Source organism: Aquitalea aquatilis (genome assembly GCF_005155025.1).
In the GTDB taxonomy this organism is placed as follows: Bacteria; Pseudomonadota; Gammaproteobacteria; order Burkholderiales; family Chromobacteriaceae; genus Aquitalea; species Aquitalea aquatilis.
In genome coordinates, this window is sequence record NZ_CP039731.1 from 2,518,979 (window position 1) to 2,576,649 (window position 57,671).

The window sequence follows — 57,671 nt, forward strand, 5'->3', positions numbered from 1 at the left end:
GGATGAGATGCAGCAGCGTTTCGGCAAAACCTTTTTTATCCGTGATTTCGATATTGTGGGGCGTCGTAGCTGGGTGCCGGCGCCGGTGCGCGACCAGCATCTGGTCGTAACCATGATAGAGCCGGACATCCCGGCAGCCAGTTCGGTATATGGCTATGATGTGCTGCACGAGCCGCGCTTTGCGGCGGACATGCTCAAGGCGATGCAGAGTGGTCACAAGCTGGCATCGGCACCGTTTGATCTCTATGAGGGTGGGCGGGTTTACCTGCTGATGCAGCCGGTATTCCTGGGGGCGAATGGGACTGTTGGCGTCGCTGGTCGTGGTCAACTGGTCGGTGTGGTTGCGCTGGTGGTGTATTGTGAAAAATTGCTGAACATCTCGCCGGCTGAAGGTGTGCCGGCTGAGCTGGATTTGTCGATTCTGACTACGGACAGCAGCCGTGCCATTTTCAATGCCCATGGCAAGCATGCCGATGCCGGTCGTTGGTTGCCTACCTTGTCACGCCTGGAGCTGAGCCTACCGCTGGTGAGCGAGTCACAGCCTTTTGTGCTGCGGGTTGGCAAGGATGTATTGCTGAGTGATTTCAAGCTTGGTGGCTTACTGCTGCGTGAAGGGCTGATTTTGTCGCTGGTGATTTCGCTGTGGCTGATCTACAGCCAGCGGCAGGCGATGAAGAGGGCGCAAAGCCAGGCGGATGAGGCCATTTTCCTGCAGAGTGAGCGCGCAGCGGTAACCCTGAACGCAGTACACGATGGCGTGATCACCCTGGATCCGCAGCAAAACATCGAGATGGCCAATCCGATGGCACTGACCCTGTTGGGCATGAGCCGGGAGGAGGTGATAGGCCAGCCTTTCCTGAACGTATTCCGCTTGATTGGCGAGCTGTCTGCCGAGTTGGCAGAAGATCCGGTGAGCGAGTGCTATCGTGCCGCCCATACCGTGGAGTTGCCGGAGCGCATGCAGCTGGCAACCGCCAAAGGACATGTGCGGCTGGTGGAGGGGGCGATTGCGCCGCTGTTTTCGCGTAATGGCAATCTGACCGGCGTGGTGTGCGCGCTGCGTGATATGGGGCCGGTACGGCAACGTGCCGCTGAGGCGCTGGAGGCCAGCGAGCTGCGGGTGAAGGAACACCTGGAAAAGCTGTCGCATGTGGCGCGCCTGCATACTATGGGTGAAATGGCTTCCGGCATTGCACATGAAGTGAATCAGCCACTGACCGCCATTTCCAATTACTGCCAGGCCTCCTTGCAGCTGCTGGAGTTTGGTGAAGACAGCCGTCCGCAAGTGGAGTCTGCGCTCAGGCTGGCGGTGGCGCAGGCAGATCGTGCCGGGGAGATCATCAAACGTTTGCGGGCGCTGGTCAGCAAGCGGGCGATGGAAATACGGCTGATCGACCTCAACCAGGTGGTGGGAAACTGCATGTTCCTCGCCGAGTACGACCTGAAGGAGCGTGGCATCGAGATGGTGCAGTTGTTGTCGGTCTATCCGATGGCGGTGATGGCCGATAGCATCCAGATGGAGCAGGTGGTGCTGAACCTGCTGTCCAATGCCATGGATGCGCTACGCGACGAACCGGTGATGAAGCGCCACATCATCATTCATACCCGGCGCGAGGGTAAAAAGGCCATTCTGGAGGTGCGTGATACCGGGCGTGGCATCTCGCCGGAGTCGCTGGAGGTGCTGTTCCATCCCTTCTTCTCGACCAAGCAGAACGGCATGGGGCTGGGCTTGTCGATTTGCCAGACCATTGTCGAGCAATATGGCGGGCTGATCTGCGCTGAAAACATTCCGGCCAGCGGTGCCTGCTTCCGTATCGAATTGCCGCTGTCTCAGACGGTGACCGCGCCGGTGCAGGAGCCGTCCACCAGTTAGCCGGGCAATCAGACAGATAGACAAAGAGCCGCATGATGCGGCTCTTGTCGTTTGTAATCAGGCTGGATTTCAGCGTGGCTCGACTACCACCTGGGTGCGCTGGGCGCGTTCTTCACGCGGCGTGATGCCGAAATGGTTGCGGTAGGTGCTGGAGAAATGCGGGCCGCTGGAAAAACCGCAAGCCAGGCCGATCTGCACGATGGATTTGCTGGTCTGCTGCAGCAGCTGGCGCGCTCGGCTCAGGCGTAGTTCCAGATAATATTTGGATGGCACCGTGCTGAGGTACTGCTTGAACAGCCGTTCCAGCTGACGTCGCGACACGCCGACGTAGTAGGCGATGTCATCGGTGGTCAGCGGTTCTTCGATATTGGCTTCCATCAGGCTGACGGCTTCGGTCAGCTTGGGCTGGCTGCCGCCTATGCGGGTGGCCAACGGAATGCGCTGGCGTTCGTTACCAGGACGCACCCGTTCGATGCTGAACATTTCCGACAGGCGGGCGGTGAATTCATGACCATGCAGGCTGCCGACCAGCGACAGCATGAAGTCCAGCGTGGCTGCACCGCCAGCACAACTCATGCGGCTGCGGTCAATCTCGTACAGATTGGACGAGACGATGACCTCGTGGAATTCCTCGGTGAAGCGGCTGATTTCCTGCCAGTGTATGGTGGCGCGAAAGCCGTTCAGCAAGCCGGCGCGCGCCATCCAGTAGCTGCCGCAGCCAATACCGGCGATGGGTAGCTTGTCGGTGTGCAGGCCGCTGATGCTTTTGAGGAATTCGTCCAGATTGACTTCAATGGTGATGTCGTCGGCCAGCACGAACAGGCCGTCCAGCTTGGGTGCATAGGCCAGCGGCAGGTCCACCGGCAGTTTCAGGCCGTTGGACATGGCAACCGGCAAGCCATTGAGCGAGAGCGGCAGGAATTCATACAGCTTTTTTTCGGCCAGCTGATTGGCCCGGGTCAGCACTTCGCTGGCAATGGCGAAATCGGCCATGGAAGCGTGTGGAAGCAGGAGAAAACCGTAGCGTAACGGTTTGGCAGCGTGCATTGGATGACCCATGTTTTCCAAAAAAAGTGAGCACTATACCAAAAAAGCAGGTCATGCCGTGGTTGGCATGACGCTGCTATCTGACAGGCATTGTACGATTTATTTAAGACTGCCGGAGAGGAATTGTGCAAGCCGCTCACTTTGCGGATTGACCAGCACTTCCTTGGGGTTGCCTTGCTCTTCGATTTTCCCTTTGTGCAGGAAAATCACGTGGTTGGACACCTCGCGGGCAAAGCCCATTTCGTGGGTGACCACCACCATGGTGCGGCCTTCACGCGCCAGGTCCTGCATGACGCGCAGTACTTCGCCGACGAGTTCCGGGTCCAGTGCGGATGTCGGTTCGTCAAACAGCATCACCTCCGGTTCCATGGCCAGGGCGCGGGCAATGGCGACACGCTGTTGCTGGCCACCGGACATGTGAGAGGGGTATTTGCCCTCGACATCCTTCAGCCCCACCTTGTCCAGGTATTTGCGTGCGCGGGCAATGGCTTCGTCGCGGGAGAGGCCCAGTACGTGGATGGGCGCTTCGATGATGTTTTCCAGCACGGTCATGTGTGCCCACAGATTGAAGTGCTGGAACACCATGGCCAGTTTGGTGCGGATGCGTTCCAGCTGCTTGTGGCTGGCGGCACGCAGCGCGCCGGTTTTCTTGTCGGCGACCAGTTGCAGCTCTTCGCCGCCCAGCTGGATCTGCCCGCTATTGGGATGCTCCAGCATGTTGATGCAGCGCAGGAAGGTACTCTTGCCCGAGCCGGAGGAGCCGATGATGCTGATCACATCGCCGGCATGCGCGGTAAGCGATACACCCTTGAGGACTTCGTGGCTGCCATAGCTTTTGTGCAGGTCGGCAACGCGCAGTTTGATGTTGGTGGCTGGTGCCGCGTCGGTATGTTTCATGCTTGCAACCCTTGTTCTAAGGTTTCATCTGCCGCTGTGGGATGGCGGCCATTGCTGAAAGAGGGCGGCGCTATTGCCGCCCACGCTGTCAATGCTTGCGCGGGGCCAGATAGGCCAGCCAGCGTTGCTCTGCCTGCTTGAATAGCCAGACAAACAGAAAGGTCAGTGCCAGATAGATGGCACCTGCCACCAGAAACGGCTCGAACGCCATATAGGTGTCGCTGTAGATGCGGCGTGCCACGCCGGTGATGTCGGCCAGGGTGACCAGGCCGGCTACCGCCGTGCTTTGCATCATCATGATCACTTCGTTGCTATAGGCCGGCAGGGCACGACGCAGGGCAGACGGAATCACGATACGGCGCATCATCAACCATTTGCTCATGCCCATGGCACGTGCTGCCTCGATTTCGCCCCAGTGGGTGGTGCGAATCTGGCCGGCGATGATTTCGGTGGTATAGGCGGCGGTATTCAGGGTGAAGGCCAGAATGGCGCAGAACCAGGCATCCTGCAGGTATTGCCACATCCAGCTATCCCGTACCGCGTCAAACTGCGACAGGCCGTAATAGATGATGAACAGCTGTACCAACAGCGGTGTGCCGCGGAACACATAGGTATACAGCCAGACGCTGCCGGAGAGCAGGCGGTTTTTCGATACCCGGCCCAGTGCCAGCGGAATGGCCAGCAGCATGCCCAGCAGCAGCGATGCGCCCAGCAGTTGCAGCGTCATGACGATGCCGTCGCTGGTACTCAGCAGCGGCTGGCCATCGGCTCCGCCCAGAAAGGCCGGCAGCTTGTCCAGAATCAGGTGAAAGTCGATCACAGGCCGTTCTCCTTCAGACCGGTGGAATAACGGCGCTCCAGCATGCCCAGCAGGATGTTGGAAACGCTGGTGATCACCAGGAAGATCACCGCCACCAGCATGTAGACGGTAAACGGCTCCTGGGTATTGGACTTGGCTGCATCGGCGCGATACATCACGTCATTCAGGCCGATCACCGATACCAGCGCGGTGGATTTCACCAGTACCAGCCAGTTGTTGGTGAAGCTGGGCAGGGCGAAGCGCACCATTTGCGGAAAAGTGATGCGCAGGAAGATGCGCAGCGGCCCCATGCCATAGGCGGCACCGGCTTCCATCTGCCCCTTGGGCACCGCCATGATGGCGCCGCGAAAGGTTTCGGTCATATAGGCACCGAAAATGAAGCCCAGTGTCAGCACCCCGGCGATAAAGGGGTCGATGTCCGGTGCTGCCAGGCCCATGGCCGTGGCGGCATCGTTCAGCAGCATCTGCACGCCGAAGAACAGCAAAAACATCCACACCAGGTCCGGCACGCCGCGCACCACGGTGGAATACAGCTCGGCCAGCGTACGCAAGGCTTTGGACGGGGCCATCTTGAACATGGCACCGATCAGGCCCAGTACCACTGAAACGGCCAGCGATGCCGCTGCCAGCTTCAGCGTCAGCACCGCGCCGTCGAGGATGCTGGGAAGATATCCGTGTAAAAACATGTACTACCCCTGTGTTTCCCGGGAAGGGACGGTGACGGCAGCGGGCTGCCGTCACCACCGCAACGGTTTATTTGCCGTAGATGTCGAAGCTGAAGTACTTCTTCTGGATCTTGTCGTAGCTGCCGTCGGCACGAATCTGCTGCAATGCCTTGTTGATGCGGGCCAGCAGGGCCTGGTCGGTCTTGCGTACGGCGACGGCCGCGCCTTCACCGAAGTATTTCACCTCGTTGTATTCCGGGCCGGCAAATGCATAGCCCTTGCCGGACGGTGTCTTGATGAAGTCGGACTCACCCACGGCGGCATCGACAAAGCTGGCATCCACGCGGCCGGCCTTCAGGTCGAGGAAGGATTCCGGGGCCTTGGCGTAGGACACCAGTTTGGCACCCAGCTTCACCCAGTTGTCGCGGGCGTATTTTTCCTGGATGGACGAGCGCAGCACGCCGATTTTCTTGCCCTTGAACCAAGCATCGTTGATCTGGCTACCCTGTTTGGCAACCAGCCGGCTGGGCATGTTGTAGTACTTGTTCGAGAAGCTGACGACCTTCTTGCGCTCTTCGGTGATGTTCATCGAGGCGATGATGGCATCGAACTTGCGGGTCTGCAGGGCAGGGATGATGCCGTCGAAGTCTTGCGGCACCACTTCGCAAGTCACTTTCATGGCCGTGCACAGAGCCTGGGCGATATCGGGGTCGAAGCCCTTCATCTTGCCATCAGGGCCTTGCTGGGAGAACGGGGGGTAACTGGCGTCGGTGGCAAAGCGCAGGGTTTCGCTATGGGCGGCCGTGGTCATGCCGAGCGCGCACGCGCCCAGCACCATGAGGGACTTGAACATGGTTTCTCCGGTGAGTCTTGTCGTTGTTATGTGTGGCGATGCCTGCCGGCGAGCGTGTCGCCGGCAGGATAGGGCTAGACGGCAGGGCTTGCCGTGTTAGCCGCCGTAGACGTCAAAGCGGAAGTACTTGTCCTGTACTTTCTTATAGCTGCCATCCTTGCGGATCTGCTCGATGGCCTTGTTCAGGCGGCTGCTCAGTGCCTGATTGCCCTTTTTCACGGCGATGCCCGCACCCAGGCCGAAGTATTTCACGTCGGCGTAGTTGGGGCCGACAAAGGCGTAACCCTTGCCGCCGTCAGTCTTGAGGAATTCCTGTTCGCCTACCGCGCCATCAACGAAGACGGCATCAACGCGGCCGGCTTTCAGGTCGAGGAAGGATTCAGGTGACTTGGTGTAGGCCACGATGGTGGCACCGCTCTTGCCCCAGAAATCGCGGGCGAACTTTTCCTGGGTAGAGGCGCGCAGCACGCCGATCTTCTTGCCCTTGAACGCGGTCTGGGTGACCTGGGTATTGCTCTTGGCAATGATGCGGCTGGCGATGTTGTAGTACTTGTTGCTGAAGTCGACCGCCTTCTTGCGCTCTTCGGTGATCTGCATCGAAGACAGGATGGCGTCGAACTTATTGGCATTCAATGCGGGAATCAGGCCGTCCCAGTCCTGCGGCACGATCTGGCAGCTTACTTTCATGGCGGTGCACAGTGCCTTGGCCATGTCGATGTCAAAACCTTCCGGCTTGCCATCGGCCCCCTGTTTGGAGAACGGGGGGTAGTTCAGGTCTACACCAAAGCGGATGGTTTCGGCATGGGCGGCAAAACCGGACAGGCTGACTGCAACTGCAGCAGCAAAAATGACCTTCTTCATATGTGTCTCTGCTTCTCGCATGGCAAAGAAAGATCGTGCGATCTTTCTCATGGTCTTACTTTGTAAACCCGGCGTGGATGGGATGGCTGCCGTAACGGGTACGATAGCGCGGCCGGAACCTGTTGTTGTTATGCCTGCATACGCCTCCTGTGAAGACGCCAGGCAATGGTGGCAGGAAATGTCCAGCCCAACAATCAGTCGCATTTGCGGCGGATAGCCCAAAATTGCGAAGGGGCGCATTTTACCCCTATTTGTATTCAAAGTGAAACGTCATCAAAATCATGCACTTAACTATTGATTGTCGGATTGTATACAATGTAGGCTGTGCAAGCCATTTTGTAATTGGCTGTCGCATTGCTATAAGGCAAATAGTGGGAGAAAAACCAGCCCTGCCCATGCGGCGGGTTTTTCATGCTGCACTGCATCCCATCTTTCTGTAAGTCGGTGTCGCATTAAGGAAATCCCGATGGTAGCGGGGTTACTACAATGCCCCGACACAAACCGTGCATACAACAAGAGAAGCCCCATGTCGCTTACCAACAAGACCGAACTGGCGAGCCTGATTGCTGATATCCAGGCCGTTGCACAGAGCAAGCTTTCATCCAAGGAGACACAACAACTCGCCGGCTTCTTCCCGATCTACTTCGAAGAAACCGAGCATGCCGACCTGCGCCAGTTCTCGTCGCTGGACCTGTTTGGCGCCGCGCTGGCCCATTTCGAGTTCGCCCGCAAGCGCAGCCCCGGTCAGCACAAGGTACGCATCTATACTCCCGATTTCGAGCGCGATGGCTGGCAGAGTACCCATTCGGTGATTGAAGTCGTCAACGATGACATGCCTTTCCTCATCGACTCCATTTCCATGCTGCTGTCCCGCTACAACATCAATCTGCACCTGCTGGTGCATCCGGTGCTGTCGGTTGGCCGTGACAAGAATGGCAATCTGCAGGAAATCAAGCGTACGCAGGACCGCAGCCTGCCGCTGGAATCCTTCATCCACGTGCAGATCGACCGCGTCAGCGATGCCGCCACCCTGCACAAGCTGGAAAGCGAACTGAACCGCATCATCGCCGATATCCGTCTGCTGGTCAGCGACGAGCCGAAAATGCGCGAAGTGGTGGGCGAAATCGGCAAGGACCTGGCCAAGGTCAAGGGCGAACGCGCTGCCGAAGCCAAGGAAGCCGTGGATTTCCTCGGCTGGATGGCTGGCAATCATTTCCTGTTCATGGGCTATTGCGACTACGACCTGGTCAAGCGCGATGGCAAGGACAGCCTGAAGATCGTCAAGGATTCTGGCCTGGGCATCCTGCGCGACCAGGGCGACAAGGAATACTCCGCCAGCTTTGAAACCCTGCCGCAAGAACTACGCGAGCTGGCGCACCTGCCGCAGCTGATCATCCTGAACAAGTCGCAAACCCGCTCCATCATCCACCGTCCGGCCTATGTCGACTTTGTCGGCATCAAGCGCTTCAACGACAAGGGTGAAGTGATCGGCGAGCGCCGCTTCCTCGGCCTGTACACCGCCAGCGCCTATCAGGCTTCGCCCAAGGACATTCCGCTGGTGCGCCAGAAAGTGGCCAATGTGGTGGCCAACTGCGACTACGTGGACGACAGCTACAAGGCCAAGACGCTGGGCTTCGTGCTGGAAAGCTATCCGCGCGACGAGCTGTTTGAAATCCCGGCCGATGTGCTGGGCCCGATTGCCGAAGGCATTGTCAGCCTGCAGGAGCGCCCGCGCGTGCGCCTGTTTGTGCGCAAGGACCGCTACCACCGTTATGTGAGCAGCCTGGTCTACGTGCCGCGTGACAGCTTCAATACCGAAGTGCGCCTGAAAATCGAAAAAGTGCTGATGACTGCCTTTAATGGCAATTCGGCCGAGTTCAGCGTGCAGATCAGCGACAGCTCGCTGGCGCGCGTGCATTACATCATCCGTACCAATGCCTCCAAGCTGCCGGCCTTCCGTGAATCGGACATCGAGGCGGAAATCGCCCGTCTGGTGCGCGGCTGGGTAGAAGAAATGCACCAGCAGCTGGTGGAAATACATGGCGAAGAAGCCGGCAACCTGCTGTTCAAGCGTTATCGCACTGCCTTTCCGGTGGCCTACCGTGAAGAATTTGCCGTACGCAACGCTGTGCTGGACGTACAACTGCTGGAATCTGTTTCTGCCGGTCACCCGCTGGCGATGAAGCTGTACCGTCCTTTCCATCGTGGCAATCAGGCGTTCAACCTGAAGCTGTTCCGCGAAGGCGAGCCGATGAGCCTGTCCGCCAGCCTGCCCATCCTGGAAAACATGGGTGTCAAGGTGAGCGACGAGCATCCGTACCGCGTGGAGCGTGAAGACGGCTCCTCGGTGTGGATCAGCGATTTCGGCCTGGACGTAGGTGCCTTCTTCGAGCAGATGTCGGTAGACGCAGTACAGAAAGACTTCCAGGAACTGCTGGCCCAGGTGTTTGCCAAGCGCTGCGAAAACGACGGTTTCAACCGTCTGGCGCTGATCGCCGGCCTCGACTGGCGTGAAATCTCGCTGGTGCGCGCACTGGCCAAGTATCTGCGTCAGGGCGGCCTCACCTTCAGCCAGAGCTATCTGGAACAGTGCGTGGCCAACTATCCGGAAATCACCCGTCGTCTGGTGGCGCTGTTTGTGGCGCGTCTGGACCCGGCCAATGCCGATGATGCCCGCGCCGATGCCCTGCTGACCGAAGTGAAAGAGCAGCTGGACAATGTGGCCAATCTGGACGAAGACCGTATCCTGAACGGCTTCCTGGCGGTGATTCTGGCGACCCGTCGTACCAACTTCTGGCAGAAGGATGCAGCGGGCGAGTTCAAGTCCTACATCTCCTTCAAGCTGGAATCCAACCAGATTCCTTTCCTGCCGCAGCCGCGGCCGATGTTTGAAATCTGGGTGTACAGCCCGCGTGTGGAAGGCGTGCATCTGCGCGGTTCCAAGGTAGCGCGTGGTGGCCTGCGCTGGTCCGACCGCATGGAAGACTTCCGTACCGAAGTGCTGGGTCTGGTGAAGGCGCAGATGGTGAAGAACTCCGTCATCGTGCCGATGGGTTCCAAGGGCGGCTTTGTCGGCAAGCAACTGCCGGCACCGAGCGACCGCGAAGCCTTCCTGGCGGAAGGCATTGCCTGCTACAAGATTTTCATCTCCGCGCTGCTGGACCTTACCGACAACCTGGTGACCGGTCAGATCATTCCGCCCAAGGACGTACGCCGTCTGGACCCGGATGATCCGTACCTGGTGGTGGCTGCCGACAAGGGCACGGCAACCTTCTCCGACATCGCCAACGGCATTTCCGAATCCTACGGCTTCTGGCTGGGCGATGCCTTTGCTTCCGGTGGTTCGGCCGGTTACGACCACAAGGGTATGGGCATTACCGCCCGCGGTGCCTGGGAATCGGTCAAGCGCCACTTCCGTCATCTGGGCATCAATACCCAGGAGCAGGATTTCAGCGTGATCGGCATTGGCGACATGGCTGGCGACGTATTCGGCAACGGCATGCTGCTGTCCGAACACATCTGCCTGAAGGCTGCGTTCAACCATCTGCACATCTTCCTGGACCCGACTCCGGACGCCAAGACCAGCTTTGCCGAACGTGCGCGCCTGTTCAATCTGCCGCGTTCCAGCTGGTCTGATTACAACCGCGAGCTGATTTCCAAGGGCGGCGGCATTTTCGAACGCTCGGCCAAGTCCATTCCGCTGTCGGCTGAAGTCAAAGCCTGGCTGGAAACCGACAAGGACAGCATGGCGCCGAACGAGCTGATCCATGAAATCCTCAAGGCCAAGATCGACCTGCTGTACAACGGCGGTATCGGTACTTACATCAAGGCTTCCACCCAGAGTCATGCCGACGCCCGCGACCGCGCCTGCGATCCGGTACGTGTCAATGGCAACGAACTGCAAGCCCGTGTGGTGGCCGAAGGCGGTAACCTGACTTGCACCCAGTTGGGTCGTGTCGAATTCGCGCTGTGCGGTGGACGTATCGCCACCGACGCCATCGACAACTCCGCTGGTGTGGATTGCTCCGACCACGAAGTCAACATCAAGATCCTGCTGGGTGCGGTGATGCAGGCTGGCGATATGACGCTGAAACAGCGTAATGAGCTGCTGGCCGAGATGACCGACGAAGTGGGCCATCTGGTGCTGCGCAACAACGTGCTGCAAACCCAGATCCTGGCGATCAAGCGTCTGGAAGCGGCGTCCATGCTGTCTACCCATGCGCGCATGATTTCGCACATGGAAAAGACTGGCGAGCTGAACCGCGAAATCGAATACCTGCCGTCGGAAACCCAGATCAACGAACGCCGTCTGGCGCGTCAGGGCCTGACCGTACCGGAAATCGCCGTTCTGCTGGCTTACAGCAAGATTTCGCTGGATCAGGCCATCCTGGCGACCGATGTGCCGGATGATGCCGACTTCCTGCCGGTACTGGTCAACTACTTCCCGCAGCCGCTGCAACAGCGCTTTGGTGCGCAGATGCAGCAGCATCAGCTGCGTCGCGAAATCATTGCCAACCAGCTGGCCAACCAGATCATCAACCGCATGGGCACCACCTTCGTGTTCCGTCTGCAGGAAGAGTCGCCGTTCTCTGCTGCCGACATCGCCCGTGCCTGGTGGATTGCCAGCCGTGTGTTCGATGCCGATACCCTGTGGGGTCGCATCGAGGCACTGGACAACCAGGTGCCGGCCGACCAGCAAATGGAAATGATGGTGCTGGTGCGTACCCTGATCGAGCGCGTCACCCGCTGGGTGCTGCGTAACAAGCGTCCGTTCACCTCGGTGAATGCCGTGATCGAACAGTACGCCGGCAAGGTGCAGGCACTGCTGGCACGTCTGCCGGCACTGGTGGATGCCAAACAGTACCCGGCCGTGGCCGAGCTGGAAGCCCGCCTGAGCCTGCCGAACATGCCGCAGGAGCTGGCCAGCGTGCTGGCGCGTCTGGAGTTTGCCGTACCGCTGATGGACATCATCGAAATCAGCGAAGGCGGCGAACTGTCGCTGGACGAAGTAGCACAAAACTACTTCCAGCTGGGACGCAATCTGCAACTGGACTGGCTGCGCGACGCCATCACCGGCCTGCCGCGTGACAACCGCTGGCAGTCGCTGGCCCGCTCGGCGCTGCGTGACGACCTGTATCGCCTGCATCGCAAGCTGGCCAAGCTGGCGCTCAGCGAAGCCTCCGGTGACAAGGCCTTTGCCGATGCCTGGCTGACCAAGCGTCGCAGCGAGCTGGAACTGTGCTACCAGATGTTTGCCGAGCTGCAGTCCTTCAGCGTGCTGGATCTGGCCATGCTGTCTGCTGGCATGCGTGAGCTCAACAACCACCTGCTGGCCTGATTCATCGGTCTTGCAGTATCAAACCGGCCCTGCGGGGCCGGTTTTTTTACGTCCATCAGCCGAAAATGCAGGAGGATTTGCGCGAAGCGGCGGACGGCGGCAGGCAAATCCGGCTATCATCCGCACTTGACTCCGGCATCTATCGTGCCGAACAGACTGGAATGACAAGATGCAGAACACACAGGCCGATGCCTCCGCCCGCGATGCGGAACAAGCCTGGCGCAAGGCCAAGCAGCTGGAGCAGGCGCTGATTGAATTACTGCAGCAGGCCTTGCCGGCCAGCGGGCTGTGTACCGTGGGCAAGCCGCTGACCGAGCAGCAAAAACGCGGAGAATCCCGCCAGGCGCTGTGCTGCAGCCTGCCGCTGCTGCAAAAGAAAAAGCGCAAGGACACCATCGTGGCCTTTCTCGACTTCCAGATCAGCCTGGCGGGTGACGGTGTGCCAAGGCGGGGGCTGAGCGGGGAGGGCGAACCGTTTGGCCCGGTGCTGCATATTGCGCACTGGACCTGTGAATTCAGCTTCGATTACGACGCCTATGTCGGCTTCCCCGCCACTGGCTGGCAGCCGTGGGTGAATCAGGCCGGGCGTCTGCTGCGTTGGGAAGATTCCGAGTCACCGTTTGGTGATGAGTGGACCTACAGCCTGCGGCTGGATGCGCTGAGCGCCGACGAAGGCCTGCTGCGCCAGGTGGTATTGCAGCCGGTATTGGCGCTGCTGGAAGGTGCGCCAGCAGAGCAGGCGCTGCCAGATGAGCTGCCAGGCCTGATTCGTTATGTCGATGTGCCGGCGGCGGACGGCTTGCAGGATCTGCGCGTGCAGACCTGAGCTTGCTACTGGCCTGCTAAAGAAAAACCCCGCAAACGGTTTGCGGGGTTTTTTGTTTTATGGCATGGCTTGCTGTTTATCGAAGATTGACGGTCAGCCATACGCCCGCAGCGGCAAGCCCAATCCCGAGCCAGGCAAGCCCAGGCATGGACTCCCCTAGTAGCATCTGCGCCACAATGGCTGCACATGGCGGGACCAGGAAAAAGAGTACTGATACCGTGGCCGCAGGGCGATGCCGGACAAGATGGAGAAGTAGCCCAATCGCAATGAGCGAGTTGCCGATCACCAGATAAGCTAGTGAAAATAGCATGTCACTACGCCACTCGATATGTCCAGACTCCAACCACATGGCGAGTGGTGCGATCAGCAGCAGTCCTACGTTAGTCTGTATCAGTGTGGCGGAAATCGGGTGCATGGAAGCTGAAGTTTTCTTCTCATATAACACTCCCAGAGTCATGCCAGCCAGGGCAATGCAACTCAGCGCAATGCCCTGCCACGGCGTTGATTCAATGGCCGATTTTGACAGGATGACGATAGCCGCACCAGCAAAGCCCAAACTAAGTCCGTACCACTGCTTACTTGAAACGCGCTCTTTGATCCAGATTGGCGAAATCACGGCAACCAGAATGGGTTGCAAGGAGACAATAAGCGCCAGCGCTCCGGCAGATAGCCCTGCCCTGAGTGCAAGATAGATTCCGCCAAAGTAGATGACTTGGATGCAAATGCCGATCACGCAAATGTTCAGCCAGTCACGGCCGTGATGCGGAGCTGGTAAGCGGAATCCAAGCTGGATGGGCAAAAGAATGGCGACGACACAGCCATAACGTAATGCTAGGAAAGTAAGCGGTTCGATATGCTGCAAACCAATTTTTACCACAGCAAATCCAGTTGCCCACAGTAAAAGAAACACAATGGGGGCTGCCACATCCAGCATGACTCGATGCTGCATCAATAGCGTAAAGCGTCGAAATGCTGATGTGGGCAGTGACATGGCACTTTCCTTGGATGTGCATGGATCGGTCCGTTGCTGCCCTTATTTGAAAAATAGGTGTTGCCCTACATGACAGATACTCAGCTCGGGCAATAAATCTAAGTGGCTTTGCCTACCGTGTAAGCTGGCAGATGTCATGGCTTGAGTGTGAAATCCTTGGGCTAGGCCGACGTAGCCTGGCCTCAGGCGGGGATTGCGCATGAGGGGTCATGAGGGGTTCGGCCAAGTGCCCGATCTCCTCCATGCTCATTGCTGCAAGTCTTGCCCGGCAGTCGCAGGCGCTATGGCTGAGCTGGAGCCGGTTCGCTGCTGTAGAGCAGGGTGGGTACGCTACTTCCGGGGAAGTCAAAAGGCCCGCAGCAATGCAGGCCAGCCTTTTGCAGCACGCGTGCCGATGCCAGATTGTCGGCATTGATATAGGCCACCACCCGCTCCAGCCGCAATTGTGTCAGGCCATACTGCACACAGGCAGCCGCAGCCTCGCTGGCATAGCCCAGCCCGCGCCATGTCGGCAGCATGGTATAGCCCACATCAACATCCGCCAGCCCTTCGCGCCGGATCAGCCCGCACATGCCGACGGGCAGATCATCATCCAGCCGTTCCATACACCACAGCCCGATGCCGTGCTGTGCGTAGCTCACCAGAGGGCCACGGCTGATGTAGTGGCCGGCATCTTCCAGCGTATGCACGCCACGATCCGTCACATTGCGGATGAAATCCGGGTCCGTCAGCAGGGCCAGCACCAGCGGTGCATCCTGCATGGTGAATTCGCGCAGCCGCAATCTGGGGGTAAAAATGGGTAACATGATTTGCTTTGCATCTGGACAAGGTGCCGGCCAGTTTACTGCATGGCGATCATGCTGCGATCAATTCCGCCCATATGACGTCAAGCGTGGCAGCGACTGCAGCAACTCCCGGCTCGGCAAGCAGTTTTTTTGTTGGCATCTTGCCAAACGCAGACAGTGCCTGTATTATCGCCCTCTCTGTTGCAGCACTGCAGCAGCCATCTGGAGAGGTGGATGAGTGGTTTAAGTCGCACGCCTGGAAAGCGTGTTTAGGGTAATACCCTAACGGGGGTTCGAATCCCCCCCTCTCCGCCAGATATCTACACTAAAGCCCTGATTATTCAGGGCTTTTTTGTTGCATGTAATTTGCAGTATGCCATCCAGTATGCCATTGGCTGCTTGCTGTCTTGCTACAACTTTGGACAATCTTGGACTCTGTGTAAGCGGTTCCTTCCGTTGCATTGGTGCAACGGGTGGTTAGCATTGGTCCAGATTCGGTAACACTGACCAACACTTCTGGTGTATACGGCAAGCGAGGCAAAGTCATAAAGCAAGAGCCACTGCCCTTTCAGGGGCAGTGGCTCTTGCTTTATGTAGGTTGGAGTAAGGGCTGAGCTTCGGCCTGAGCGACCATTCGGTTCGTCAGCAAAGAAGGATCGCTTGTAGCGAGCGCGCAGTCACGAGATGATTGTCGATGAAGAGTCCACGGCGTTGATTTGCCGTAACTCCATCATCTAGCATAACGAAAAATAATCGTATAAAATTCCGAATAGAGAAAACCCAACATCTCTAACCTTTTCATGCGAGCAAGGACAATTTTTCTTTATGCAAGATCTACATACAGCGCTGTTGCGACGAATTGCTTTCGAGGTCGGTAGCACATTTCCCATCAAGCTTGAGGAGAGGTTGGCTGCAGCTTTCAAAGCGTGTGCTGACTATGCTAACAAGTGGTTCTCCACTGAGTTGAGAGCAAGCAACCAAGGGCACACCCAAGTTGTTCATATTTTGCAAGAAGTTGTGAATGCGGCTGTTGATGTGGGACACGTCGCGACAATGGCACCGACAACTCCTAAGGGCCATCACTACGCAAAAGTAGATCTTCCCAGCTTTGTGATGGGAGGCACGCGGATTGAGTCTGTTCATTGGCAGCAGGCTAAGTACGCAAGAAAATTTGGCAAGATGAACGAGGCCCTTGAGCCGATAACACCAGACCTATTTGATGCAATTGAGGCTGGCGCTGTTCAAGATAAGCTTTTCCTTGTTGTCGCAGTTGCAGAGAGTAAATCTCGTGCAGGTGAGCCAGAAATTTATTTTGCACTACCTTACTCAACGCTTGACGGCTATCACTTCATCGCCACATTGAACGATGTGATAGAAGCATCAAAACAGTCTACCGCAGAGCCACTCGAGCCACTTGTCACTCTCAAGAAGCGACTAGATGAAGTGGAGCGTGTAGCGAAGGAAGCATAGGGTTTTATCATGCGTATTGGTGTTAAAGGATTCCAGGGAGCACGCCTTACACAGGCGCGAGCTGCTAGAGGGATGACTCAAACAGCATTGGCAAAGGCATCAGGCATATCCAGCCCCTCAATTTCAAAGTGGGAGCGTGGTGAGCAGATGCCTGAGTTTGCTGCACTCGAGAGAGTGGCAGAAGCATTGTCTTTACCTACTACTTGGTTTCTTCAGCCGCTGCCAGATTATGGCAGCGGTACCTATTTCTTTAGGTCGAATTCTTCATTGGCTGCAGCAGGTCGAGCAGTAGCTCGTACACGTCTTGAATGGCTGCATGAACTCTCGTTGTGCATTCAAGAGTGGATAGATTGGCCACAGTTGACCTTGCCTAGGGTGTTGAGCAGAGATGAAGCGCTAGAGTTAACAGACGCTGAGATAGAATTCTTGGCAATGCAAAGCCGAGAGCTGTGGCGTTTGGGTATTGGACCTATTGAGGATGTGATTAGGGCCGTTGAAGGTGCAGGAATTATTACGACCAGAGAGTCGTTAGGCTATTTAAAAATGGATGGGGTTTCTCGCTGGTTTGAGAGTGATGGCCGGCCTTATATGTTTATCTCTGCAGATAAGACCTCTGCTGTCCGAAATCGCTTTGATGTTGCTCATGAGCTAGGCCATATCCTCATGCATAGTGGTTTGTCATCTGTAGATGAGGAATTGCACCACAATGAACTTGAACGCCAAGCCCATTTGTTTGCTAGTGCATTCCTTATGCCTGCAGAAAGCATCGCTGGAGCACTGAACTACCCTACGTTAGATACCTTACTGGCGCTCAAAAAAAAATGGAAGGTCTCGATCGGTGCTTTGATCATGAGAGCAAAGTCGCTTGATTTAATCGATAGCGATTACGCAACTCGACTCTGGAAGAACTACAGCTCTCGTGGTTGGCGAAAAGGTGAGCCCTTGGACGATGTCCTCTCTGCGGAAACACCTTTCCTAATGCCTCGGGCAGTCAAAATGCTGATTGAACAAGGTGGCTTTAGCAAGGCTGTACTTATGAGCACAACAGGGTTTATGGCAACGGATCTGGAGCGATTGTGCTCTTTACCTGAAGGGTTTATGAGCAGCGAACCTGCTAAGGTTATAGAACTTAATGCGCCGGTTTGGCGATCCTCTCCCATAGACCAATCTAGTGCATCTCCAGGCAAAGTGGTGCCACTCCGGCAGCGTGCTGTGAAGTAGTAAATCACCGCATGGTAGAAAGGTAACCGAGAACAGCTATATTTTATCAGGATGGCTGTAGCCGGTGGAGACGACGTAAAACTTGCAAGTGGTGAAGTAAGTGTTCGGGTGCAGAATGAAGTGGCTCACTGAGGTGCGTAGGCAACATATAATAAAAAAATCACTATTGAGATCTATGGACATCATGCTGTCCTGTTTAATAATTTCTAGACACCAATAGCAACTGAATCATATGACTAAACAAAATGTTGTCACCACGCCATGCTGCGCCTGTGATCGTGATACCCGTCATGATGTATTAGCTAATCACATCGAGAGTGAGTATGAGTACCGGGTGGATACGCACTATCAAATCGTCGAGTGTCGTGGTTGTGGAACGAAGAGCTTCCGCAAAGTGATCGCTTGGATTGAGGATGTTTATCAAGTTGAAGAGGATGAATGGGAAGTTCCTAAGGATGTAATAACCTACCCTTCTGTCCTTAAGGGCCACAAAGCAGTTCCTGATATCGATCGAGTGCCAAGCGTAGTTGCGGAAATTTATCGCCAGTCACTAGAGGCGATCACAGTACAGTCAAGCATTTTAGCTGGTATTGGACTGCGTGCCACTATTGAGGCGATCTGTAATGAGAGAAAAGTCACAGGAAGGTCACTAGAGCAGAGAATTGATAAACTAGCAAAAGCAGGTCTTGTGTCAACGATTGATGCGGATCGACTACACGCAATTCGCTTTCTCGGTAATGATGCAGCTCATGAAATTTATGTATCTGATCCAAACAGTCTCCTGATTGCGCTAAGAATTATTGAGAACTTAATTGTTAGTCTTTATATCTTAGATGGTGCGGCAAGTGGTGCGTTAGATACTCTGATCAAGAACTATACTGAATTTGAAACGCTACTGAGTAGCAAACTTTCAGTAGCAACTAAGGGGGATGAACTCCCACTGTCACGGATATTGGGCCGTGATGCTCGTCGTTTTCACGGTTACCTAAAATCACATGAAACCCAGCTTATCTCAAATATAACATCTGGAACCTACACTAAGCTTTCTCTCGGAAAGCTAGATTCATACGCTGGATCGAAAGAGAAATTTCAGCATTTTGTCATTTTATAAAATAGTAGGTGGGCGTGTGAGATTGGAAATTGGCAATATCTGAAAAGTCACGCCTAATTAAACTGGTCTGAAGGGTAGTATGGTCAAAGGGGAGCTGCTTAATGTGGCCCTTGCGCACCACCCAGTGCTAGAAGCGAACGATTATCTGCAGGCGTTGGTTTATAGCACATGGTTGCAGTTCGAGAGTACCCCGCCTTGATGGTACCTGACGTCCCTGGTGTAGCAGGCTGCTTCCAGTCGTAGCCATTGGTCAGAACAAAGCTGAAGAAGTCGTAGACGGCACGGCCATAGGCTTCCCAGGACTTCTTGCTACTGATGCGTCCTGCTTTTCCCAGTAGATTCCACAGCCACACCTGCGCTGGCTGGCCCTTCGTCGTTGATCAACAACAGGAAGCCATCATAGGCGCGACCGGCGACAACGAGGTTACTATCCACAAGAACAAACCTCACAGAACCTCCCTGAGCCTTACCACGGCCTTGCTCTGGCTAACTCGTGGCATACCTTCATTTTCCTGATCAACTCACTTTGGTCCGAACATAGTTAAAAACAGTTCGAGTTGCATTCAGCGCCAGCATTGCTTCAGGCTCATCCAAAAGATTCTCATTCGGATGAGCTACGCTCGCGTTATTTCTTACTGAGTTGAGCGCGTCTAAAGCGTTAGCAAATCCATTGAGTACCCTGACCATATCCTTGTCGTGTTCACCAAGGAATTGGAGTGAGGGATGATCAGTACGGAGTGCTTTGAAAAGCGCGGTGATTGAAGCGTCTTTTGATGCCTCTATGCTGGAGTCAGCGCAGAGTGAACGAAAATAGCCATGTAGAGCCGTATGGAGCCTGTCTACGGCGCTAACCGGGCCATTGGCATGAAGCAGGTGCTCGGCGTCAGCTAAGGCTCGGAGCACAACGTCAGCACTAGAAACCACGGGGAGGACATCTGTCTTTACCTGTTCAATGTCCACCCCCAGTAATGCAAGGATATCCGGTGAGTCTTTATTAAGTTGGCGGCGTACTTTAGGCTGATCGATTAACTGCTTGATCGCATCGTGGTCGTAGTCTGCCAAGTGTTCCAAAATTTGGAAGACACAGCTACCGTAGTCCTCATCACCGAAATGTAGGCTTCGGAGGAGTCTACTATGACCACGGATGTAATCATGTTGGCCAGAAGAATAGCCGAAATCAGTCCAGTCAGTTTCACTGAACTGTTTTGATATGGCGCGCTGAAGCGCAAGTATCAGTTTGCCGCGAATCTTCGTGTCATATAAGCATACATCTAATGTTGGCATAAATTTTTCCGGTTAGGCCTCGCCAGACTTCAGCCAGGGAACTGGCGTAAAGGGAATCGCCCTTTTACTCAGTTCTTCCTCAAGAATATCGCTCCATTGCTGCCAGTCGGCATAAGAATGAATGCCATACGGCGCAGCGCTTGTTGGTGGTGTCTGAGCATCAACGGCGAATGCCTTATGCACACCTTCATGAAGCTGCTGAATAGTCTCATTTGTAAAATTGCTGGCAAGCTCCTTAGCTTCAACAAGCTTCATCTTTTGGTTTCCTTGGTTACGTTTTCCGAAATCTTTCCACTCTTTAATGATGTGTTCGAGGCTTGAAAAAGTGACGCAGCACACCACCACTGCACTCTGATTACCTGCCTTACTCTTATACGTTATTTAAATAAAAAACTCAGTACGCTGATCATTGTTGAATTCCCTTCGTCAGGCTTCGATTACGATCTGTGAATGGCGCAGGCTGGTAAAACAGTGTTCGTTCAGGCACTCATCCCGGAAGCGCCCATTAAACGATTCGATATAGGCATTCTGGTTCGGCTTGCCAAGCTCAATCAGGAAGTGCTGAATGCCATGGGCATGTGGTTTGTCCCCATCAAACGGCCCGAGCAGCAAGCCCTTGTGGTACTGAACCGTGCAAGACAGGGATTCGTGAAAGCAGAAAAATCAAAGCAACCAGTTGCGTGGCTTGCTTGCTGAGTTTGGCATTATTTTTCCTAAACTATCAGCGTTACATCGAATTTTGAGTGCCTGCTTTGGGGTACCTGCTTGTCATTTATTATGGTTTAGTTGAAGGACTATTCAGATAGCTTCTGGTCATGGATAGGTAAATTAAATTTCAGAACATGGCTCGGTTGTGCATTGTAGGGTCTCTCCCTTGAGTGCAAACTTGAGTATCCGAAATTGTGTTGCACAGCACAATGGGTCATTAGGTCCGTGCATCATGAGTTGTACGGTTACGATATGATTTTGAATTGAGATACTTTTGATATCTACTCGATCTCCTAGGAAGTAAGCTTCTCCATGTTGTTCTGCCATGCCATGTTTATTAAAAATGGCGGCAAGGAAATAATTGATGGCAGAGCCTCCATCTGACTTTTGCAGAACTGTGATGGCATCATTGCTACCATGCCCATTTAAATCACCAAATGCATGATCTGTAAGAAAAACAGCAGTGGCATGTTCATTCAGGCCGTTGTCTGTTTCTGGGGTGAATTCACGTTTCCCATCTTGGAGTGTAACGATCTCACCATCAAGCTTGTAAGTGAGGTTTCTCAGCATATCCATGGACAGCGGTGGGTTAGTTGTCGTTGCTGATGCGGAAATTGCACTGCTCGACTGTTGTTGGTTGATGCTTTGGATTGTGGTGGTACCACTTGAGTTTGAGACGGTAACGTATACCCATGCAGCAATACTGGCAAGGCCCATAGTCCAAGCGGAAAAAACGACAAATAGAATGATCCGAAAAGCTTGTTGCTTCGTTAGGTTCGGGAATATGTTTTTGGCGACTACGTCCCGCAATATGTAGAGAAACGTCCCGATAGAAAGGCCTGCTGGGGCTGCAATATGGCTAATCGATTCTAACCAGTGGAAGTCAGTTATGGATGACATGATCTTAAATACCTAATAATTCAATAAATATTTTTTGATAAAAATAAATTATGCTTGATCTGATATGATTGCGCCTATAAATTTTTAATTATTATATTCAGGCATTTTAGGCCATTTTCTTCTAGATGGAATGCACTTTCTGGTTTCATAATTCAGTATTTTCTGAAATTTCACGCCGATGTCGAGTAATATCATGCTCATTAGTGACGAAGCTAACTCCACGGACGTGATGGACTTTCATGCTTGTGGTGTCGAGACGCAAAGTTAGTTCTCTGGGGCCATGATCATCGTTGATGTCAAGAAGACTCATAAATGAACATTCTTCTTTGGGGGCTGTGGGCTCTTTTTTAGGGACTTCCTCCCATACCCAATAATCTGTGTTGGGGTCCCCATCAGAGTAATGACTTGTGTGTACGGATAGTTGAGTGCCTTGTGGTAGAGCAAGCTCTTCAACTCTTGCTGCCGAATTGAAGAGAACTACATTACTGCCGCCACCGTGACTTTGTGCAGATGGGTAGATGATACCGTCAATACGAGGTGAGGTTTTGCTAGCTAAATAATCCGCAAGGGCTTGAGTCACTAAGTAGTCAAATACCTCATCGTCGGGCATGATTGGCATGGAGATGCGATGGCTCAGCTGTTCTAAGAACTGGGCCTTCTCAAGTCTAGTTTTGTATTTGGGGTCGAAAAGGCTCCCGGGTACGATAAGCGATCGTAATGCTTCAACATCGAGAAGATTCAATGGTCTTATTAAGTCAAATCGGCCCATTAAAATACGGCTTCCAACGGGAGGTCTAACTTCAGACAGAGCCATCTTAGGACGAGTAGAGCCATAGAAAACGGCAATACCGCGGGCATTCATTCGCCCTGCAGATGCAGCCTGTGACGGTGGAGGCCCAATTTCCCTATCGGGTCGCAGGATTGCTTTTTTCAGGGTGGTATCAGACTGAAAGACACGAGCTCGATACAGTGCGTTGATCTTCTCATTAGGACCAGCAGCAATGATAACTCTCTTTTTCGATCGTGTTTTGAGATCACTTAATCCTTGGAACAGAACCTCAAACATAGATTCGGCAGGTTGGTTGAAAAAACGGGTCTCTTGTTTGATACTTCGCTCAAAATACTCCCAACCAGCTCGGAGCTCAAAAGGTTCAAGCTTACGTACCTCATAGTGAGCATCCGAGCAATAGGGGCTATCCTCACCAATTTGATATGCATATGGATCACCGTACCTATCATCGAGGACTACTCGGATGTCTTCTGATGGTTCCTCATCGATTATCGCAGCTTCACCAATGACCGAAGAGAGGAGATCGCCTCCTCGCTCCCAATCCCCAAAGCCTTCCTTGATCATCGCATAATCGAAGGAGGAGGGTTCGCTTGGAGTGAGTGAGTAGTGGTCCTCAATCACGCGCGAAAAGATGTCAGCAAGAGCCCCAATCGTGGTACAAGGTCCCCTTTGGCCGCAGTAATGACATGTGGCGATAGCTCCATCTTGATTGACCTCACCTTGAAGGTAGCTTTCACCAATACAAGCTGCACAAAGATGCTTATCTTCGGTTTCCAGTTCTTGATCGGTATCCATCGATACAAATGCTCCGAATGAGAGGTTATCGTCCCGGTAGTGGCTCACGATAAACTAGACCTCCGGGAATGCTGGAGGGTGTATTTTCTTGGTAAGCAACAGTCATGCTAGCACAAATGCATAACGGGTCTCTTTGATGGAAGCACAAGCAGCAGATATGACAGGCTACAAGGCTTGTCTGCTATTCAATCAACTGTACTGCAGAAGAGGTGAATGGTGGTGACCGGCAGAGAGCAGAATTTCCATGCCGCCTTGTAATACCCGGCAGATTAAAACGAAAGGGCTGTTTTCCCATAATGCCAGTCACATTAGCTTCTGGTTTATGGCCGCACTATCTGGTACCTGCAGTTCGAATAACCGATTACAGCCTGTTTCCTTCGTTCTAACCAAAAAAAGAAATCCAGTACTAGTACAGCATAGAGGGCAAGGCCGAAGCCTTGCCCTCTATGCCCTACCAGTTGAACAGTTTGTCCAGCCAGCTTTCCACCTTGCTGGAGATTACCGACCAGCCTTCCCGCAGGATGCTGGTGGCTGTTTCTTTGATGGTTTCCCACAGCCCTTTGCTTGCAGTCTGATAAGCCTTTCCTGACACGTATTCAGGTTTGGCCTCTCGGGCGATTGCCCACTTTTTTTGATTGGGCAGCAGGGTGACGATCTGCTCGACCAGGCCGGTGAGGCCATAGCCTTCTTCGGCGGAAGTGACACAGATATGGTCGAGGGCGATGTCGAAGGTCTGGGATAGCTGGATCTGCTTGCGGCTCAGATTGCTTTGCTGGCTGCTGCTCGGTAGATGCCGTTCGTGGTCCCACTCCCAGAAAGGGGCAACTTTATCGACCTGGCTGATCACAAACAGCACCGGGATGTCCCGATCTGTCAGGTAAGGGCGGATGACGCTGTTGAACACCTGCTGATCAATAGCCAGGGCCCGGTCATCGGCTTTGACTACCCACAAGATCAGATCCAGTTCCGGCAGCAGGCGCTGGTACAGGTCGGTGTATTCCTGATCCCGACCGATGCTTTCCCCGACCCCAGGAACGTCGATCAGGGCAATCCCTTTCCCATTTTTATACGCCAGGGTGTATTCCTGTGGGTAGCGGGTGCAGGCGGCAATGTCATCTACTTCGGCAATCTCCTGGCCGAACAGGGCATTGCACAAGCTGGACTTGCCACCCCCGGTTTTACCCATGATGCCGACCACGGCCTGATAGTTGACCAGCTCTTCGATACGCGCTTGCAGTTCTTCACGCTGTGCCTGGGTAAAGGTCTGTCCATGCAGGTTGAGGGTACTGCTGAGGTAGGAGAGCATCTGCTCGCCATGAAATGTCGGTAAGAACATAAGAGGCTCCATTCTGGAAACGACAACGCCCATCCCGTGGTAACGGAGATGGGCGCTGTGGTCGGTGTGCGGTGTGTTCAGAACATCGTGACGCAGGGTTAGATCAGCAAGGTAAAGCCAAAACTGGCCAGCCAGATCCAGAAGAAGTGGGTGCCACTCTGCAAGGATTTAGCCCGCTTCCACAAGTAGACCGGCACGATCAGGGCCGTTTTGCCAAAGCCTTCGGTATCTATCCCGGCTTTCTCCAGGCGTTTGCAGTCCCACAGGCTCAAGCCGATATTCAGCAGCAAGGCGATGTACCAGTACTTGTTTGTCTGGAGTGCGGTCGTGACTTCTTGGTCCAGGGTGAACTCGCTACTGGACATGGCACCAGCCACCATGGCTTGCAGTAGGAAGCCCAGCAGCGGTGCGACACATAAGAAGCCGACAGCAACATTGCTGATCTTGTGGCTGGGCAGGGCCGGCGGTATCTGGCTTACGGGTAATTGCCCGGACAGTTCAGTTTGAGACAAGGCGGTCCATCCTGGCAGAGCTGGATTCCAGACCAGTGATTGGCCATTCAGCGTGTTGGTGTGGATCAGTGCGGTAATGACTTCGGAAGAAACGGGGCCGTGACGCTGGCCATTGTGTTCGTAGTGCCATGTAGGCATAAAAATCTCCCTGATTATTGTGGTCATGAATTGGGTGGGCAACTGATTGCCCCAGGGCATTGCGCAGATGAAGGAAAGGCAGAGGAGGGCCCACTGGGTAGTGCCACCCGATGGGTATCCGTGGGCCGCAGCGTGGTCCTAGTTACAGTTGCGCAAGTCTTGCTGGATGAAGTCTGTCATCTTGGCCCAGCCGGCAAACTGGCCCGCACCGGCATCCGGATTGGGCAGGCTATAGTTGGGCACTGTTTCCAGGCGGACCCAGCCGCCGGGTGCGACGGCTTTGACCGTGAAGGCGAACAGGCCGACCTTGTTCATGCGGGTGGTCGGTGCAGTGTTCGGTTGCTCGTATACCACGGTGTTGTCGTGCTTCGGGTAGATGCAATTGCCCACCCCAGCCTTGGCGGCAAAGGCGGTTGAAGATGCAGCGGCCAGCAGGGCCGCGATGATCAGCGTGTGTTTCATGGTTAGTCTCCAAATGAGATCAAGTTAAGCGGTTCGTCTATGCAGTCCAGGGTGTCATGTGTGCTGCTGAAGACCCTTGTCTGTAAGACAAATCTGCCTTTAAAAGCATTAATTCATCTTAATGGGTTGATAATCATCCTGTTGGGATGTTCATGTCAATGGGTTGATTTGCCACTATTCGAGTTGAATGGAGAATACGATGGCAAAAACGAAGGTGGACGCATTGGCATTGAGCATTGGCAAAGCCATTGCGGCGCGACGGCAGGAAGCTGGACTGACCCAGGAACAGGTTGCGGAACAACTGAAGATAGGGAATGAAGCGGTCTCCCGCATGGAGCGGGGACTGGTGATGCCGACGGTGGCCCGCCTGTTGGAACTGGCGAGCCTGATTAACTGCGACGCCTCAGCCTTGCTGGTGGAGTCCAGCAACCGTCCCGCTGAGCAGGCACAGCATCTGGCGCAGATGCTGGCCCGCCTGGACAGTGCAGATCGGGAGATGGTGTTGGCGATGGTGGAGCAACTGACCAACCGGCTGGCTAAGCTGTCCTGACGGCACCCAGCTTGGACGTGAGCCGGGTAGGGCGAGACACTGCCTTCGGCTTCTCCTCTGATTCAGCACCACTTTCCACGGCCGGATAAAACTCCTCCAGCAGCTGCGGTACTTCCTCCTCGGTATCCTCGAACTGACCGTTCTGCAGCAACAGCCGGGCGGCTTGCTCCAGCTCGGCAGTGTCGATACCAGCTTCCAGTTGTTCATCGGCTACCTTGCGCGCGGTACTGACGGCTTCGGCCAGGGTCTGGCCATCGCGTAGGGTCAGATCGACGTAGTACACGGGAGTACGGTGCGACTGGGTGGTGCTCTTGGCGCGCAGACGCAGTAACAGCGGCAGATGCTTGGTGTTACCGCCACTGGCTGCTTCGTAATACTTCAAGCGTGCTGCTAGGGTACGGACCGAGTTGTAGCCGGTGGTGCGGAAGATGAAGCTGCCCAGTTCATCCTGCTGACCTTCTACCTGCACGTTGAGCCGGCCATATAGCTTGCAGCCCAACTCCTTGGCCAGCGGGCAACGATCCGGTCCTACGCAGCCCATCTCTTCCATGCCCTGACTGGTCACCCGCCGTGCTGTCTCTCCGTTACCGACACAGACCGGACGACCATTGTTTCGGTCGAAGGCACTGTATTCGGCACGCAGGTTGAGCTCGCTGTCGTTGAACAGCAGCTGGATCGGAATGGCGCGAATCTTGCCATTCTGTGCCTGCTCCGACAGTGCCTGGTGCAAGGGATGTAGCAACCAGCCATCCCGGCTCTGTACCTGGGTGGTCAATGAAAAGCTGTCGTCCTTCTCCGGCAGCCACCGTTCTTGTTTCTGAACCAGTTTGCCAATGCTGATGCGTCCAATCACTGGCGGGGTAATGGCGAGACCTTTAATCACGATGCTTTCCTTTCCGTTTGAATGACAAAGCGCCGGGAACCGGCAATGGACCTGCTGTACTGGGCCAGCAGGGTGGGATGGTCTTGTGACAGGCGTTCTACATCAGGCGCAAAGCGATCCTTGGTGCGCTTCCAGGTGATATGGCCAGACTGGAATACGGCGGCGGAAGCATGGCCCAACACGTTCTGGATCTGCTGCCGGATGGCTGCCTCCCGGGCCTCGGCATCCTCTTTACGTTGTCGCTCAGCCAACAAGGCAGAGAACAGCCGATTCCCTTCAATTGATTCCGACAGGTCGATGGTTTGGCCATCGTCACGCGGGAACAGCCAGGACAATGCTGACGCAGCATCATCCGAACCATCCGGTGCGGGTTGGGTGTCCAGTAACACGTGTTGCCAGAATCCAGTCTCCCGGGCGATCAAATCAGCGATCTTGTCTTCATCGCGCAGCACTCTATAGATACGGAAATCCTGACCGCCGATCAGCACCGCTACATCGGCCCAGTCATGGCCGGTGACCGCCAGCTGATGCAGCACTTGGCATTGATAGGTCACCGGGATGCCTTCCTCCCACTGCGGGGCAGAGTGATAACTGGCTGTCTTGATCTCCAGAATGCCCCAGCCCTCATCAGGACAACGCACCTCCCGGTCCAGATTGGCCAGCATGAAACGGTGTTCAGGATGCTGCAGTACCGCATTCACCCGCCGTACTTTGCGCCCGGTACGCTCGGCGTACACCCGGGCCAGGATGGGTTCCAGAATCGTGCCCCAGATGACAGGCTCTTTCTCCAACAGATCTTCCGGCTCCTTGCGACCGGTCTTCTCCAGCCACAAGGACAGCGGGCACTTGTACGGCGACAGTCCAATCGCCGGGGCGGCATCTGACGAACCAATGCCCAGCTGCCGGATACGCAGCCATTCATCACGAGACAACTTCAGGGTAGAGGCCAGACGAATGGCCTGTGCGTAGCGTTCAGCCATGGCGAAACACTCCTTATAAAGGCATAAAGCCCGGCAGCAAGGCTGACCGGGCGATAGGTTTGATAGGGGGATGTAGTGGGAAAGCAGAAACAAGAGAAACGACAGCAGGGCAGGACAGAAGAACCAACAAGACAGAATCAGGCCAACATCAGACCAACCCGCAGATTCACGATGGGGCCACCGGCACGATCACCGGCAACTCAGGGGAGAGGGTCAACAGGATCTGCCGGATGGCGGGCCACTGCTGGGGCTGGCCACGCAGCATGAATTCGCCCGCCAGCCGTACCAGGCACGCCTTGACCCAATCGAGGGAAGGAGCCACGCCATCGTGCAGGACGATCCACTCGGCAATGGCACTGCCCAGCGCTTCTGTTACCTCGTAATGCCACACACCTGGCGCACCCTGATTCAGCTGGTCATACAAGGTGTCAGCGAGGGCTGCCACCATCGGCGCGTACTGCACCAGCTCGGCATGTAGTTCCAGACAACCCGCACCCCAGATCACCAGCAGACTGCGCTCGGCATCCGGGCCGTCGTATGCCACACCCAGGCTGTTCCAGGTGCAGAAGTCACGCATCCCTGCCGTCAGACAGGCTGCGGTCAACGCAATGGATTGCACGGAGGCCATGGCATCATTCCACCAGGGCCAGTGCATGCTCCAGTGCCTTACCCTTGAGCTGGGCCCCCTGACCGAACCAGGCCGAATCCAGTCGGTAGTCCTGACTACGGGCACGGCGGCGATGGTCGACATACTCGGTCATCGCATTCACCAGGCCCCAGGCCGTACCACGAGTACCGGCCAGCATCGAACCCATGCCCCCACCGCTATACAGTGCCGACACCTGCTGCAGCGCCTTAGAAGTCACCGCATCCTCGGCCCCTTTCACCAACGGTTCGTCCAGTACTTCACGGAAGAACTGGCTGACCTCTTCAGGGGAAACCGTCCGTTGCGACAGCTGCTTGATGTTGCCGATGAAGCGATCCCAGGCGGACAGGCCAAGTCCCAGTGCATCTTTTACCTGCTGTGGATCAAACACCGTGGAGTGGGGCACCTTCACTGCGCCGGTTCGGTCCTTCACTGCCATCTGCAAGGTGTTGTTGCACACCACCCGTACCGAGGTGAATTGCGCCGTAGTACACAGCGTGCCGTCACAACTGGTGGCCAGTAGCAGATAAGCCTTCAACCGATCGCCACCCTTGAGCAGCGCTTCCTGCCCGGTCTTGGCTAGCGCCCACAACTTGCGGCCACCCTTCAATACCCCAGCAGTTTCCAACTCAAAGCCACCAGCACTGACCAGGTCACGATAGAACTCCAGCACTTCCGACGGCTGCACCACCTTGTAACGCGGCGAGACCACCGACAGTGGTGCCAGAGAGTCGGACCGATACAGCACCTTGGAATCAGCAAAGGGACGGATGTGCATACCGTCGTCAGCGACGTTGAACAAGACATCACTCTGTTCAATACGCCAGTCCATACCGGCTTCGGTCAACCACACTTCCAGCGGCTGTTGGGGAGAAAGCGGGTTGCCCAGGCCATGCCAGGGCGTGGCTCCGACAAAGGCCATGGATTCGATGAGATGGGACATGAGATCACTCCAATGAAAATGGCCCCCATCAAGACGGAGGCCAGGGCATAAAGGACACCCAGAGTGGGGGTCACTGTGCGTGTTCAAAGGGGTGATATAGGTCTGAAAATAAATAGACTGATGCTTTTAGCAGGCAGCGCTAAGAAATGGTCCGGTCTCTATAGGAAACTGGTCCCGTCGGCGGGTATCCTTTGGCACGTCGTCAGCCTGGATTTGGTTCGCCAGATTGATTGGATGGCGCAATATCGGCTGGCGACGGTGTCTCGAATTGTGGTGCTGGCTCCGCCGTGCCCTCGGATGGTTGCTGGTTCTTAACTTTTTTGTGTTTTTTCTTCTTTTTCGGATGCCCATGCGCTTTTTTGGGCTTGGGATGGGGGACCGGATCCGGTGTTTGAGTTGCGGCTGGATTCTGTAGCGATGACACCCAACTGGACAAGAAACGATATCCAGGCACAGCCACCGCTACACAGCCTGCAAGGATCAAGCCTGCAATGACCTGCCGACGGGTGGGCTGCCAGCGCTTCGGGAGTTCATGGCGGCTGGTCGTCGGTTGGAGCACCCGCGCTGGACGCTCAGGACGTTGCGGAGAGACGATGATGGGTGCAGGTGCAGGTGCAGGTGCAGGTGCAGGTGCAGGTGCAGGTGCAGGTACAGGTACAGGTACAGGGCGATGTGCGGGATCTTGCTTTTCAGCAAGAACGATACTTGGGTCGAGGATGGTTTTGGTAGGGATGGGGTGGGGGGCTTCACGTTTTTGTTCAGCCTGAATGGCTGATTTGGCCTCTTCCAGCGTGCAAGCAAAAAACTCGCGTTTGGGGTTGACCCGAAACGCACTTAATACCTCGTGAACCCGCTGTTCTGCATCGAAAGCATGCTCGAAGCGGTCGGCAAAGGCGACGTTGAAACGCTGGGGTACTCCACGGCATTCATATTCCCAGCGATAAAGGTCCTCAGCTCGTTCACTTGGTTCTTTACTGGTATAGCCAATCTTCAGGAGAGGGGTATTGCCGTCATGGTAGACATCGTTTTTGAGGACGTAAACATAGCCAGGCGTATCAGTACGCTGACCTGCGTACCATTCCTTTCTAGCGGCCTCCTGCTCAGCAGCATCAGGCTCTAGCAAGGCCTCTGAGTCGACATCGTCGTCATCCTTGCTTGGCTCTGGTGGTCGCTCGGCTCTATAGCTGATATCCCCTTGGACAGCAGCCTTAACGGCGTCGGTAGCCTCTGTAATAGAGCAGACAAAAAAATCCCGCTCATTGTTGTCAGGATTCAGGCGCTTGGTCTGTAAGGACTTGTGGGCTTGATGCATGGTTGCCCATGCTTTCCACACCATCTCCTGATATTCCACGTGGAATTCGAATGGCACTCCTGTCGTGTTGTTGATCTGAGCCAAGCAGGCTTCCATCGACTTCGTGGTATAGCCAATTTTGAGGACTGGCAAGCCGTTCAGATGGTAGCCTGGATTGGTAAGTACGTAGACATAGCCGGGTCTTTCCGGGATGTCGGCATTGAACCTGCAATTAGATTTATGGATGTTTGAGCAGCCAAAGAATACGCGGCTATCGTACTGGTTTCTGCGAAACGTGATTCGTCCGCTCTTGCAGAGTGGGCATTTATCGTCTTCTCGGTACCAAGGTTTTCGTGTGGGGGTCTGGCTTTCACTGAGCATTGAAATACGGTGTCAAAGCTTAAAGGCCAACCATACTCCATTTCATGCCAAATAATTAATTTTTGTGATTTATGTCTTGTCGAATGCTTTGCATGGTTGTCAGCAGCATCCCGGCTGGTAAACGCTGCCAGACACCATCGGCACAATTCACCCCTTCGCGCAGAGCATGCCATTGCTCTTCCGTCACTATCATGGTGTCAGACTCTGTGTAGCACTGCCCCAGTAGGATAATCATGGTAGCTTTCGCTTTTCCCAATTTGACCGGTGGCGATTTGAACGCTCGACAGGCTCCTTGCCACGCTGTTTCCAGGTAGCAGCCTAGCTCCCCCGCTTGATTGATGGTCATCGGTTGGTGGCGAGCTGTGTCCAGCACCAGATGGGCGCGCAGTGCGCAATGGTCTACGGTACGACGCAGAGCGGGATTAGTGTTGAGAGATTTGTTCATTGGCAGATTCTGCCTGAAGTGAAGAACGATAAAAGCGCAGCATCGGAGTGGTTGGTATTAATCATAATTCGACAGGCAGGTACCATTTTAAAGCGAGTGTTGTCGAGTGTCTGCAATGGCGAAAGAGTAGGCCGACATCTGGTGAGCTAAAGGCCCCTTTGGGAGCTTGTGTACTTGTACCGTGCGGTACTGCCTGGCCGGTAAATACGATCCAACCGGGCACACAGGGGGCACCAGCTCCCACTCAAGACCCGCATAGGGGGCGCTATCCAGAAGTGCCCGCGATGACACTCCCAGATCATCTTGGTATCCACATTGGCATAGCTGATGGACCAACACTTCCCACCGCGTTCTATTGCCACACGCTGCATCGTAGCCAGGCTGTGGTATCGCTCTGCCCGATAGCACTCAGGGCAGCCTTTGCAGGCCTTGATATTCTTGCTGTTGCTCTGCCAGCGATGCCCTTTATCGCATTGCCAGGACATTGGGGTGGCCTGATCAACAAACACGTCAGAAAGGCATAGCCAGCCGCGCCTTCGTGCCCAATCCTTCAGGCGCTTCAGGGTAACAGCTTGCCGGCTACCACATTCTGGACAGAAGTTTCCAGCCAGTAATGTAGCGGGTGTTCTCCCCCACACATGCCCATGCTGGCAGGCAAATAGCAGATGTCCTTGAATGCCCAGGTATGTGTCTGACAGGCATTCCCCACCCCATGCTTGAGCGATGGCCTGAACCTGAGCTAACAATTTTAGTCGCTCAGCCGACGTGGGATGGTAGCCCGTCGGGTAGGATTGCCAGTGCTGAATCGCATGCTGGACAGCCGTTGGTAATGTGTCGAATTTCTTGGATTGCGCCCAGGCCATATTCAATTAGTCACTGCTTGCTGCAATTGGCAGCGCCATTCACGGCAGCTGGTTTTATGGCCCTCATACGCGACGGGAATGCCATCAATGGTGTTACTGGCATCATCCTCAATAATCACGCAGTGTGAATGGCCTTGCATTGTCCCTCGTGCCTCCAGAAAGCGGTAAGCAACCATAGCAGCGCGCAGTATGGCCATGTTTTAGGAATGCTCGGCACCTAGCGGTCTTCCTGTCTTCGGGTCCAGTCCCTTGGCCTTGGCCAGTTTTTCCAGCAAGGCTTCGCTGGGTTTGGGTGGCGCAATATTGGCTTCGTGATCTTTCAGCCATTGAATTTTGCCATCCCAGGGCGGTAGTTTGGCTGGTGGCAGGGGGACGATTTCATCCAGTTCGGGGACTGAGGGGTGGGCGTAGGAGTAATCACTTAACACGCCCATGATCAATAAGTATCTACGTTGACGTTCATCATCCTGCTGCAGACCTAAATCATTTCGCTGCTTATTTTCGGTAGTGATACGACCGAAACCATTACCTAAATTTAATGCTGCCGTAGGATCTCCCCATTTTGTTGCAAGCTGAAAAAAACTGACTGCTTCAGTCAGTTTTTCCTCATAAATCATGTGGTAACCATATTCTACCGCTGCTTTACCATGCCCTTGCTCTGCTGCACATTTTTTCATTTCATTGCCAATCGCAAATGGCCCCGGATGTGCAATTGTCAGATTGGTTAGTTTGTCTCCAACCAGATACTGCGCTTCCGGGTTGCCTAAGTCCGCCGCTTTACGATAGTAGCGATTGGCTAACTCCTCATCTTGCTTAACGCCGTAGCCAGCTTTGAGGTAGCGGCCCATATCGTAATAGCCACCGGGAATGCCCCTGTCGATCAAGTCCTGTGTCAGGTCCAGTGTCTCTTTGACTGGATCGGCACTCCACGCAGTACCACGACCAATCATTTCGCGTAGATCCAGATTGGCCTTGTAGTGACCGTAGGCAGTGGCAATACGGTAATAACGCTCCATTTCCGGGTAACGTAATGGGTCTTCCTTTTCCAGCTGGTTTTTATACAACCAGCGCGCATAGCGGTAGAGCTGATCTGCCTGTTCATCCAGCTTGGGCAGATGGGCTTTTTCGTATACGCAGCTAAAGGCCAGCTTTTCTTCAACGTTTTTCAGATCAGGCACGGAACGCTCCTTGGCACCACAGGCGGCCAGGCTAAGAGTCAAAATCAGGGCAAATAAACGGGATTTAGTCACTATTGCTCCGGGTGGGGTCTACACGCAAAAATTCACGGAGTGGCGCGACTGGGCCATCCCCATGAGTCATGGCAGATTTATTTTTAACTAAAATCATCCGCCATTGCTCAAATGTAAGTTTTGCATCCGTCTCTTTGTCCATTCTCTCAGGATTTGCATTCTCCCAGCTGTTGGTATGCCTCCCCCACAATACCTGCCTTAATGCCTTGGCTATTTCCGGGCGATCCAGTCCCAGGTTCAATTCACTGTCCACCTGCATGCTGCGGGTATTGATATTGGCAGAGCCAAGGGTAAGGAAGGCATCATTGACGATCATCAGTTTGGCGTGGATGTAGACCTCAACCCAGTCGGCTGGAGGTGAGTCCATGGCCACCAGCGAACAGATATGGGTCTTCAAGCCTGGCTGCTCCACGACAGAAAGGGGAGCATCCGGCTTTTGTGCAGCTTCGTAAGCCTTTTCGGCTTGCTGCCGTCTGGCAATTGCTTCATCCAGCGCTTGTCGGGTTTTTTCCCGTAATTTGCTGGGGCTGAGTACATTGGCCAGATGAATGAAGCGTGCCTCGTGCTCTGCTTGTTTGGCCTGGCCCAGGCGCGCTTCAAGATCGTCAGCCTTTTCAGCTCGGGCTACTGCGGGAATCATATCGGCCCGGCCCAGACTGTCTAGCATGCGGTAGGTATTGACGGTGCCAGCGCCAACACCGGCCTTGCTGGTATTGGTTACCACAAAGAGGTAAACCGGATAAGGTCGGCAGGCTTCTTTTTGGGCCTTGGCCACGGCCTTGATTTTCTCAGCCAACGGTGGCCAGCGGAAGTACTGGTTTTCGATGTAGATATAGGAGGTAACGTTATTGACCGCCTGCAGGTACATTTTTTTGATGTCTTGTTTTTTGTATTCCGGCTGAGTGCGCACCAACTGCACCATGGCTGCTTTGTTGGCTTTTCCATCAACGCGCGGCTGATAGGATGCAAAACCGCATGGTGGCAAGGCAAGATCTTCTTTGGTTTCATCGCGCCAGGCCCGGCGGAAATTATGAAACATGTCGCCTACTACTTGGCCGGTGACTAGGCTGGAAAAATCCTCACGCGGGCCAACTGTTCCGTTGCGACCAAGATTGGGGGCCTTCCTCTTTGCGCTATGTTCGTTGGTATCCCAGTACTCGTCCAACATATTGTGGCCCATCACAAAGCCAACATGGTTTTTGGCATCGTCGTAATCGACCAACACCATTTTCTGGTGATGACTGGGAGCCGTCGCCAGTAAGGATTTGGTTCTATCTTTGAGGCCTTTATCATCGTAGGTCTGGGTCAAAATATGGTCGCGACTACGTGGACCAAAACCCCGGCTACGAAAATGCAGATACTTACTGGGAATATCCGGATGTTGACGATCACGTTGTTTCTTTTCTGCGGTGCCAGCAGCAGCCTGATCTTCGTCGTAATAGGAATACCAATGCTTGTCGTAGTCGTATTGCGAAGGAATTTCGAAGGCCGGCTTGTCCTTGATACCAACTGCCCAACGTCCCGGTGTTTGTGTCTCTTCAACGGTTACCGCTGTTGTATTGACGTATAGCCCTCCGACCTTGGAAGCGAAGCACAAAACCCGTACTTGTACTCCCTGCTTTGCTTTGTGCTCCAGTAGCTTGCCTATTTGCGCGGGAACCGCTTCAGCGACATCCGCATACTTCACCATGTCTGCACCCTTGCGCACAAAGTACATGGATGGCTGAAAGCCCCAGCAGATGATGCAAATGTTTTTCTTGGCCTTGGCAAGCGCGTAATGGACTGCTGCAAAAGCGTCCTCGCCATTGACCAGAATCTGGAAGCTTGCAGGGTGCGAGTGGTATTCACTCTTCTGTACAAACCAGGGTAGGGTCAGGTGTGCTTTCATCTGCTCCTTGGTACATACCGGAGCAGTGATTGTCTTATCGCTCATTTTTGTTCTCCTGCATTGGGACCATTCAACAGGCTGTTGTAGCGTGCCCGTGCATGATCGTCGGCCTCCACACGCCCGTCTTGAGGAGCACCACCCGCATCTACTTTGTGGAAGCCTGCATTGGCCAACATGCCCTTGCCAGGATTGCTCAATGTATTGGTGACGGGCACATCAAACTTGACGCCATTTGCCAGTTGCACTGTGTACTTTTGAGTAATCGGTGCATGCTTGACCTTCAAGTGACCCGACTCATCAATCACTCCACGCTGTATCTCGGCACCATCTGCAAACAGCGTATACGGCATGCCAGTCCAACTACTACCCCCACCTTGGGGGGCTTGGTCCATGTGCAAAGACAAAGGCTCGTTCGGAATATTCTTTGGAAACGCCGGATGCGCTACCGTCATCCGATCCGGCCCGGAGAGGTTGTGGCTGGCACCTTTAACCGAAACGGTCCCTGGGCAGTGGATTTCGATATTGCCGCCTTTCAGCCGGATATAGCCGCCTCCGCAGGCCAGCAGAATCTCTTCTTTGGCTGCAATGGTGATGCGCTCCTTGCAGGAGGTAATCGTCACATCCTTATCCGCTGTCAGCTCCATCGCATCGCTCTGCGCCTGGATCTGCACTTTGCCCTTGGCTGCAATGAGTTTCATGGCGATTTTGTCTTGTACCCCGGCCACGAACAAACTGATGTGCTTACCAACATTGTGAATCCAACGGCGCCCCGTAGTGTGGTTAGCATCGCGCTGTGCAACAAGATTCAAATTGGTACCGGCGTTCACTGTCTGGCTTTGTTCAGTGACACTGACGATGCCTGCAGGGCCTGACAAAACCAGTTGGGGCTGCTGACCTGCTTGGTCTTTTGCGGTCTTGCCATCTTTGTCAGTATTGCTTCCGGCTTCCCAAGCAGCCAAGGCATCCAGTTGATGCTGCATGTGTCCCTTGGTTTTCTTGCCTGTCTTTGCATTGTCTTCACCAATACCGTCCGGGCCAGTTTCCATCGTATCGGCCAGTTGGGCGGTAGCGGTTTCAGCCAAGGCCTGACTCAGCGCAACGGCTGATTGCAGTTGGCTTTGCGCATGCTCGCGCGCCAGTTGTTTGCCGCCAGCGCCGTTTTGCGCTTCGGTGCTGAGCAGCAGGCCGTGCCCGGCTCGGATGGCGCCGTGCTGGTCGGTGCGTAGTTCGAAGCCTTCACCGCGTGGCTGGGCTTTGCCATTGCTGCGGGGATGGGTGAGGAAGCCCTGATTGAGCTGGGTCTTGCCGGGTTCGCTGGATAGCTTGGCGCGCACTTCCCCGGGGGTGTCGTCGAATAACAGCTCGTTGTACTGGCCACCCTGATGCTCTTTGGATTTGATACCGGACAGCGTCTTGTTGGCCGGGAGCGCACCGGCACCGCTGAAGGCCGGGGTGGCGTGGCTGCCGTTATACAGCACACCGACGATCACCGGGCGGTCGATATCGCCTTCGATAAAGTCCACCAGCACTTCCTGGCCGATGCGCGGGATGAACTGGTGGCCCCAGCCCGCGCCGGCGCTGGGCATGGCCACGCGCAGCCAGCAGGAGGAGGTGTCGTCGAGCTTGGCCCCGATGCTGGGGTGTTCGTCCGGCCGCTGCCAGTGGAATTGCACCTTGATGCGGCCCAGTTCGTCGGTATGCACTTCTTCGCCCGCCGGGCCGACCACGGTGGCAGTCTGCACCCCGTTGGAGGTGGGCTTGGCCTGGGTGCTGTGGGCGTAAGCCGGTGTCAGCGGAATGCCACGACGCTGGGCGGTGATGGTGGTCTGGAAGGGGCTGCTGTCTGTTGTGCTGGCGTCATTGCCCAGCAAACCCCGCAGGCTGCTGGTCAGATCGCCCGGCAGATTGTTGTTGGCGCGGAAGGTTTGGCCGGTAACCACGAATTCGCGCTGCTCGCTGCTGTCGCCCTCGTGTGCCGGGTGTTCATCCAGCCGGAACCACTGGCCGGCCTGCAGGCTACGCACCGAGCCAGCGCCGCTAAACTGCTTGGCCTGCACATCGTGCGCCTGCTGGCGCAGCTGGGCGTACTGGCTGAGCTGCTCGGCATCGCTGGCGTAGTACAGCGACTGCGGGTCGTAATCCTGCAGCGTGGATTGCAAGGCATCACCGCTACGGCCTTGCTGGATGCGGCTTTGGTCGAAAGACTGCTGGGTAGCGGTGGGCTGGTAATCAAAACTGGCTAGCGCCACATTGCCCGATACCACCTGGCGGGCGGCGCTCCAATCGGTGAGGCCGTCTTCTTCCTCCGTGGCATCGCTGCGGTGAAAGCGCACCCGCTCGCTGGCGGCCGGCGGCAGGCTGTAAGCGTCGTCGAACACCACCAGCTTGACCTGCGGATGCTCGCCATCGACATGTTCGAAACGCCAGGCATAACCCTCTTCGTGTAACAGCCGCACGATGAAGTCGAAATCGCTCTCGCGGTACTGCAGACAGTAACTGCGCGGGCTGGCGCTGGCGGTGTGGAACTCCAGTGACTGCACCTGGGCAAACACCGGATTGGCAGCCTGATGTTCGGCCAGGATCTGTTTAACGATGTCCGGCACCGACAAGTCCTGAAACACCCGCGAGGTGCGGCGTAGCCGCAGCAGCGCAAACGGCGGCTCGATGGTGAGGCCGTACTTGGCAAAGCCGCCATCGCTGCCTAGCAGCTCGGCCCGCGATACTACCCCGCAACGCACCACCTCGCTGCCATCGGCATCCAGCACACCCAGGCGGGCGGCTACACCGAGCAGCGACTTGAGTTCGATATTGCCGTCGGGTGACAGACAGCTCAGCTGATAGCGATAGGCTTCCGACACCCCCTCGCTGCCGTCCAGGGTGTGCGGCAGCAACTGCTCGGCGGCGATCTGCCCGCCATCCAGCTGCAGGGTGAGCAGGCGCTGGTGCTGGGAAAAGGCGGCGGCGAAGCTGGCGAGCAGTGTAGAAAAGTCCATGGCGTCTCATCACGTCTGCTGACGTGAATCTTCACATTCTGTTGAAAGTTCAACAGTTTATGCGCCTAACATGCACTGGACAAGGTGGAATGGCATGAATGCGTAGTTCTACGGATGGCCATCAATATAGGCAAAGGGACGGAAGGGCGCGCGTCAGGCATTCGCCACAGGCAGTTCGTCGGCGAGGCTGTGTGGAAACGACAGGAATGTTTCATGCCAAAGTAGCTGCAATGGTTCATCTACCGATTGCCAGGCCAGCCAGGTTCCAGAAAGAAGCTGTTTTGACAGGTAAAAAGGCCCTTTCAGGCCTTCACTGCTGCCATTAATTCTTCAAATCCTAGAATCTTCATCACCCGCTTTAGATTGTAGGCAAGGACCTGCAAGCTCATCTCGGTACTGACCTGGCCAAGGCCTCGTGTCAGGAAATGCGTGGCACCCATCCATTCTTTTAATGTGCCAAACGGATGCTCCACAGTCTGGCGCCGCAGCTTCATAACACTTCCCCGGATATCCAGCTGCTTTTGCATTTCTTCAAGCACATCTTCATGCTCTGCGCGAGTGACGCGCCGGTTTGAGCTGGGTGTACATTGTGCTTTGAGTGCACAGCGAGGGCAGTCAGAACTCCAGTATTTATGGACGAGTGCACCCCGTTCGGTGGTTGAGAAACGCCAAATCAGCCGACTACCGGCAGGACACACATATTCACCTGCTGCCGAATCAAACAGAAAGTCTTCTTTGTCGAACCGTCCCTCCGCTTTGGCAGACGACGTCATGGGCTTCGAAATCAGGGGCACAATCCCTGCATCGACACAGGTCCATGCCTCTTCCCCATGGTAGTAACCCCGGTCTGCGATGGCCTCAAGATGGGTAGTCTGCATCGCCTCTTTGGCCTGTCTTGCCATTTTGGCCAATTGGCGACGATCACTGCCCTGGTTAGTAACCTCATGCGCCACGATAAGGTGATGCCGAGTGTCAACCGCGGTTTGTACGTTGTAACCAACCAGTCCGCGACTGGTACTGGTGGCCATAGCGCGGGAATCGGGATCTGTCAGCGAGATTTGTCCAGTTGGCTCTTGCTCAAGCTGGGCTCGGATCTGCTGTAGCCTTTCCATGCTCTTTTTCAGCGTGGTCACCGGCTGGTCAGGACAGGCTGATGCGATACTGGCTTATCGTTGCTGACAGCCGACCGGCCAGCTGGTCCAGCTTTTCGGCCTGTGAATTGTTTTGCACGGCAACAACACTGTTTTCCTCGGTCATTTGCGCTATGCGCTCCACATTCTGGCTGATGACCTGCATGGCCTGATCCTGCTCTTCAATGGCCGTGGCGATGCCTTGCATGCGCTGCAATACCAGCTGGGAACTCTCATCAATCTGCTTCAGGCCCTGCTCGCTCGACCCAACAGTCACCAGGCTTTGGCTAGATAGCTCGTCGGCGGTGGCCATCCCGGCAACGGTGGCGTCGATTCGCTTCTGCACATCCAGTATCAAACTGGCAATTTGCTCTGTCGCGGTCCCGGTACGTGCAGCCAGGTTGCGAACCTCATCAGCCACCACCGCAAACCCGCGCCCGGTTTCGCCAGCCCGTGCAGCTTCAATAGCCGCATTCAGTGCCAGCAGGTTCGTCTGGTCTGCAATGTCACTGATTACGTCTATAATGCCGCCGATCTCCTTTGAGCTGGCATTCAGGCGCTGGATGTCATTGCCGGACGCCTTGATCTGCCGGGCAATCTCACCAACCGTTCTCACTGTCTCTTTCATCGTCTGCAGTGCTTGGCCTGTATCGCTACGTGATCCCTGAACCTGCGCCATAACGGAACGTGTACTGGTGGACATCTCAGTCATGCTGACCGCCGTCTGTTCAACCGCAGCGGCAACAGAGGCTGTGGCTTCCGACTGCACCGATGCACTCTGCCGGACCTGATTGCTGCTAGAGGAAAGCTGCTCAGCAACTGTGCCCATGTCCTTGCCACAGCCCTGCACGTCTAGGATCAGATGGGAGAATGCATCCATCAGGTTGTTGAAGGCATTTCCGATCTGCCGGGTTTCTTTCACGCCTTCGGCATGCACCGTACAGGAAAGGTCACGGGTTTCAACCGACCTCTCTACCGACCGAGCTACCAGTAGTAGTGGGCCTCCAATGCTACGGCCAACCCACAGGCCGATGCCGGCACTGAAGAGGACGGTGACAAGCCCTACCACGCCAACGATCAAGAGGTTGCGTAGCGCTTGGGCTTCCAGTGCCTGAGTTTGGCCATCAATGCTTGCGGACAGCTGCTGCTCAACACCGTAGAGGGCATTCATCTTGCTGGTGATGGCGTCGAACCATTGGTCCGCCGTCACATTGAAGCCGCCCTGCATGAAGTGGCTTTCCATCAAGCCGCGGAACTGCTCTACCCGGACGGATGCGTCGCTCGACAATACACTTTTCAAAGCAGCGACTTCAGCTGGCTGGGCAATGCCTTCGAACTGATTCAGTAGCACGTCCTGGTTGTCGATTTTTGCCAGGATGGCACGGTACTGTGGCCACTCAATTTTGTCGGAGATAAATGCCGGCAAAGAAAGAGCTCGCTCCAGGCCTACATTCTCTTTGGCCTGAATCAGGGCCAGGTAAGCTTGCAGGCGGCGCACGATATCAGCCTGATCATTGTCCTTGCCGATCGTTGAAATACTCTTGAGAAGAGTAGCGATGGTTTGGGAATAGTAGGCAGAACTCTGTGCGGGCAAGGTGCCTTGGTGGGAAATTTGCTCACGCATGCCTGCCAATTCCTGCAATGCATCCTTGGCCTTCTGAATATTCACGCCACTCGACATGTCATGATTGCCGGCGATCACCAGCAGGTAGGCCTGCCGTTTGGTGTCTGTGGTTTTGCGGATTTCCGGCAGCTTGTCAGCGAACTTCTGGCCATGGGATTGCAGGTAGCCTGCAGATGCGCCTCGCTCAATCTGCATGGAGTGAATCAAGTTGCCCGATGCGATGGCTAACTCCATGAGGTTTCGGGTTTGCTGGGCCTTTTGGTATTGGTTGTAGTTCTGTACGAGCAAAAGGAGTGAGAAGCTGCTCAGCACGAGGAGTGGAACCATGATCAGCAAGAGAAGACGGTTTCTGATGGTGGAAAACATGCGGTGCTACCTTTACCAATGAAGAGCTGATCTGGGGGTGGTCACTGAAGCTATAACGAGGCCGTGCGAATGTCATCAAACAAGCACAGCACAAGGAGATGCTATTGGAGTTTCAGCCCTTCAAACTTGAAACAGGTCAATGCTTTCGAGCAAATATTCAATGTTGAGGATCATTTGAGGAATCCTCACATGTCTTTGCCGTGATTGGCTGATTTGATTTAGATGGGATGCGGTATGCCAGGCCTGTGACAGGATGCTGATGTGGCCGTGGCGTGCGCAGATATAGCTGGGGTGGGGGGGCTCGGGTGGCTAGTGCATGGCCGATAGTGGAGGGCATTAGGCCCTGCGGGATGAGATTGCCAGACCTTGGTCGTAAGGAAATCCCCTAGTACCAACTAGGCACTAACACCGGTAATGTCACGCAAAATTTACCTGATCTCTTCCCGCAAAAACGTGAGGCTTGGAACAAGGGCAAGATGATTGGCCAAAAGCCACCACTCAAGCCAAAGGATATCTGGGCTATACGGATCCATCTTCAGAACAAGTATGCAGTACGTGACCTAGCGATGTTTGAATCGCCCCGGCTTCTCTAGACACTCTTGAACCGTTGGAAATATTGCTTCTCAAACTCTACCGGCGATAGCCCGTTTGCGGAACCATGCCAGCGCTTCGGGTTGTAGAACATCTCGATGTAATCGAAAATGTCCCGCCGGGCCTCTTCCCTGGCGACTTCGGCCACTGGGTAACCACGCTCGGTTACCTGTTGGACTGCTTCAATCTTGAACTCTTCGGGGAAACGCGGCTTGCTCATGACACCTCCTTGTGGGGCCTAGTGTGAGGCTCGCGAGGTGTCTAGGAAAGGAGGGGCGATTCAGTTCAACTTAGCTATCGACAGCAAACTTCGTGGATGTGATCTCGTTAACTTACGCGAACGTGACGTAACACATGGAAACCAGACTCTGCCCCGTGCGATTGTTATTCAGCGCAAGACTCAACGGCCTGTGCAATTTGAACTGACGGAGCCGACAAGGCTGGCGGTGTCTGCATGGCTAGAGAAAGCGCACTTGCGAAGCGATCAGTATCTGTTTCCTAGTCGGCTGGCAGACTCTCCACACCTGTCGACTCGTCAATACGCACGGATTGTGCATATGTGGGTCTCGACAGCAGGTCTGGACTCATCCATCTATGGCACACACTCATTACGTCGGACCAAGGCAACATTGATCTACAAAAAGACCAAAAATCTGTGTGCTGTACAAATCTTACTTGGCCACACCAAGCTGGAGTGCACGGTTCGGTACCTTGGCATCGAGGTCGATGATGCACTGGAAATTTCAGAGCAGATTGAAATCTAGGTAGCCACAAGGAAGTTGGCAGCGAACATTCGCTGCCAACAGTGTCCTCATCGGCCATAACGGTCACTGGCACTATGAGCGTGCTATGCCTGCTTTCAATATGAAAACGGTCATAAAATATTCAAAAAAGCCGCAAGTAGCACAATTGCTATATTTGTCTATTTTCGCCTTAGTCATAATAAGGAAACCGAAACCTAGCCGTACGCTTCTTGCAAGGCGCGTTTCATTTCCTGATCCAATTGCTTTATATCAATTGGTTTGGAAGCAAATCCGCTCATGCCAACTGCCATTGCGGCTGCCCGGTCTTCCTGTAAGACACTTGCAGTCAGTGCGATTATCGGAATACCATATTTGTCTGGATCTCCACCACTGGAGCGAATAACTCTGCAAGTCTCCAGTCCATCCATGATTGGCATCTGCACATCCATCAGAATAATGTCAAAATCATGTTGCGACCAAAGCTGCAGTACTTCCTTCCCGTTCATTGCCGTAGTTACTGTGTGGCCTCGCTTCTTGAGCAGGATCTTGATCAAGTTAAGGTTTTGTACCACGTCATCCGCTACCAGAATATCCAATGGCGGTAGATTGGCATCTTCGACAACCGGTTTAACTATCTGGCCTGACTGGGCAGCTACCAGCGGAATCCGTACGGTAAATGTCGAGCCCTTACCCGCAGTGCTTTCGACACCGATACTTCCTCCCATCTTTTTTACCAATTCCAAGGCAATGGTTGTTCCTAGACCGGTGCCACCAAAACGCCGTGAAGTTGATGCATCGGCCTGCGAAAATGGCTTGAACAACTTTGCCTGTGCGACTGCATTCATCCCGATACCGGTATCTACAACGATCAGCTCGACAATGCCCGTATGTTGGGAAACCTTTAGCCGCACTTCGCCCTTTTCAGTAAATTTTACGGCATTGCTCATTAAATTCAGCAATATCTGCCGAATACGCATAGCATCACCCATGAAGTGATCGTTGATGCTCTCCGGGTATTCAATAATCAGGCTAATACCTTTGCGCTCGGTTGTCAGCTTTAACGTATCAATAGTCTGTTGGCAGACATTTCGCAGTGAAAAGGGAAGTTCCTCCAGCTCCACAGCACCTTGTTCCAGTTTTGCCGTATCCAGAATATCGTTGATCAATCCCAGCAAGCCTTTGGCAGACTGATTGATGATTTCAATCATCTTCTTCGGTTCAGCATCTATCTCGAAATCCTGCAGAAGATCGGTGTAGCCGATAATTGCATTCATTGGAGTACGGATTTCATGACTCATATTGGCAAGAAAAGCGCTTTTTGATCTGGCGGCAGATTCCGCACTTTCCTTAGCCACTTGCATGGCAAGCTCCATGAGCTTGCGTTCTGAAACATCAAGAATAAGCCCATCAATGAAAACGGCTTGATTCACTTCATTGAAAACACCACGGGCACTTTCAGATACCCAGCATTCGGTTCCATCCATGCAGCGTATGCGGTATTCCACCGTATAAGGAATACATTTATTCAGTGCATTATGAATAACATCACGTACTCGCTGCTGGTCTTCCGGATGGATGATATTGAAGATGTGCATGCCTCCGCTCATGAAGATATTACTTGGCCAGCCACTAAGTTCCTGAATGTCTTCACTGATAAACAACTTATTCCACGGCTCTTTGGCCTCGCTGCGAAATGTCACTCCAGGAATATTGTCAATCAGTGCATGGAACTGTTGCTCTTGCTCTTCCAGTTCACGCTGCATTCGGTGGCGTTCGCTGATATCGGTGATGAATCCGACATACAGGCTGTACGCAGGAAGCGCGCCCTTGCCAATAGCCAGGCGAATAGGGAATTGTGTGCCATCCTTGCGACGACCCACAGCCTCTTCCTCAATTTCGGAAATCGGCAGCGAAGCAGGAGAAGTCATCTGCCGACCCTGTTGGTACCGCGCGGGGATTAGCTGTTGGATGTTGCAGCCCTTGACATCAGACTCCATCCAGCCGAACAAGCGTTCTGCCGCCGGATTTAACGACTCTATCCTACCCTCGGCATCAAAGGTGATCATGCCATCAATGGTCGTGCTGACGATGGTCTGCAGTTTCAGCTCGTTTGCCTGCGTCTTCTGGTAGAGCATGCGGTAGCGAAGCAGCACATTACCTGCCAGAACCATATTTCCCAGCATGAGCACCAGTACGGCAATTCCGATAGCAAGGCTGGCATTGTCATTCCAAGACGAAAATCCTCCGGCCTGAGGCGTGCCAATAAAGCGGGCCGCTGCCATGCCAAAGTAGTGCATACCAGCAATGGCAACGCCCATTACGCCCCCTCCCAGCAAGGTTGCGTAGCCCTTGCGCAGGCGATTGCTATCTAGGCCAAACCTTATCCATAACGCCAAGGTACTTAGTAACACGGCGACCATGATTGAGGCGGCAAACCATAGCGGGTCATAACGGAGCTGGGGCGCCATGTTCATGGCAGCCATCCCGCTGTAGTGCATGATGCCGATGCCACTGCCAACCAGCGTGCCGCTTAGCCACAACTGGCTCTGGCTGATGCTTGGCTGGGCAAGTCTTCGCAGGGCAAACCAGGCTGCGCCAATAGCAGGAAGCATGGAGAACAACGTGGGAAGCAACGCGTAATGCACCGAACTACAGATTGAGAATGCAAGCATGCCAACAAAATGCATGGCCCAGATGCCGCCTCCCATTGCAATCGATCCTGTCACCAGAGCAATTTTTTTGAGATTGCCTTCAGTCGCCTCTCGCGCGAAACCGGCCATTTGCAAAGCAAGGCAAGAAGTGGAAATAGCGACAAGAAGAGAGAGGGAGACCAGCCAAAGATTGTATTGGGTTTGTAAAAAAAGCAGCGTTTGATAACTGCTGATGAAGTAGGAGTTCAGCATGCTCAGCTCTCAGGCAGATCGCGCATATAGAAGGTCAATCATGATGCTTTTAACCGGTATAGCTCACAGAAAGCTTGCATTGCAATGTCATGTAACTAGTTACTTGCAATTCAGTATTTCAGCCCGTTTATGGGGCTGTGTTGCAGCACGAAAATTTACAAAAATCATTTGGCATAACAGTAGGAGCTGCATTATAGTTCTAATGCTGACTTCATCAGCACCAGCCCGAGATTAACTTCTCGTTTATACCGCCCTCGTGGCGGTTTTCTTTTGCTGCCTTCAGAACTGGCTTTTATGCAAAAGACATTTTATTGCCATGATTAATTACCAAGCAGCAGCTTGTCGTAGTTTCTTTCGTATTGGAATTTATAAATTCATGCTTCCGAATGGGTAGCATCCCGACATCACCGGCTCATTAGAAAACGTTCGTCCGCTGCTATTTCTCCACCAGTGGCCTCAAGTGTTTGCTAGGCAAAAACGGTTACTGAGCCGTCAACGGCAACCCCTACAGTCTGTCCGTTTTGATAGGCATGCCAGCCGTTGGTACGCGCCTTGATGGTATGCCGGCTGTGCAGCAATTCCAGGTGTAGGGTGGCATCGTGGCCAAAGTACTCCATACCAATGATTCTGGCCTGCGGCTGGCTGGGTGATGGCGGCCCCAGTCTTATCTGCTCGGGTCTGATCAACACATCTACTGCACCTTGCTGATGGACTTGTGACAAGGGAAGACTGCCCAGCTCGCACTCCACCGTTTGCGGGCCGGCAATGCCTGGAAGCAGGATGGATTCGCCTAGAAAACCTGCTAGTTCCGGTGTGCGCGGACGGCAATAGAGATTGGCCGGACTGTCCTGCTGCAGCAACTGGCCTTCCCACAAGACGGCCACTTGCTCACCACAGGACAAGGCCTCCGACTGGTCATGGGTAACCAGCACCGCCGTGGCACCCACGGCTTTCAATGTCTGCAGCACAGCCTGGCGGGTATCATTGCGCAGGCCGGTATCCAGTGCCGAGAACGGTTCGTCCAGCAATACCACCGCAGGTTCCGGTGCCAATGCACGTGCCAATGCCACGCGCTGTTGCTGACCACCGGACAACTGCTGCGGCGCACGGGTGGCAAAGTGTGCAGGCAGGCCCACCATTTCCAACAACTCCGCCACCCGATGACACCGCTTACGCAGACTGCGTGGCAGGCCGAACACGATGTTGTCGGCCACACTCAGATGAGGAAATAGCGCACCTTCCTGCGGTACATAGCCGATGCGTCGCCGCTCTGGCGGCACGTGGATACTGGCGCTGCTGGCCAGCTTCCCGCCAATGCTGATGCTACCAGCGTCGAGGTGCTCGAAGCCGCACAGCATGCGCAGCAGCGTGGTTTTGCCGCTCCCTGATGGGCCCAGCAGGGCCAGCAGGGAGCCGGAAGGAATGTGCAGATCAAGCTGGTCGATGACCCGCTGTTGCCCGAATTGTTTGCACAGCCCCTGAAGCAAAAGTTCAGACATGAGAAGCGTCTCCTGTAGCGGTGTGGCCATCGGTGGCCAGACGGTCGATGGCATTCCTTCCCAGCAAGGCCATCAGCAGCCAGGTGGATGCCATGGATAGCAAGGTAAGCGCCAGTGCATAAGGCGCAGCGGCGGCATAGGCCATGGCCGAAGTGTCGGCCCAGATCTGGGTGGCCAGTGTTTCGGTGCCGATGGGTGACAGCAGCAAGGTGGCGGTCAGTTCGGTGACAATGGACAGGAATACCAGACTGGCAGCCGCACCCAAGCCGGGCGCGGCCATGGGCAGCAGCACACGCAGCCAGGTCTGCCAACTGCCTAGCCCCAGTGAGCGTGCCAGTTCCTCCTGTCGGCTTTCGGCCTGAAGCAGTGCCGAGCGCACGCTGACGATGGCCAGCGGCAGAAACAGGATGGCGTAGGCCAGCAGCAGCAGGAACTGGGTCTGATACAGCGACGGCACGACGCGGATGGACACGGTGACCAGCCCCAGTGCGATGACAATGCCGGGTACGCCCTGTACCAGGAAGGTCAGCCGTTCCATGAGGCCGGTCAGCCGGCCCGGCATGCGCGCCAGCAGATAGCCAAGCGGCAATGCCAGCAGCACAGTCAGGGCTGCACCTTCCAGACCCAGCTCAATCGAACTGGAACTGGCGTCAAGAATCAGCTCCGCCGATACCTCGACCGGCGACACGGCGGCATCGCCATGCTGGGTCAACCAGTAAGCCAGCGTGGAGAGCGGCAGCAACAGCGTGATGCAGGACAGCAGCACAAAGCCGGCCACCACCAGCCATTTCCGCGCTCCCAGCTCCAGCCGTGGCGGTGCGCGGCGAGCGCCCTTGGCACGCCGCTCATAACTGGGCTGCCGCCTTACCCGCCATTCAAGGCCGATCAGCATGGCGGCTACCAGCAGCAGCACGATGGACAACTGGGCTGCACCATGGCTGTCAAAGCCGGCGCGGTATTCGGCAAAGATTTCGGTGGTGAAGGTACGAAAGCGCAACAAGACAAAGGCACCGAACTCTGACAAGGTGCTTAGCGCCACCAGCAACATGCCGCCCAGCAAGGCTGGTCGCAGCTGCGGCAGGATCAGGCGGAAGAAACAGCGCCATGGCCCCAGCCCAAGGGTTCTGGCCGTTTCCTCCAGTGCCGGATCCAGACCGCGCAATGCGGCAGATACCGGCAGGAAGACCAGTGGCGAATAGGCACTGCCCAGCACCAACAGCGCACCGGGAAAACCTTGCAGATCGTCGCTGAGCGAAACCCAGGCATAGCTGCTGATGAAGGTGGGAATAGCCATCGGTGCCACGCTCAACAGCGGCCACAGCCCCTGCCAGGGCAGACGGGTGCGTTCGGCAAACCAGGCACAGACCAGCCCCAGCACGCCACACAGCAGAGTGGTGGCGGACACGATGATTGCGGTGTTGAGCGCCAGCGAACCAACCAGCGGTCGCCACAGCATGTCGATGAAGTCTGCCGGGTCGGACTGCGCAGCCTGCCAGATGATGACCAGCAGCGGGGAAGCCAGAACGGCACATACCGCCAGGGCGGCAGCAAATAGCCAGCCCTGGCGGTGTGTGGTTCTCCCCGGCATCAGGGAGTGAATGGCCATTTACAGCAAACCGGCCTTGCGCAGCATGGGCGCTGCCTGACTGTCATCCCCCAGCTTCTGCATATCCAGTGCCGGCGGCGTCAACTGGTTGAAAGGCTTGAGCACCGGTGCCGGTGCGATGCCCGGCAATAGCGGGTACTCGAAGGTGATGTTGCTCTTGGCCAGCACCTGCTGGGCACGGGCGCTGGTCAGGTAGCTGACAAATTTCTGCGCCGCATCGGCATTGTGCGCGGTTTTCAGTACCCCGGCACCAGAGACGTTGAGCAAGGCACCAACGTCACCATTGCCGAAGTGATACAGCTGGCTGTGCATGCCCTTGTTGCCCAGCTCTACCTGCAGGCGTGCCAGGTAGTAATTGTTGATGATGCCGACAGCCACGCTGCCACGATTGACAGCAGCGGCGACGCCTTCGTTGTCGTCGAACATCTGAGCGTTGTTGCGCAGCCCCTTCAGCCATTGCTGGGTCGCAGCCTCACCCTTCAGGGCGCGCACGGCGCTGACCAGTGGCAGGAAGTCGCCATCAGACGGTGCAATGGCCAGTTTGCCTTTCCATTGCGGGCCAGCCAGATCCAGCAAGGAGAACGGCATGGCAAGACCGGCAGCCAGCTTGTTGTTGACCACCAGCACGTTTTCACGTGCGGTCACGCCCACCCAGCTGCCGCTGGGCGAGTTGTACTTGGCCGGGATGGCGGCCAGCGTGGCGGCAGGCAGGCGGGTCAGCATCTGCTTGCCTTCCAGCGCCATCAACTCCGGCGAGTTCGAGGCAAAGTAGACGTCAGCCGGTGAGGCCTTGCCTTCGGCCATCAACTGGGCCACCAGCTCCGGGCCTTCGCCTTCGCGCACCTTGACGCTGATGCCGCTGGCTTGCTCAAAGTCCTTGACCAGCAGTTTGACGGTTTGCGGGTGTTGGGCGCTGTACAGGATCAGGCTAGCGGCATTGGCCGGGAGCGCCAGACCCAGGCTGATCAGACTGGCGACGCCGAGCAGGCTCTGCTTGATAAATGATTTCATGGTGAACTGCCTTGTATTCGGTTGGTTTACAGTCCGGCGAACAACGGTTCGCCGATATAGCCCTTGCCATCGGTACCTGGCGGGCAGGCAAAGATGGCGCTGGCTACATGGGTGGTGTACTGGTTCATCATGTCGCGCGCGGCCACGGTCTTGTTGATCCGGATGAAGCCGCTGCGCGGATCGCGCTGGTAAGCGATGAAGAACAGGCCGGCATCGTATTCGATGCCCTGATGCCAGGGCGGCCAGCGCTCGGCGGTAAAGCTGGAGCCGTCATTGTAGGAATAGGCACGGCGCAGAATGCGCGAGCCGCCATTTTCCTGCGGCGAGGCCACACGCGAGTGGGCACTGTCCGGAATGATAGTGTTGCCATCCTTGTCGGTGGCATCCAGCTTCATGGCTTCAAACTCGTTTTTCTGGCCTAGCGGTGCACCGTTATCCTTGTAGCGACCGACCACTTCCTGCTGGAAGCCCAGTTCGCTGCGGTCCCAGTGTTCCAGCGCAATGCGGATGCGACGCACCACCACATAGCTGCCGTTTTTCATCCAGCCGCCTTCGTCGCCAACCCAGACAAATTCCTTCATCAGGGCCGGATCCTTGGTTGACGGATTATTAGTGCCGTCCTTGAAACCCATCAGATTGCGCCCGGTACTGCCATCAGCCGGTGCGCTGGCAAAGCCGGTTTGTGCCCAGCGCAGGCTGGCCACGCCCTGGGCCAGGGCGGCCAGTTGGCGTACGGCATGGAAGGCAACTTGCGGGTCGTCGGCGCAAGCCTGGATGGACAGGTCACCACCGCTGCGCTCCGGCACCAGCTGGTCGCCATTGAATTTCGGCAGATCGACAAAGGCTGCCGGGCGACGGCTGGCCAGACCGTAACGATCCACCCCGTTCTTGCTGAACAGGCCGGGGCCAAAGCCAAAGGTCAGCGTCAGTTTGCCGGTGGACAGGCCGATGCTGTCGCCGCCGTCTTCCGGAGCGGCGTCAATCTTGCCGCTCAGCGGCAGTGCCGTCTGGCCCCGGCTGAGCCGGCGTGCCGCAGCGGTCCAGCGCTTGAGCAGGGCAATGACATCGGCGCGCTGTTCGGTATCCAGGTCAAAGGCTGCAAAGTAGCTGTGTTTTTGCTGTGGCGTGATGATGCCGGCCTGATGCGCGCCATCAAACGGAATCAGATCCTGTGGCATCGGCGTGGCAGCCAGTGCGCGCGGGCTGCTCAGCATGCCCAGGCCGCCCCCCAGCAGCGCCCCGGCCACAGCGGCCTGAGTGCCGCCAAGCAAAAAGCGCCGGCGGGCGGGGTTGATCGGGGTGTCGTGCTTACTCATTTGGCCAGTACCACTGTATTGACGTCATCGGAAACGTAATAGAAGCCATCGCCGGCTGCATTCATGGTGATGCCGAACAGGTTGCCGTTGCCCGGCGGGGTCATCGCCTTGTTGGTGTTGATCCAGCGGGCTACCAGCTGCGTGCCGGTTTCCGGGTCGATTTCCACTACCTTGCCGTTGGAGCCGTTGGTCACCAGCAGATGGCCTTGCGGGGTGGTGGTCATGGCCAGCGGACGCAACAGCATGCCGTCATGGGTCAGGGTGCGGCCAATCCCGGCACTGGTAGTGCGGGTGGTGGCATCCCAGATCTCGCTGATGCGGTTGCCCAGTGCGTCGGAGACATACAGCTTGTCGTCCTTGCCCAGCGCAAGGCCGGTGGGGCCGATCAGGAACACACCCTTGTCGGCCTGCTCGCCAAAGCCGCTGGCCACCACGGTACGGGTCTTGATGACCGGCGGTTTGCCAGCCGGAATGTCCAGCTCCAGCCGCAACACGGTGGATTGATTCACCACCGGCGGATTGCCCTTGGCGCTGCCCACGCCAAAGCCGGCATTGCTGACAAACAGGGTGGCTTTGTCGCCTTGATCCACCACCGCCATATTGCCCCAAGGATTGTTGATGTCCGGACCAGACCACACATCTGCCACTTTACCATTGGGGTCCAATACAACCAGGCAGCCGGCACCCTTGGTATCGGTAGTGCCGTCATTGCTGGGGGTGCTGCCCACAATGACCCAGCCGCTCTTGAGCATGGTCATGGCCGTGGACAGGCCTACGCCGCCCGGACAGTTATGCAGATCGCGCGGCAACTGGGCAAACAGGGTCAGCTGCTTGCTGTCAGGATGGTAGTTGACGATGGTACTGCCCAGGCCTTGCAGGTTGGCAGCATTGTTGAAGTTGTCGATCAACAGGTCGCCCGCCTTCACACTGCCGGCAGTGACTGGTGCCACAGCCAGGGCGTACGGGTTTTGGTCGCCATTGTCCGGTACCGTGGTAGTAAGGGTGGTGTGCTTCTTGATGCCTTGCAGGAAGGGAATGCTGTCCTCGGCCAAGCTGAAATTGGCCAGCAGGGACATGCCGATCAGGCAGGTGGAAAAGCGAAACAGGCTTTTCATGAAAACTCCCGATGAGTAAGGCGTAATGAGGGTGGATTTCAATTAGGGCCGCCGGCCTCAGGACCGGCTTGCCATCAGAAGGTAATCACGGTTTTCACGGCCACTACCCAGGCATTCGGAATGTGTTGGGTCTGGGTGCTGTCAGTGCTGGACACTGTGCCCGCGCCGGGTTTCAGCGTATATTGCAGGTCGCCTTGCAATTGCCACCACGGGGTGAGCTGGTACTGGTAGGTGGCTTCGACAAAAGTCTCATCACGGCGTACCGGGTACAGCGGATTACCGTTGGCTGTGGCCGTATCCTCGTCATATGCACGCAGATGGTTGCCCACCTTCACATAGCCCACGGCCAGACCCGCCACGTCGCTGTCGCGACCATTGAACGGGGCCGTCAAAGTGATACCGGCATTGGCGCTGAAGCTGATCTGGTTCCGGTCGCCCGGTGCCCACATCAGGCGGGTAAAAGCATTGAGGGTACGGCTGCTGTCTTCCGCCGGACGCCATAGCATCTGGTCGGCCACGGCGTAAATACTGTAATTGCCACGATGCTGCGCGGCATTGCCGGAGCTGTTAGGGTCCGCCAGTGACAGACCGGTATCGTCATAACGCTGGTCGCCAAATTTTGCGTTCTGATACCAGGCACCCAGCTTGTAGGTGCCCGGCAGGCCCTTCGGCTTTCCATCATCCAGCTGGCCATCACCCGGCTGGTTCAGACCATATTGCAGTTCGCTGATCCACAAGCTGCCACCGTGCAGATTGAAGGCAGTGCCGTGCTTGTTGGCCTGCTGGGAGTCACTGTTGCTGGTGCCGGCTGGATCGCCCGCGAACACGCCGCCCAGCACTGACAGCTGATCAGTCAGCTTGCCACGCAAGCGCACGCCCAGCCCGGAGAGCGGATAGGCCGGGCCTCCGGCTGTCATGTCGTCGGATGGGATGGCCGGCCAGCCGAACATGGTACCCATGAAAGTACCGGCATACTGACTGACCATGAACTCTTGGTCGATACTCTGTTGACCGATCTTGATATCAGCCTTGCCATTGAAGAGTTTTTGTTGGTACCAGGCTTCCCACAGCCGGGTAGTGGCTGCTGCCTCAGTGCCGCTGGATGTTTGCAGGCTGCCGACATGGTCGGCGCTAAAACTGTCACCATGGATGTCCAGTACGCTGACATTGGCCGATCCGCCTTCCCACAGGCCGGCTCTTTGCGTGTCCAGCCCCAAGGTCAGGGTGGTGACGCCATGGTATTCGCTGCCATGCTTCAGTCCGCCAGACACGTTGCTCAGGTATTCGCTGTCTTCCGTCAGCCCCAGCGTGATGCCGTGTTGGCCAAGGCTGCTGCGCAGGCCGCCCATGTCACCCAGCAGGGTGGAGCGGTTCCATACGCCGGTCCATTGGTCTGCTGGTTTGGCTTGTACAGTCTGGTCGGCTTCCGGTAGCTCTGCCGGATTGACCTCTGCCTGTTCTGCCAGATTCATGGTGGATTCTGCCTGGACATTGCCTGCGCTTGCCCATGCAGCGCAGGCAGACACCACCACCACAGCCGTTTTGCTGCGCGACCAGGATGCGGGTAGCGAGTGGCTCAAGATTTGTTTCCCCAGTACTGATTTCACGCGGATATCCCTATTTGCGAATGATGCAGAGAATCATTTGCATGTAATTGTTAAACCAAGGGGCTAGCTCTATGGATCTGGGATTAATTCTATTTGCAAATAACTCCTATTTGCATTTGAAAAGGTGTGCTTATTGTGACGCTTTGTGATGAGATGCGACGGTTTGTACGGTGACTTGCCGGCATGGGGGAAGGGTTTGCTGCTAGCTGCTGGATCGGCCTGAGCTACGGGCAGGCAGTATCTCTGTTGGGGTAGCACGCTTGGCGTATTTCCTGCACCAAAACTCGCCATGCCTTATGCATTTAGCGTCAGCCGGTTTTGCTGCGACATATTGTCGCAGTGACTATTTTTGCTGCCCGGGCCGGTGTTTTTGCCAGAGTAAAAAAACGATAATCAACGCGCTTGCTGATATCTGCGAAGGCAAAAACATGAAAAGCAATACCTTTAACCGGTTGGCAGCTTCCCTAATTCTGGCAGGTATCACTGGTCCAGTGCTGGCTTGTGCCAGTTGTGGCTGCACGCTGAGTTCGGATTGGGATAGCCAGGGGTTTACCTCGCAAGAAGGCTTGAAACTGGATAGCCGGCCACTGCTGGGGCTGCCCCCGCAGCATGAATTCCCCGGCCAAACGCACCAGGCAGGTTTTGACCCAATCGAGGGAAGGGGGCAGGCCATCATGCAATACGATCCACTCAGCAATCGCGCAGCCCAGCGCTTCCGTCACCTCGTAGTGCCACTCCCCGGGTGCACCCTGATCCAGTTGGTCGTACAAGGTATCTGCGAGGGCTGCCACCATCGGCGCGTATTGCACCAGTTCGGCATGCAGCTCCAGACAGCCAGCACCCCAGATCACCAGCAGACTGCGCTCGGCATCCGGACCGTCGTATGCCACACCCAGGCCGTTCCAGGTACAGAAGTTGCGCATGCCAGCAGTGAGGCAAGCTGCCGTCAAAGCAATGGATTGCACGGAGGCCATAGCATCACTCCACCAAGGCCAGTGCATGTTCCAGTGCTTTGCCCTTGAGTTGGGCACCCTGACCGAACCAGGCCGAATCGAGACGGTAATCCTGACTACGGGCTCGACGGCGATGATCGACATACTCGGTCATGGCATTCACCAAGCCCCATGCCGTACCCCGAGTGCCCGCGAGCATCGAACCCATGCCACCACCGCTATGAGTTGTGGCTCTAAGGTGCCTTGGCGGTCGCGTGGTACCTCAATGTGTAATTCGCTGAAGTCGCCCTTGAGGGGCTTGCTGCTCTTGCTGTTCCGGGTGTCACCGTCGGGATTGAACATCGACTCATGTTTGTAATGGCCAAGATGCGCGGCCATCTTGGCATCCAGCGCTTTTTCGACCAGCCGCTTTGTAAGCTGTTCTCACAGATGAGATCTTCGGGCTTCCGGTAATCGGCCAGCAAATTGTCCAGTGCAGGTGCGTTGTGGTGGGTGATACATGTGGCTATCTATGGGTGACTGCCCTCCATCGCAGTCGGTTAGAAACGGATTGCCCTCTATCCTTGCTCATCTCGTGTCAGGTTTGCTTGCCTTGCACTTTTTATCGGCTTGAGCGGAATCAATGCCTTGGCAGCAGCCGGCAGCTAAGCTGACGCCGATATGACAGCAGCGTCAACAAGGTGCCGGCCGGTGTCCGGATGCGGCTGTGCACGGAGGTGTCATGGGCTCGTTCAGTCTGTTGCATTGGGTAATTGTGTTGCTGGTGGTCATCCTGATTTTCGGTACCCGTAAGCTGAAAAATGTCGGTGAGGATCTGGGTGGTGCCGTGCGTGGTTTTCGGCGTGGTATGCAGGGGGACGACGACTCATTGCCGCCAGTCCGGCCATCGCGTGGTGATGATGCTATCTGAGTGTCGCAGGAGGCGCTTTCTGGTCTGATCCTCTGGTTTGACTGCTGTTCATCTCTGCAGGCGGGCCACTCAGCCTGCCTTGTTTCCTGCATTTCCCTTACTCGCAGTATTTTTTGCCGGCAGTTTTTACGGCGGATTGTTCCTGCGTGGCATATGCGTGCTAGGTTTTATCTCTGTGCTTTATTTCAAATGCATCACGTGCTGGTTTGATTGATTCATATCAATTTCAGCAAAAATACCCAGGACGTAGGATGCACCCGCTGCGACAAATTGTCGCACCTTGCCGCGTGTACTGCAGGAAACCCCCACCCCCGACAGGCGGAAAGCGGCAAGACATATCGGACTTTCAACGCGAGAGAGCGCTCCATGACTACTCCGAACAACAAGCAGGCAACTGATAGCGCGCCGGATCTGTCCCGGCGCAAGTTCCTGGGTACCACAGCAGTCGCCGGTCTGGCCGGTGCCGGCCTGTCGATGGGCCTTAGCGCCTGCAACAAGGGGGCGGGTAACAGCGATGCCGGTGCAGCCAGCGCCGGAGCTGCCGGCAAGGCGGCAGCCGCCATCGATTACGAAAAGTACGAAGTGCATCCGGGCAAGCTGGATACCTACTATGCCTTCTCCAGCGGTGGTCACTCTGGCGAAGTACGCGTGCTGGGCATTCCGTCCGGCCGCGAGATCAAGCGCATTCCAGTGTTCAATTACGACTGCATGGTGGGCTGGGGCATTACCAACGAATCCAAGGCCATCATCGGCACCAAGCCGGACGGTTCGCTCAAGTACACCACCGGGGACACCCACCACGTGCACATGAGCTATACCAACGGCACCTATGACGGCAAGCACATCTTCGTCAACGACAAGATCAATGCCCGTCTGGCACGTATCCGCCTGGATACCATGGAATGCGACAAGATTCTGGAATTGCCCAATGTACAGGGCTTCCACGGCGTATTCCCGGACAAGTGCGACCCGGTAGACCCCAAGATCAACCACACCACCCGCGTCTTCTGCGGCAATGAATTCCACATTCCGCAACCCAATGACGGCCGCGATCTGGAAGCGCACGAAAAGTATTTCTGCCTGTTCACCTGCGTGGATTCGGAAACCATGGAGCCTCGCTGGCAGTGCAAGGTGGATGGCAATATGGACCTAGTTGCCACCTCCTACGACGGCAAGATTGCCTGCTCCAACCAGTACAACACCGAAAACGGCGTGCATTACGAAGACATGATGGCCGCCGAGCGCGATGCTTGTGTGTTCTTCCACATCGAACGCATCGAAGCGGCAGTGAAGGCCGGCAAGACCTTCACCATCGGCAAATCCGGCGTGCCCATCGTGGATGGCACCAAGGACGCCAACAAGGACCCGAAAACCGCGCTTACCTGCTATGTGCCGGTGCCGAAAAACCCGCATGGCGTCAACACCTCGCCGGATGGCAAGTACTACGTCTGCGCTGGCAAGCTGTCGCCGACTGCCACCGTGATCGAGCACGACCTCATCC

At 55.5% G+C, this 57,671-nt stretch carries 44 protein-coding genes, 1 tRNA gene and 6 pseudogenes (2 of these 51 running past the window's edge); 12 read left to right on the plus strand and 39 right to left on the minus strand.

Annotated elements, in window-relative coordinates:
- Nucleotides 1–1,873 carry the 3' portion of an ATP-binding protein gene (locus FAZ30_RS11810; protein WP_124645576.1) on the plus strand. Its footprint begins 248 nt before the window's first position, so only the last 1,873 of its 2,121 coding nucleotides appear in the window; the start codon falls outside the window, past its left edge; it ends in the stop codon at nt 1,871–1,873.
- Nucleotides 1,874–1,942: 69 nt separating this feature from the next.
- On the opposite strand, the gene FAZ30_RS11815 is transcribed toward FAZ30_RS11810, so the two are convergent.
- From FAZ30_RS11815 to FAZ30_RS11840, 6 genes are all read right to left on the minus strand, one after another.
- Nucleotides 1,943–2,866 carry a GlxA family transcriptional regulator gene (locus tag FAZ30_RS11815; protein ID WP_226034258.1) on the minus strand — a complete coding sequence of 308 codons (924 nt, stop codon included), beginning with the start codon at nt 2,864–2,866 and terminating at the stop codon, nt 1,943–1,945.
- Between the two features lie 153 nt (nt 2,867–3,019).
- On the minus strand, nt 3,020–3,817 hold the full coding sequence (locus FAZ30_RS11820; protein WP_103526396.1) for an ABC transporter ATP-binding protein: 798 nt from the start codon (nt 3,815–3,817) through the stop codon (nt 3,020–3,022).
- A gap of 88 nt (nt 3,818–3,905) precedes the next feature.
- Nucleotides 3,906–4,637, minus strand: a complete 732-nt coding sequence (locus tag FAZ30_RS11825) for an ABC transporter permease (protein WP_103526398.1) — start codon at nt 4,635–4,637, stop codon at nt 3,906–3,908.
- Nucleotides 4,634–5,323 carry an ABC transporter permease gene (locus FAZ30_RS11830; RefSeq protein WP_124645575.1) on the minus strand — a complete coding sequence of 230 codons (690 nt, stop codon included), beginning with the start codon at nt 5,321–5,323 and terminating at the stop codon, nt 4,634–4,636. The genes FAZ30_RS11825 and FAZ30_RS11830 overlap by 4 nt, the downstream gene beginning before the upstream one ends.
- A 67-nt stretch (nt 5,324–5,390) precedes the next feature.
- Complete coding sequence (locus FAZ30_RS11835) at nt 5,391–6,155, minus strand: ABC transporter substrate-binding protein (protein ID WP_124645574.1); 765 nt, start codon at nt 6,153–6,155, stop codon at nt 5,391–5,393.
- 96 nt (nt 6,156–6,251) lie between these two features.
- A complete protein-coding gene (locus FAZ30_RS11840) occupies nt 6,252–7,016 on the minus strand; it encodes an ABC transporter substrate-binding protein (RefSeq protein ID WP_124645573.1) in 765 nt (254 codons plus the stop codon).
- Between the two features lie 526 nt (nt 7,017–7,542).
- On the opposite strand from FAZ30_RS11840, the gene FAZ30_RS11845 reads away from it, so the two are divergent.
- Both FAZ30_RS11845 and FAZ30_RS11850 read left to right on the plus strand, forming a co-directional pair.
- A complete protein-coding gene (locus tag FAZ30_RS11845; RefSeq protein WP_124645572.1) occupies nt 7,543–12,354 on the plus strand; it encodes an NAD-glutamate dehydrogenase in 4,812 nt (1,603 codons plus the stop codon).
- Nucleotides 12,355–12,523: 169 nt separating this feature from the next.
- Nucleotides 12,524–13,180: a hypothetical protein gene (locus FAZ30_RS11850; RefSeq protein WP_137009470.1), complete on the plus strand. Its 657-nt coding sequence runs from the start codon at nt 12,524–12,526 to the stop codon at nt 13,178–13,180.
- Nucleotides 13,181–13,256: 76 nt separating this feature from the next.
- On the opposite strand, the gene FAZ30_RS11855 is transcribed toward FAZ30_RS11850, so the two are convergent.
- Nucleotides 13,257–14,171 (minus strand): DMT family transporter, encoded by a 915-nt coding sequence (locus FAZ30_RS11855; protein WP_199731115.1) that lies wholly within the window; start codon nt 14,169–14,171, stop codon nt 13,257–13,259.
- Nucleotides 14,172–14,452: 281 nt separating this feature from the next.
- Nucleotides 14,453–14,977, minus strand: a complete 525-nt coding sequence (locus FAZ30_RS11860) for a GNAT family N-acetyltransferase (RefSeq protein WP_199731114.1) — start codon at nt 14,975–14,977, stop codon at nt 14,453–14,455.
- 203 nt (nt 14,978–15,180) lie between these two features.
- Between FAZ30_RS11860 and FAZ30_RS11865 the strand changes: the two genes are divergently transcribed.
- The 4 genes from FAZ30_RS11865 (at nt 15,181) to FAZ30_RS11880 (ending at nt 18,758) form a co-directional block, all read left to right on the plus strand.
- Nucleotides 15,181–15,271 (plus strand) — tRNA-Ser (locus FAZ30_RS11865).
- A gap of 510 nt (nt 15,272–15,781) precedes the next feature.
- Nucleotides 15,782–16,426, plus strand: a complete 645-nt coding sequence (locus FAZ30_RS11870) for a hypothetical protein (RefSeq protein WP_137009471.1) — start codon at nt 15,782–15,784, stop codon at nt 16,424–16,426.
- Nucleotides 16,427–16,435: 9 nt separating this feature from the next.
- On the plus strand, nt 16,436–17,647 hold the full coding sequence (locus tag FAZ30_RS11875; RefSeq protein ID WP_137009472.1) for a helix-turn-helix domain-containing protein: 1,212 nt from the start codon (nt 16,436–16,438) through the stop codon (nt 17,645–17,647).
- 232 nt (nt 17,648–17,879) lie between these two features.
- Nucleotides 17,880–18,758: a DUF4145 domain-containing protein gene (locus tag FAZ30_RS11880; protein WP_137009473.1), complete on the plus strand. Its 879-nt coding sequence runs from the start codon at nt 17,880–17,882 to the stop codon at nt 18,756–18,758.
- 516 nt (nt 18,759–19,274) lie between these two features.
- Here the strand turns inward: FAZ30_RS11880 and FAZ30_RS11885 are convergent.
- The 3 genes and pseudogenes from FAZ30_RS11885 to FAZ30_RS11895 form a co-directional block, all read right to left on the minus strand.
- Complete coding sequence (locus tag FAZ30_RS11885) at nt 19,275–20,042, minus strand: abortive infection family protein (protein ID WP_137009474.1); 768 nt, start codon at nt 20,040–20,042, stop codon at nt 19,275–19,277.
- Nucleotides 20,043–20,054: 12 nt separating this feature from the next.
- Nucleotides 20,055–20,297, minus strand: coding sequence for a hypothetical protein (locus FAZ30_RS11890; RefSeq protein WP_137009475.1), 243 nt, complete (start codon nt 20,295–20,297; stop codon nt 20,055–20,057).
- A 174-nt stretch (nt 20,298–20,471) separates the two neighbouring features.
- A pseudogene (locus tag FAZ30_RS11895) lies at nt 20,472–20,621 on the minus strand (integrase core domain-containing protein); the annotation flags it as partial.
- On the opposite strand from FAZ30_RS11895, the pseudogene FAZ30_RS20755 reads away from it, so the two are divergent.
- A pseudogene (locus tag FAZ30_RS20755) lies at nt 20,619–20,760 on the plus strand (IS110 family transposase); the annotation flags it as partial. The pseudogenes FAZ30_RS11895 and FAZ30_RS20755 overlap by 3 nt on opposite strands.
- A 110-nt stretch (nt 20,761–20,870) precedes the next feature.
- On the opposite strand, the gene FAZ30_RS11900 reads toward FAZ30_RS20755, so the two are convergent.
- The 5 genes from FAZ30_RS11900 to FAZ30_RS11920 form a co-directional block, all read right to left on the minus strand.
- Entirely contained in the window at nt 20,871–21,650 is a 780-nt protein-coding gene (locus FAZ30_RS11900) for a hypothetical protein (RefSeq protein ID WP_137009476.1), read from the minus strand.
- 145 nt (nt 21,651–21,795) lie between these two features.
- Nucleotides 21,796–23,235, minus strand: coding sequence for an RES family NAD+ phosphorylase (locus tag FAZ30_RS11905; protein ID WP_137009477.1), 1,440 nt, complete (start codon nt 23,233–23,235; stop codon nt 21,796–21,798).
- A gap of 451 nt (nt 23,236–23,686) precedes the next feature.
- Complete coding sequence (locus FAZ30_RS11910) at nt 23,687–24,571, minus strand: GTPase family protein (RefSeq protein WP_168190829.1); 885 nt, start codon at nt 24,569–24,571, stop codon at nt 23,687–23,689.
- Nucleotides 24,572–24,669: 98 nt separating this feature from the next.
- Nucleotides 24,670–25,248, minus strand: a complete 579-nt coding sequence (locus FAZ30_RS11915) for a DUF4339 domain-containing protein (protein ID WP_168190830.1) — start codon at nt 25,246–25,248, stop codon at nt 24,670–24,672.
- Between the two features lie 111 nt (nt 25,249–25,359).
- Nucleotides 25,360–25,683 (minus strand): hypothetical protein, encoded by a 324-nt coding sequence (locus FAZ30_RS11920; protein ID WP_137009480.1) that lies wholly within the window; start codon nt 25,681–25,683, stop codon nt 25,360–25,362.
- Between the two features lie 199 nt (nt 25,684–25,882).
- On the opposite strand from FAZ30_RS11920, the gene FAZ30_RS11925 reads away from it, so the two are divergent.
- Complete coding sequence (locus FAZ30_RS11925; protein WP_137009481.1) at nt 25,883–26,233, plus strand: helix-turn-helix domain-containing protein; 351 nt, start codon at nt 25,883–25,885, stop codon at nt 26,231–26,233.
- Here the strand turns inward: FAZ30_RS11925 and FAZ30_RS11930 are convergent.
- The 13 genes and pseudogenes from FAZ30_RS11930 to FAZ30_RS20765 all read right to left on the minus strand — a co-directional run.
- Nucleotides 26,220–27,116, minus strand: a complete 897-nt coding sequence (locus FAZ30_RS11930; protein ID WP_137009482.1) for a recombination directionality factor — start codon at nt 27,114–27,116, stop codon at nt 26,220–26,222. The two genes, FAZ30_RS11925 and FAZ30_RS11930, sit on opposite strands and share 14 nt — an antisense overlap.
- Nucleotides 27,113–28,096 (minus strand): YqaJ viral recombinase family nuclease, encoded by a 984-nt coding sequence (locus FAZ30_RS11935; protein WP_137009483.1) that lies wholly within the window; start codon nt 28,094–28,096, stop codon nt 27,113–27,115. The genes FAZ30_RS11930 and FAZ30_RS11935 overlap by 4 nt, the downstream gene beginning before the upstream one ends.
- A 166-nt stretch (nt 28,097–28,262) precedes the next feature.
- Nucleotides 28,263–28,724 (minus strand): hypothetical protein, encoded by a 462-nt coding sequence (locus FAZ30_RS11940; protein ID WP_137009484.1) that lies wholly within the window; start codon nt 28,722–28,724, stop codon nt 28,263–28,265.
- A gap of 4 nt (nt 28,725–28,728) precedes the next feature.
- Nucleotides 28,729–29,685, minus strand: coding sequence for a DUF932 domain-containing protein (locus FAZ30_RS11945; protein WP_137009485.1), 957 nt, complete (start codon nt 29,683–29,685; stop codon nt 28,729–28,731).
- A 202-nt stretch (nt 29,686–29,887) separates the two neighbouring features.
- Nucleotides 29,888–31,357: a GIY-YIG nuclease family protein gene (locus tag FAZ30_RS11950; protein WP_137009486.1), complete on the minus strand. Its 1,470-nt coding sequence runs from the start codon at nt 31,355–31,357 to the stop codon at nt 29,888–29,890.
- A 55-nt stretch (nt 31,358–31,412) separates the two neighbouring features.
- Entirely contained in the window at nt 31,413–31,802 is a 390-nt protein-coding gene (locus FAZ30_RS11955; RefSeq protein WP_137009487.1) for a hypothetical protein, read from the minus strand.
- Between the two features lie 1,063 nt (nt 31,803–32,865).
- On the minus strand, nt 32,866–33,915 hold the full coding sequence (locus tag FAZ30_RS11960; RefSeq protein ID WP_137009488.1) for an SEL1-like repeat protein: 1,050 nt from the start codon (nt 33,913–33,915) through the stop codon (nt 32,866–32,868).
- A complete protein-coding gene (locus FAZ30_RS11965; protein WP_137009489.1) occupies nt 33,908–35,848 on the minus strand; it encodes a phospholipase D-like domain-containing protein in 1,941 nt (646 codons plus the stop codon). The genes FAZ30_RS11960 and FAZ30_RS11965 overlap by 8 nt, the downstream gene beginning before the upstream one ends.
- Nucleotides 35,845–38,796 (minus strand): type VI secretion system Vgr family protein, encoded by a 2,952-nt coding sequence (locus FAZ30_RS11970; RefSeq protein ID WP_137009490.1) that lies wholly within the window; start codon nt 38,794–38,796, stop codon nt 35,845–35,847. The genes FAZ30_RS11965 and FAZ30_RS11970 overlap by 4 nt, the downstream gene beginning before the upstream one ends.
- 302 nt (nt 38,797–39,098) lie before the next feature.
- A pseudogene (locus FAZ30_RS11975) lies at nt 39,099–39,938 on the minus strand (transposase); the annotation flags it as partial.
- Complete coding sequence (locus FAZ30_RS11980) at nt 39,937–41,916, minus strand: methyl-accepting chemotaxis protein (RefSeq protein WP_137009492.1); 1,980 nt, start codon at nt 41,914–41,916, stop codon at nt 39,937–39,939. The pseudogene FAZ30_RS11975 and the gene FAZ30_RS11980, both read right to left, overlap by 2 nt.
- Before the next feature lie 589 nt (nt 41,917–42,505).
- Nucleotides 42,506–42,640: pseudogene (locus FAZ30_RS20760) on the minus strand (IS3 family transposase); the annotation flags it as partial.
- Nucleotides 42,637–42,727, minus strand: a pseudogene (locus FAZ30_RS20765) (transposase); the annotation flags it as partial. The pseudogenes FAZ30_RS20760 and FAZ30_RS20765, both read right to left, overlap by 4 nt.
- A 37-nt stretch (nt 42,728–42,764) precedes the next feature.
- Between FAZ30_RS20765 and FAZ30_RS11995 the strand changes: the two are divergent.
- Entirely contained in the window at nt 42,765–43,271 is a 507-nt protein-coding gene (locus FAZ30_RS11995) for a tyrosine-type recombinase/integrase (protein ID WP_205676589.1), read from the plus strand.
- A 194-nt stretch (nt 43,272–43,465) separates the two neighbouring features.
- Here the strand turns inward: FAZ30_RS11995 and FAZ30_RS12000 are convergent, their stop codons facing one another.
- From FAZ30_RS12000 to FAZ30_RS20770, 10 genes and pseudogenes are all read right to left on the minus strand, one after another.
- Complete coding sequence (locus FAZ30_RS12000; protein WP_137009494.1) at nt 43,466–46,153, minus strand: MHYT domain-containing protein; 2,688 nt, start codon at nt 46,151–46,153, stop codon at nt 43,466–43,468.
- Between the two features lie 467 nt (nt 46,154–46,620).
- Entirely contained in the window at nt 46,621–47,652 is a 1,032-nt protein-coding gene (locus FAZ30_RS12005; RefSeq protein ID WP_137009495.1) for an ABC transporter ATP-binding protein, read from the minus strand.
- Complete coding sequence (locus tag FAZ30_RS12010) at nt 47,645–49,258, minus strand: ABC transporter permease (RefSeq protein WP_137009496.1); 1,614 nt, start codon at nt 49,256–49,258, stop codon at nt 47,645–47,647. The genes FAZ30_RS12005 and FAZ30_RS12010 overlap by 8 nt, the downstream gene beginning before the upstream one ends.
- A complete protein-coding gene (locus FAZ30_RS12015) occupies nt 49,259–50,269 on the minus strand; it encodes an extracellular solute-binding protein (protein ID WP_137009497.1) in 1,011 nt (336 codons plus the stop codon).
- A 26-nt stretch (nt 50,270–50,295) separates the two neighbouring features.
- Nucleotides 50,296–51,585 carry an iron uptake transporter deferrochelatase/peroxidase subunit gene (gene efeB, locus FAZ30_RS12020; protein ID WP_137009498.1) on the minus strand — a complete coding sequence of 430 codons (1,290 nt, stop codon included), beginning with the start codon at nt 51,583–51,585 and terminating at the stop codon, nt 50,296–50,298.
- A complete protein-coding gene (locus tag FAZ30_RS12025) occupies nt 51,582–52,700 on the minus strand; it encodes an NHL repeat-containing protein (RefSeq protein WP_205676590.1) in 1,119 nt (372 codons plus the stop codon). Before FAZ30_RS12025 ends, efeB begins: the two co-directional genes overlap by 4 nt.
- Before the next feature lie 74 nt (nt 52,701–52,774).
- Nucleotides 52,775–54,280: a carbohydrate porin gene (locus FAZ30_RS12030; RefSeq protein ID WP_205676591.1), complete on the minus strand. Its 1,506-nt coding sequence runs from the start codon at nt 54,278–54,280 to the stop codon at nt 52,775–52,777.
- A gap of 491 nt (nt 54,281–54,771) precedes the next feature.
- Complete coding sequence (locus tag FAZ30_RS20400) at nt 54,772–55,281, minus strand: hypothetical protein (RefSeq protein ID WP_168190831.1); 510 nt, start codon at nt 55,279–55,281, stop codon at nt 54,772–54,774.
- 4 nt (nt 55,282–55,285) lie between these two features.
- On the minus strand, nt 55,286–55,468 hold the full coding sequence (locus FAZ30_RS12040) for a DUF932 domain-containing protein (RefSeq protein WP_281279188.1): 183 nt from the start codon (nt 55,466–55,468) through the stop codon (nt 55,286–55,288).
- An 11-nt stretch (nt 55,469–55,479) separates the two neighbouring features.
- A pseudogene (locus FAZ30_RS20770) lies at nt 55,480–55,769 on the minus strand (transposase); the annotation flags it as partial.
- A 212-nt stretch (nt 55,770–55,981) separates the two neighbouring features.
- Here FAZ30_RS20770 and tatA point away from each other — a divergent pair.
- Nucleotides 55,982–56,170: a Sec-independent protein translocase subunit TatA gene (gene tatA / locus FAZ30_RS12050; RefSeq protein ID WP_124645549.1), complete on the plus strand. Its 189-nt coding sequence runs from the start codon at nt 55,982–55,984 to the stop codon at nt 56,168–56,170.
- Nucleotides 56,171–56,536: 366 nt separating this feature from the next.
- Nucleotides 56,537–57,671, plus strand: partial view of a TAT-dependent nitrous-oxide reductase gene (nosZ, locus tag FAZ30_RS12055; protein ID WP_137009501.1) — the 5' portion only. Its footprint extends 821 nt past the window's final position; 1,135 of the gene's 1,956 nt are visible here — the first part of the coding sequence; its start codon is at nt 56,537–56,539; its stop codon lies beyond the right edge, outside the window.

Excerpts from the sequence above, each read along its gene's own strand:
- FAZ30_RS11815 (WP_226034258.1), bottom strand. The coding sequence starts at position 2,866 with ATGGCCGATTTCGCCATTGCCAGCGAAGTGCTGACCCGGGCCAATCAG.
- FAZ30_RS11820 (WP_103526396.1), bottom strand. The coding sequence starts at position 3,817 with ATGAAACATACCGACGCGGCACCAGCCACCAACATCAAACTGCGCGTT.
- FAZ30_RS11830 (WP_124645575.1), bottom strand. The coding sequence starts at position 5,323 with ATGTTTTTACACGGATATCTTCCCAGCATCCTCGACGGCGCGGTGCTG.
- FAZ30_RS11835 (WP_124645574.1), bottom strand. The coding sequence starts at position 6,155 with ATGTTCAAGTCCCTCATGGTGCTGGGCGCGTGCGCGCTCGGCATGACC.
- FAZ30_RS11840 (WP_124645573.1), bottom strand. The coding sequence starts at position 7,016 with ATGAAGAAGGTCATTTTTGCTGCTGCAGTTGCAGTCAGCCTGTCCGGT.
- FAZ30_RS11845 (WP_124645572.1), top strand. The coding sequence starts at position 7,543 with ATGTCGCTTACCAACAAGACCGAACTGGCGAGCCTGATTGCTGATATC.
- FAZ30_RS11850 (WP_137009470.1), top strand. The coding sequence starts at position 12,524 with ATGCAGAACACACAGGCCGATGCCTCCGCCCGCGATGCGGAACAAGCC.
- FAZ30_RS11855 (WP_199731115.1), bottom strand. The coding sequence starts at position 14,171 with ATGTCACTGCCCACATCAGCATTTCGACGCTTTACGCTATTGATGCAG.
- FAZ30_RS11860 (WP_199731114.1), bottom strand. The coding sequence starts at position 14,977 with ATGTTACCCATTTTTACCCCCAGATTGCGGCTGCGCGAATTCACCATG.
- FAZ30_RS11870 (WP_137009471.1), top strand. The coding sequence starts at position 15,782 with ATGCAAGATCTACATACAGCGCTGTTGCGACGAATTGCTTTCGAGGTC.
- FAZ30_RS11875 (WP_137009472.1), top strand. The coding sequence starts at position 16,436 with ATGCGTATTGGTGTTAAAGGATTCCAGGGAGCACGCCTTACACAGGCG.
- FAZ30_RS11880 (WP_137009473.1), top strand. The coding sequence starts at position 17,880 with ATGACTAAACAAAATGTTGTCACCACGCCATGCTGCGCCTGTGATCGT.
- FAZ30_RS11885 (WP_137009474.1), bottom strand. The coding sequence starts at position 20,042 with ATGCCAACATTAGATGTATGCTTATATGACACGAAGATTCGCGGCAAA.
- FAZ30_RS11890 (WP_137009475.1), bottom strand. The coding sequence starts at position 20,297 with ATGAAGCTTGTTGAAGCTAAGGAGCTTGCCAGCAATTTTACAAATGAG.
- FAZ30_RS11900 (WP_137009476.1), bottom strand. The coding sequence starts at position 21,650 with ATGTCATCCATAACTGACTTCCACTGGTTAGAATCGATTAGCCATATT.
- FAZ30_RS11905 (WP_137009477.1), bottom strand. The coding sequence starts at position 23,235 with ATGGATACCGATCAAGAACTGGAAACCGAAGATAAGCATCTTTGTGCA.
- FAZ30_RS11910 (WP_168190829.1), bottom strand. The coding sequence starts at position 24,571 with ATGTTCTTACCGACATTTCATGGCGAGCAGATGCTCTCCTACCTCAGC.
- FAZ30_RS11915 (WP_168190830.1), bottom strand. The coding sequence starts at position 25,248 with ATGACCACAATAATCAGGGAGATTTTTATGCCTACATGGCACTACGAA.
- FAZ30_RS11920 (WP_137009480.1), bottom strand. The coding sequence starts at position 25,683 with ATGAAACACACGCTGATCATCGCGGCCCTGCTGGCCGCTGCATCTTCA.
- FAZ30_RS11925 (WP_137009481.1), top strand. The coding sequence starts at position 25,883 with ATGGCAAAAACGAAGGTGGACGCATTGGCATTGAGCATTGGCAAAGCC.
- FAZ30_RS11935 (WP_137009483.1), bottom strand. The coding sequence starts at position 28,096 with ATGGCTGAACGCTACGCACAGGCCATTCGTCTGGCCTCTACCCTGAAG.
- FAZ30_RS11940 (WP_137009484.1), bottom strand. The coding sequence starts at position 28,724 with ATGGCCTCCGTGCAATCCATTGCGTTGACCGCAGCCTGTCTGACGGCA.
- FAZ30_RS11945 (WP_137009485.1), bottom strand. The coding sequence starts at position 29,685 with ATGTCCCATCTCATCGAATCCATGGCCTTTGTCGGAGCCACGCCCTGG.
- FAZ30_RS11950 (WP_137009486.1), bottom strand. The coding sequence starts at position 31,357 with ATGCTCAGTGAAAGCCAGACCCCCACACGAAAACCTTGGTACCGAGAA.
- FAZ30_RS11955 (WP_137009487.1), bottom strand. The coding sequence starts at position 31,802 with ATGAACAAATCTCTCAACACTAATCCCGCTCTGCGTCGTACCGTAGAC.
- FAZ30_RS11965 (WP_137009489.1), bottom strand. The coding sequence starts at position 35,848 with ATGAGCGATAAGACAATCACTGCTCCGGTATGTACCAAGGAGCAGATG.
- FAZ30_RS11970 (WP_137009490.1), bottom strand. The coding sequence starts at position 38,796 with ATGGACTTTTCTACACTGCTCGCCAGCTTCGCCGCCGCCTTTTCCCAG.
- FAZ30_RS11980 (WP_137009492.1), bottom strand. The coding sequence starts at position 41,916 with ATGTTTTCCACCATCAGAAACCGTCTTCTCTTGCTGATCATGGTTCCA.
- FAZ30_RS12000 (WP_137009494.1), bottom strand. The coding sequence starts at position 46,153 with ATGCTGAACTCCTACTTCATCAGCAGTTATCAAACGCTGCTTTTTTTA.
- FAZ30_RS12005 (WP_137009495.1), bottom strand. The coding sequence starts at position 47,652 with ATGTCTGAACTTTTGCTTCAGGGGCTGTGCAAACAATTCGGGCAACAG.
- FAZ30_RS12010 (WP_137009496.1), bottom strand. The coding sequence starts at position 49,258 with ATGGCCATTCACTCCCTGATGCCGGGGAGAACCACACACCGCCAGGGC.
- FAZ30_RS12015 (WP_137009497.1), bottom strand. The coding sequence starts at position 50,269 with ATGAAATCATTTATCAAGCAGAGCCTGCTCGGCGTCGCCAGTCTGATC.
- efeB (WP_137009498.1), bottom strand. The coding sequence starts at position 51,585 with ATGAGTAAGCACGACACCCCGATCAACCCCGCCCGCCGGCGCTTTTTG.
- FAZ30_RS12025 (WP_205676590.1), bottom strand. The coding sequence starts at position 52,700 with ATGAAAAGCCTGTTTCGCTTTTCCACCTGCCTGATCGGCATGTCCCTG.
- FAZ30_RS20400 (WP_168190831.1), bottom strand. The coding sequence starts at position 55,281 with ATGGCCTCCGTGCAATCCATTGCTTTGACGGCAGCTTGCCTCACTGCT.
- FAZ30_RS12040 (WP_281279188.1), bottom strand. The coding sequence starts at position 55,468 with ATGGGTTCGATGCTCGCGGGCACTCGGGGTACGGCATGGGGCTTGGTG.
- tatA (WP_124645549.1), top strand. The coding sequence starts at position 55,982 with ATGGGCTCGTTCAGTCTGTTGCATTGGGTAATTGTGTTGCTGGTGGTC.